At 51.9% G+C, this 57671-nt stretch carries 55 protein-coding genes, 1 pseudogene and 1 other annotated feature (2 of these 57 running past the window's edge); of the genes and pseudogenes, 35 read left to right on the top strand and 21 right to left on the bottom strand.

Annotated elements, in window-relative coordinates; all coding sequences use genetic code 11:
* The 5 genes from deoC to G163CM_RS14685 form a co-directional block, all read left to right on the top strand.
* Positions 1 to 499 carry the 3' portion of a deoxyribose-phosphate aldolase gene (gene deoC / locus G163CM_RS14705; protein WP_015966024.1) on the top strand. The gene continues 281 nt to the left of window position 1, outside the view, so 499 of the gene's 780 nt are visible here — the last part of the coding sequence; its start codon lies off the left edge, out of view; the stop codon is at positions 497 to 499.
* 143 nt (positions 500 to 642) lie between these two features.
* Entirely contained in the window at positions 643 to 1965 is a 1323-nt protein-coding gene (gene deoA / locus G163CM_RS14700; protein WP_231825458.1) for a thymidine phosphorylase, read from the top strand.
* Between the two features lie 52 nt (positions 1966 to 2017).
* Entirely contained in the window at positions 2018 to 3241 is a 1224-nt protein-coding gene (gene deoB / locus G163CM_RS14695) for a phosphopentomutase (RefSeq protein WP_149462991.1), read from the top strand.
* Positions 3242 to 3348: 107 nt separating this feature from the next.
* Positions 3349 to 4068, top strand: a complete 720-nt coding sequence (deoD, locus tag G163CM_RS14690) for a purine-nucleoside phosphorylase (RefSeq protein ID WP_015966021.1) — start codon at positions 3349 to 3351, stop codon at positions 4066 to 4068.
* A gap of 194 nt (positions 4069 to 4262) precedes the next feature.
* A complete protein-coding gene (locus G163CM_RS14685) occupies positions 4263 to 4751 on the top strand; it encodes an REP-associated tyrosine transposase (RefSeq protein WP_231825457.1) in 489 nt (162 codons plus the stop codon).
* A gap of 88 nt (positions 4752 to 4839) precedes the next feature.
* On the opposite strand, the gene lplA is transcribed toward G163CM_RS14685, so the two are convergent.
* Together lplA and G163CM_RS14675 are read right to left on the bottom strand one after the other, a co-directional pair.
* Complete coding sequence (gene lplA, locus G163CM_RS14680; protein WP_015966019.1) at positions 4840 to 5856, bottom strand: lipoate--protein ligase; 1017 nt, start codon at positions 5854 to 5856, stop codon at positions 4840 to 4842.
* A gap of 14 nt (positions 5857 to 5870) precedes the next feature.
* On the bottom strand, positions 5871 to 6512 hold the full coding sequence (locus G163CM_RS14675) for a YtjB family periplasmic protein (protein WP_015966018.1): 642 nt from the start codon (positions 6510 to 6512) through the stop codon (positions 5871 to 5873).
* A gap of 104 nt (positions 6513 to 6616) precedes the next feature.
* Between G163CM_RS14675 and serB the strand changes: the two genes are divergently transcribed.
* The 3 genes from serB to nadR all read left to right on the top strand — a co-directional run bounded on the left by serB (position 6617) and on the right by nadR (position 10959).
* Entirely contained in the window at positions 6617 to 7588 is a 972-nt protein-coding gene (serB, locus tag G163CM_RS14670; protein ID WP_231825456.1) for a phosphoserine phosphatase, read from the top strand.
* A 10-nt stretch (positions 7589 to 7598) separates the two neighbouring features.
* Positions 7599 to 8984, top strand: coding sequence for a DNA repair protein RadA (radA, locus tag G163CM_RS14665; RefSeq protein WP_231825455.1), 1386 nt, complete (start codon positions 7599 to 7601; stop codon positions 8982 to 8984).
* 742 nt (positions 8985 to 9726) lie between these two features.
* Positions 9727 to 10959 (top strand): multifunctional transcriptional regulator/nicotinamide-nucleotide adenylyltransferase/ribosylnicotinamide kinase NadR, encoded by a 1233-nt coding sequence (gene nadR / locus G163CM_RS14660; RefSeq protein WP_108475582.1) that lies wholly within the window; start codon positions 9727 to 9729, stop codon positions 10957 to 10959.
* 35 nt (positions 10960 to 10994) lie between these two features.
* On the opposite strand, the pseudogene G163CM_RS14655 reads toward nadR, so the two are convergent.
* Positions 10995 to 11269: pseudogene (locus G163CM_RS14655) on the bottom strand (type II toxin-antitoxin system YafQ family toxin).
* 2 nt (positions 11270 to 11271) lie between these two features.
* Positions 11272 to 11532 (bottom strand): type II toxin-antitoxin system RelB/DinJ family antitoxin, encoded by a 261-nt coding sequence (locus G163CM_RS14650; RefSeq protein ID WP_231825454.1) that lies wholly within the window; start codon positions 11530 to 11532, stop codon positions 11272 to 11274.
* Positions 11533 to 11995: 463 nt separating this feature from the next.
* Between G163CM_RS14650 and G163CM_RS14645 the strand changes: the two genes are divergently transcribed.
* The 4 genes from G163CM_RS14645 (at position 11996) to G163CM_RS14630 (ending at position 17231) form a co-directional block, all read left to right on the top strand.
* Positions 11996 to 12772, top strand: coding sequence for an ABC transporter permease (locus G163CM_RS14645; RefSeq protein ID WP_231825453.1), 777 nt, complete (start codon positions 11996 to 11998; stop codon positions 12770 to 12772).
* On the top strand, positions 12769 to 13437 hold the full coding sequence (locus G163CM_RS14640; RefSeq protein WP_231825452.1) for an ABC transporter ATP-binding protein: 669 nt from the start codon (positions 12769 to 12771) through the stop codon (positions 13435 to 13437). Before G163CM_RS14645 ends, G163CM_RS14640 begins: the two co-directional genes overlap by 4 nt.
* 40 nt (positions 13438 to 13477) lie before the next feature.
* The gene (locus tag G163CM_RS14635; RefSeq protein ID WP_231825451.1) at positions 13478 to 15895 is read left to right on the top strand and encodes a capsular polysaccharide export protein, LipB/KpsS family; all 2418 of its coding nucleotides are present in this window, start codon (positions 13478 to 13480) and stop codon (positions 15893 to 15895) included.
* A 61-nt stretch (positions 15896 to 15956) separates the two neighbouring features.
* Entirely contained in the window at positions 15957 to 17231 is a 1275-nt protein-coding gene (locus G163CM_RS14630; RefSeq protein ID WP_231825450.1) for a CatB-related O-acetyltransferase, read from the top strand.
* On the opposite strand, the gene G163CM_RS14625 is transcribed toward G163CM_RS14630, so the two are convergent.
* The 5 genes from G163CM_RS14625 to ettA all read right to left on the bottom strand — a co-directional run bounded on the left by G163CM_RS14625 (position 17232) and on the right by ettA (position 25574).
* On the bottom strand, positions 17232 to 18485 hold the full coding sequence (locus G163CM_RS14625; RefSeq protein ID WP_231825449.1) for a capsule biosynthesis protein: 1254 nt from the start codon (positions 18483 to 18485) through the stop codon (positions 17232 to 17234).
* 17 nt (positions 18486 to 18502) lie between these two features.
* Complete coding sequence (locus G163CM_RS14620) at positions 18503 to 20524, bottom strand: capsular polysaccharide biosynthesis protein (RefSeq protein WP_231825448.1); 2022 nt, start codon at positions 20522 to 20524, stop codon at positions 18503 to 18505.
* Between the two features lie 21 nt (positions 20525 to 20545).
* On the bottom strand, positions 20546 to 22216 hold the full coding sequence (locus G163CM_RS14615; protein ID WP_231825447.1) for a polysaccharide biosynthesis/export family protein: 1671 nt from the start codon (positions 22214 to 22216) through the stop codon (positions 20546 to 20548).
* Between the two features lie 30 nt (positions 22217 to 22246).
* On the bottom strand, positions 22247 to 23404 hold the full coding sequence (locus G163CM_RS14610) for a capsule biosynthesis protein (RefSeq protein WP_231825446.1): 1158 nt from the start codon (positions 23402 to 23404) through the stop codon (positions 22247 to 22249).
* Positions 23405 to 23906: 502 nt separating this feature from the next.
* Complete coding sequence (gene ettA / locus G163CM_RS14605; RefSeq protein ID WP_015966014.1) at positions 23907 to 25574, bottom strand: energy-dependent translational throttle protein EttA; 1668 nt, start codon at positions 25572 to 25574, stop codon at positions 23907 to 23909.
* 210 nt (positions 25575 to 25784) lie between these two features.
* On the opposite strand from ettA, the gene sltY reads away from it, so the two are divergent.
* Positions 25785 to 27722 carry a murein transglycosylase gene (sltY, locus tag G163CM_RS14600; protein WP_231825445.1) on the top strand — a complete coding sequence of 646 codons (1938 nt, stop codon included), beginning with the start codon at positions 25785 to 25787 and terminating at the stop codon, positions 27720 to 27722.
* An 87-nt stretch (positions 27723 to 27809) separates the two neighbouring features.
* Positions 27810 to 28145, top strand: a complete 336-nt coding sequence (trpR, locus tag G163CM_RS14595; RefSeq protein ID WP_015966012.1) for a trp operon repressor — start codon at positions 27810 to 27812, stop codon at positions 28143 to 28145.
* 173 nt (positions 28146 to 28318) lie between these two features.
* Here trpR and yjjX read toward each other — a convergent pair whose 3' ends face one another.
* Complete coding sequence (yjjX, locus tag G163CM_RS14590) at positions 28319 to 28843, bottom strand: inosine/xanthosine triphosphatase (RefSeq protein ID WP_231825444.1); 525 nt, start codon at positions 28841 to 28843, stop codon at positions 28319 to 28321.
* A 52-nt stretch (positions 28844 to 28895) separates the two neighbouring features.
* On the opposite strand from yjjX, the gene gpmB reads away from it, so the two are divergent.
* A complete protein-coding gene (gpmB, locus tag G163CM_RS14585) occupies positions 28896 to 29543 on the top strand; it encodes a 2,3-diphosphoglycerate-dependent phosphoglycerate mutase GpmB (RefSeq protein ID WP_231825443.1) in 648 nt (215 codons plus the stop codon).
* Here gpmB and robA read toward each other — a convergent pair.
* The gene (gene robA, locus G163CM_RS14580; protein WP_015966009.1) at positions 29540 to 30409 is read right to left on the bottom strand and encodes an MDR efflux pump AcrAB transcriptional activator RobA; all 870 of its coding nucleotides are present in this window, start codon (positions 30407 to 30409) and stop codon (positions 29540 to 29542) included. The genes gpmB and robA overlap by 4 nt on opposite strands.
* Before the next feature lie 212 nt (positions 30410 to 30621).
* Between robA and creA the strand changes: the two genes are divergently transcribed.
* From creA to creD, 4 genes are read left to right on the top strand one after another with little or no spacing between them, the layout of a single operon-like run.
* Positions 30622 to 31095, top strand: coding sequence for a protein CreA (creA, locus tag G163CM_RS14575; protein WP_231825442.1), 474 nt, complete (start codon positions 30622 to 30624; stop codon positions 31093 to 31095).
* Between the two features lie 12 nt (positions 31096 to 31107).
* Positions 31108 to 31797: a two-component system response regulator CreB gene (gene creB, locus G163CM_RS14570; RefSeq protein ID WP_231825441.1), complete on the top strand. Its 690-nt coding sequence runs from the start codon at positions 31108 to 31110 to the stop codon at positions 31795 to 31797.
* The gene (gene creC / locus G163CM_RS14565; protein ID WP_231825440.1) at positions 31797 to 33221 is read left to right on the top strand and encodes a two-component system sensor histidine kinase CreC; all 1425 of its coding nucleotides are present in this window, start codon (positions 31797 to 31799) and stop codon (positions 33219 to 33221) included. Before creB ends, creC begins: the two co-directional genes overlap by 1 nt.
* A gap of 57 nt (positions 33222 to 33278) precedes the next feature.
* The gene (creD, locus tag G163CM_RS14560; protein ID WP_231825439.1) at positions 33279 to 34628 is read left to right on the top strand and encodes a cell envelope integrity protein CreD; all 1350 of its coding nucleotides are present in this window, start codon (positions 33279 to 33281) and stop codon (positions 34626 to 34628) included.
* 88 nt (positions 34629 to 34716) lie between these two features.
* Here creD and arcA read toward each other — a convergent pair whose 3' ends face one another.
* Positions 34717 to 35433 (bottom strand): two-component system response regulator ArcA, encoded by a 717-nt coding sequence (gene arcA, locus G163CM_RS14555; RefSeq protein WP_015966004.1) that lies wholly within the window; start codon positions 35431 to 35433, stop codon positions 34717 to 34719.
* Positions 35434 to 35528: 95 nt separating this feature from the next.
* Here arcA and yjjY point away from each other — a divergent pair, with 95 nt between their 5' ends.
* The 7 genes from yjjY to G163CM_RS14525 all read left to right on the top strand — a co-directional run bounded on the left by yjjY (position 35529) and on the right by G163CM_RS14525 (position 42347).
* Positions 35529 to 35669: a YjjY family protein gene (gene yjjY / locus G163CM_RS14550; RefSeq protein WP_001622273.1), complete on the top strand. Its 141-nt coding sequence runs from the start codon at positions 35529 to 35531 to the stop codon at positions 35667 to 35669.
* Between the two features lie 400 nt (positions 35670 to 36069).
* The gene (locus tag G163CM_RS14545; RefSeq protein ID WP_231825438.1) at positions 36070 to 36756 is read left to right on the top strand and encodes a tRNA/rRNA methyltransferase; all 687 of its coding nucleotides are present in this window, start codon (positions 36070 to 36072) and stop codon (positions 36754 to 36756) included.
* 213 nt (positions 36757 to 36969) lie between these two features.
* A complete protein-coding gene (gene thrL, locus G163CM_RS23560; protein WP_108475584.1) occupies positions 36970 to 37038 on the top strand; it encodes a thr operon leader peptide in 69 nt (22 codons plus the stop codon).
* Positions 36977 to 37094, top strand: a sequence feature (Thr leader region). (Overlaps the previous gene by 62 nt.)
* 25 nt (positions 37095 to 37119) lie before the next feature.
* On the top strand, positions 37120 to 39582 hold the full coding sequence (thrA, locus tag G163CM_RS14540) for a bifunctional aspartate kinase/homoserine dehydrogenase I (RefSeq protein WP_231825437.1): 2463 nt from the start codon (positions 37120 to 37122) through the stop codon (positions 39580 to 39582).
* A gap of 1 nt (position 39583) precedes the next feature.
* Positions 39584 to 40513 carry a homoserine kinase gene (gene thrB / locus G163CM_RS14535; RefSeq protein WP_015966001.1) on the top strand — a complete coding sequence of 310 codons (930 nt, stop codon included), beginning with the start codon at positions 39584 to 39586 and terminating at the stop codon, positions 40511 to 40513.
* A gap of 3 nt (positions 40514 to 40516) precedes the next feature.
* Positions 40517 to 41803, top strand: coding sequence for a threonine synthase (gene thrC / locus G163CM_RS14530; protein WP_231825436.1), 1287 nt, complete (start codon positions 40517 to 40519; stop codon positions 41801 to 41803).
* Positions 41804 to 42002: 199 nt separating this feature from the next.
* Complete coding sequence (locus tag G163CM_RS14525) at positions 42003 to 42347, top strand: DUF2502 domain-containing protein (RefSeq protein WP_274707221.1); 345 nt, start codon at positions 42003 to 42005, stop codon at positions 42345 to 42347.
* Positions 42348 to 42383: 36 nt separating this feature from the next.
* Here the strand turns inward: G163CM_RS14525 and yaaA are convergent, their stop codons facing one another.
* Complete coding sequence (gene yaaA / locus G163CM_RS14520; protein ID WP_231825435.1) at positions 42384 to 43160, bottom strand: peroxide stress protein YaaA; 777 nt, start codon at positions 43158 to 43160, stop codon at positions 42384 to 42386.
* Between the two features lie 77 nt (positions 43161 to 43237).
* A complete protein-coding gene (locus G163CM_RS14515) occupies positions 43238 to 44668 on the bottom strand; it encodes an alanine/glycine:cation symporter family protein (RefSeq protein WP_231825434.1) in 1431 nt (476 codons plus the stop codon).
* A gap of 251 nt (positions 44669 to 44919) precedes the next feature.
* Here G163CM_RS14515 and tal point away from each other — a divergent pair, with 251 nt between their 5' ends.
* The 3 genes from tal (at position 44920) to G163CM_RS14500 (ending at position 48010) form a co-directional block, all read left to right on the top strand.
* The gene (gene tal / locus G163CM_RS14510; RefSeq protein ID WP_015965996.1) at positions 44920 to 45873 is read left to right on the top strand and encodes a transaldolase; all 954 of its coding nucleotides are present in this window, start codon (positions 44920 to 44922) and stop codon (positions 45871 to 45873) included.
* Between the two features lie 133 nt (positions 45874 to 46006).
* The gene (mog, locus tag G163CM_RS14505) at positions 46007 to 46594 is read left to right on the top strand and encodes a molybdopterin adenylyltransferase (RefSeq protein WP_149463018.1); all 588 of its coding nucleotides are present in this window, start codon (positions 46007 to 46009) and stop codon (positions 46592 to 46594) included.
* A gap of 102 nt (positions 46595 to 46696) precedes the next feature.
* Positions 46697 to 48010 (top strand): MFS transporter, encoded by a 1314-nt coding sequence (locus G163CM_RS14500; RefSeq protein WP_231825433.1) that lies wholly within the window; start codon positions 46697 to 46699, stop codon positions 48008 to 48010.
* Here G163CM_RS14500 and G163CM_RS14495 read toward each other — a convergent pair.
* A complete protein-coding gene (locus tag G163CM_RS14495) occupies positions 47974 to 48159 on the bottom strand; it encodes a hypothetical protein (protein WP_231825432.1) in 186 nt (61 codons plus the stop codon). The genes G163CM_RS14500 and G163CM_RS14495 overlap by 37 nt on opposite strands.
* Between G163CM_RS14495 and G163CM_RS23555 the strand changes: the two genes are divergently transcribed.
* Positions 48118 to 48210 carry a hypothetical protein gene (locus tag G163CM_RS23555; protein ID WP_420851445.1) on the top strand — a complete coding sequence of 31 codons (93 nt, stop codon included), beginning with the start codon at positions 48118 to 48120 and terminating at the stop codon, positions 48208 to 48210. The genes G163CM_RS14495 and G163CM_RS23555 overlap by 42 nt on opposite strands.
* The gene (locus G163CM_RS14490; RefSeq protein ID WP_231825431.1) at positions 48201 to 48575 is read left to right on the top strand and encodes an RpnC/YadD family protein; all 375 of its coding nucleotides are present in this window, start codon (positions 48201 to 48203) and stop codon (positions 48573 to 48575) included. Before G163CM_RS23555 ends, G163CM_RS14490 begins: the two co-directional genes overlap by 10 nt.
* 41 nt (positions 48576 to 48616) lie before the next feature.
* Here the strand turns inward: G163CM_RS14490 and satP are convergent, their stop codons facing one another.
* From satP to G163CM_RS14475, 3 genes are all read right to left on the bottom strand, one after another.
* Positions 48617 to 49183 (bottom strand): acetate uptake transporter, encoded by a 567-nt coding sequence (gene satP, locus G163CM_RS14485; RefSeq protein WP_231825430.1) that lies wholly within the window; start codon positions 49181 to 49183, stop codon positions 48617 to 48619.
* Positions 49184 to 49323: 140 nt separating this feature from the next.
* The gene (gene msyB / locus G163CM_RS14480; RefSeq protein ID WP_231825429.1) at positions 49324 to 50049 is read right to left on the bottom strand and encodes an acidic protein MsyB; all 726 of its coding nucleotides are present in this window, start codon (positions 50047 to 50049) and stop codon (positions 49324 to 49326) included.
* A gap of 38 nt (positions 50050 to 50087) precedes the next feature.
* A complete protein-coding gene (locus tag G163CM_RS14475) occupies positions 50088 to 50492 on the bottom strand; it encodes a DUF2541 family protein (RefSeq protein WP_420851089.1) in 405 nt (134 codons plus the stop codon).
* Positions 50493 to 50864: 372 nt separating this feature from the next.
* Here G163CM_RS14475 and dnaK point away from each other — a divergent pair, with 372 nt between their 5' ends.
* On the top strand, positions 50865 to 52787 hold the full coding sequence (gene dnaK / locus G163CM_RS14470) for a molecular chaperone DnaK (RefSeq protein WP_231825428.1): 1923 nt from the start codon (positions 50865 to 50867) through the stop codon (positions 52785 to 52787).
* A gap of 86 nt (positions 52788 to 52873) precedes the next feature.
* Positions 52874 to 54007 (top strand): molecular chaperone DnaJ, encoded by a 1134-nt coding sequence (dnaJ, locus tag G163CM_RS14465; protein ID WP_015965988.1) that lies wholly within the window; start codon positions 52874 to 52876, stop codon positions 54005 to 54007.
* Between the two features lie 68 nt (positions 54008 to 54075).
* Here dnaJ and G163CM_RS14460 read toward each other — a convergent pair whose 3' ends face one another.
* Together G163CM_RS14460 and G163CM_RS14455 are read right to left on the bottom strand one after the other, a co-directional pair.
* Positions 54076 to 54621, bottom strand: coding sequence for a glycoside hydrolase family 108 protein (locus tag G163CM_RS14460; RefSeq protein WP_231825427.1), 546 nt, complete (start codon positions 54619 to 54621; stop codon positions 54076 to 54078).
* A 3-nt stretch (positions 54622 to 54624) separates the two neighbouring features.
* On the bottom strand, positions 54625 to 55110 hold the full coding sequence (locus tag G163CM_RS14455; protein ID WP_231825426.1) for a winged helix-turn-helix domain-containing protein: 486 nt from the start codon (positions 55108 to 55110) through the stop codon (positions 54625 to 54627).
* A gap of 239 nt (positions 55111 to 55349) precedes the next feature.
* Between G163CM_RS14455 and G163CM_RS14450 the strand changes: the two genes are divergently transcribed.
* Entirely contained in the window at positions 55350 to 56297 is a 948-nt protein-coding gene (locus G163CM_RS14450; protein ID WP_231825425.1) for a LysR family transcriptional regulator, read from the top strand.
* 45 nt (positions 56298 to 56342) lie between these two features.
* Here the strand turns inward: G163CM_RS14450 and G163CM_RS14445 are convergent, their stop codons facing one another.
* Positions 56343 to 56669, bottom strand: coding sequence for a winged helix-turn-helix domain-containing protein (locus G163CM_RS14445; protein WP_255689003.1), 327 nt, complete (start codon positions 56667 to 56669; stop codon positions 56343 to 56345).
* A 462-nt stretch (positions 56670 to 57131) separates the two neighbouring features.
* Here G163CM_RS14445 and G163CM_RS14440 point away from each other — a divergent pair, with 462 nt between their 5' ends.
* Positions 57132 to 57671, top strand: the 5' portion of a protein-coding gene (locus tag G163CM_RS14440; protein WP_231825423.1) for an RHS repeat domain-containing protein. It continues 4302 nt past the right edge of the window; the window shows 540 of its 4842 coding nt (coding positions 1-540); its start codon is at positions 57132 to 57134; its stop codon lies off the right edge, out of view.

Genomic DNA, 57671 nt, shown 5'->3' with positions numbered 1-57671 from the left:
CGCCTACGGTGCTGACGAAGTTGACGTGGTGTTCCCATACCGCGCGCTGATCGCCGGTAATGAACAGGTCGGCTTCGACCTGGTGAAAGCCTGTAAAGACGCCTGTGCAGCGGCAAACGTACTGCTGAAAGTGATTATCGAAACCGGCGAACTGAAAGAAGAAGCGCTGATTCGTAAAGCCTCTGAAATTTCCATCAAAGCTGGTGCGGACTTCATCAAAACCTCTACCGGTAAAGTGCCGGTTAACGCCACCCCGGAAAGCGCGCGCATCATGATGGAAGTGATCCGTGATATGGGCGTATCTAAAACCGTTGGCTTCAAACCGGCGGGCGGCGTACGCAGTGCGGAAGACGCACAGCAGTTCCTGGCGATTGCCGACGAACTGTTCGGCGCAGACTGGGCGGATTCCCGCCACTACCGTTTCGGCGCATCCAGCCTGCTGGCGAGCCTGCTGAAAGCACTCGGCCACGGCGACGGTAAAAGCGCAAGCAGCTACTAAGGCGTTAAGTGCCTGATGGCGCTGCGCTTATCTGGCCTGCAACGATTGTAGGCCGGATAAGGCGACAGCCGCCATCCGGCAATGCTGACGGGCACGGCCCCGGCAAAAACCGCCTTCATACTCTTTTCCTCAGGGAGGTTACCTTGTTTCTCGCACAAGAAATCATTCGTAAAAAACGCGACGGTCACGCATTAAGCGACGAAGAGATTCGTTTCTTTATCAATGGCATTCGCGATAACACCATTTCAGAAGGGCAAATTGCTGCTCTGGCGATGACCATTTTCTTCCACGATATGGCTATTGAAGAGCGCGTCTCGCTGACCATGGCCATGCGTGATTCAGGAACCGTTCTGGACTGGAAAAGCCTTAACCTTAATGGCCCGATTGTCGATAAACATTCCACCGGCGGCGTGGGTGATGTCACTTCACTGATGCTGGGGCCGATGGTTGCCGCATGTGGTGGCTACATTCCGATGATCTCCGGGCGTGGCCTGGGGCATACCGGCGGTACGCTGGACAAACTGGAAGCGATCCCTGGGTTTGATATTTTCCCAAGCGATGACCGTTTCCGTGAAATTATTAAAGACGTGGGTGTGGCGATCATTGGGCAGACCAGTTCGCTCGCACCGGCGGATAAACGTTTTTATGCCACGCGTGACATTACCGCGACGGTGGACTCCATCCCGCTTATCACCGCGTCCATCCTCGCCAAAAAACTGGCTGAAGGTATCGATGCGCTGGTGATGGATGTGAAAGTAGGCAGCGGCGCATTTATGCCGACCTACGAACTTTCTCAGGCGCTGGCCGAAGCGATTGTTGGCGTCGCCAACGGCGCGGGCGTGCGCACGACCGCGCTGCTGACTGACATGAACCAGGTGCTGGCCTCCAGCGCGGGTAACGCCGTCGAAGTACGCGAAGCGGTGCAGTTCCTGACAGGTGAATATCGCAACCCGCGTCTGCTCGACGTTACCATGGCGCTGTGCGTGGAAATGCTGATTTCCGGCAAGCTCGCCAAAGATGACGCAGAAGCGCGCGCCAAATTGCAGGCGGTGCTGGATAACGGCAAAGCGGCAGAGGTATTTGGCCGCATGGTGGCAGCGCAAAAGGGCCCGACCGATTTCGTGGAAAATTATGCGAAATACCTGCCGACCGCGATGCTCAGCAAAGCGGTGTATGCTGACACCGAAGGCTTTGTCGGCGCGATGGACACTCGCGCGCTCGGCATGGCGGTGGTGGCGATGGGCGGTGGACGCCGCCAGGCTTCCGATACACTCGATTACAGCGTCGGCCTGACCGACATGATTCGTCTGGGTGACAGCGTTGACGGGCAGCGTCCGCTGGCGGTCATTCACGCGAAAGATGAAAACAGCTGGCAGGAAGCGGCGAAAGCCGTCAAAGCGGCCATTCGCCTTGACGACAAAGCGCCAGAAATTACACCGACAGTCTATCGTCGAATCACTGAATAGCGATATACTGATCTGATCGCTTTTTTGCAGCGCAAGATGTATGGAGAACAAGATGAAACGTGCATTTATTATGGTGCTGGACTCCTTTGGTATCGGCGCAACTGAAGATGCCGACCGCTTTGGCGATGTCGGTGCGGATACAATGGGCCATATCGCAGAAGCCTGCGCCAAAGGTGAGGCTGACAATGGCCGTAAAGGCCCGCTGAACCTGCCTAACCTGACCCGCCTGGGCCTGGTGAAAGCGCATGAGGGTTCTACCGGTAAAATCGCCGCGGGTATGGACGGCAATGCCGAAGTCGTTGGCGCGTACGCGTGGGCGCATGAACTCTCTTCCGGTAAAGACACCCCGTCGGGTCACTGGGAAATCGCCGGCGTGCCGGTTCTGTTCGACTGGGGCTACTTCAGCGACCACGAAAACAGCTTCCCGCAGGAACTGCTGGATAAACTGGTAAAACGCGCGAATCTGCCGGGTTACCTGGGTAACTGCCACTCTTCCGGTACCGTGATTCTGGACGAACTGGGCGAAGAGCATATGAAAACCGGTAAGCCGATTTTCTACACCTCCGCCGATTCCGTGTTCCAGATTGCCTGCCACGAAGAGACTTTTGGCCTGGATAAACTTTACGAGCTGTGTGAAATCGCCCGTGAAGAGCTGACCGAAGGCGGCTACAACATTGGCCGCGTAATTGCGCGTCCGTTTATCGGCGATAAAGCCGGTAACTTCCAGCGTACTGGCAACCGTCACGATCTGGCTGTCGAACCGCCAGCGCCGACCGTGTTGCAGAAACTGGTTGATGAGAAAGACGGCCACGTGGTTTCCGTGGGTAAAATCGCGGATATCTACGCCAACTGCGGTATCACTAAAAAAGTGAAAGCCACCGGGCTGGACGCGCTGTTTGACGCGACCATCAAAGAGATGAAAGAAGCGGGCGATAAGACCATTGTCTTCACCAACTTCGTTGATTTCGACTCCTCCTGGGGGCACCGTCGCGATATCGCCGGTTACGCTGCGGGTCTTGAACTGTTCGACCGCCGTCTGCCGGAGCTGATGGAGCTGGTAGGGGAAGATGACATTCTGATCCTGACCGCTGACCACGGCTGCGACCCAAGCTGGCAGGGCACCGACCATACCCGTGAGCACATCCCGGTACTGGTTTATGGCCCGAAAGTAAAACCGGGTTCGCTCGGCCACCGCGAAACATTTGCGGATATCGGCCAGACGCTGGCGACGTACTTCGGTACGTCACCGATGGAATACGGTAAAAACATGCTGTGATTGCTTGCCCGGTGGCGCTTCGCTTACCGGGCCTACGATTCTGTTTTTGTAGGCCCGATAAGGCGTAGCCGCCATCGGGCATTAACAATTTATAAAAGGATATAACGATGGCTACCCCACACATTAACGCAGAAATGGGCGATTTCGCTGACGTAGTTTTGATGCCAGGCGACCCGCTGCGTGCGAAGCATATTGCTGAAACTTTCCTCGAAGACGTCCGTGAAGTAAACAACGTTCGCGGCATGCTGGGCTTCACCGGTACCTATAAAGGCCGCAAAATCTCCGTAATGGGTCACGGTATGGGTATCCCGTCCTGCTCCATCTACACCAAAGAGCTGATCACCGATTTCGGCGTGAAGAAAATCATTCGCGTGGGTTCCTGCGGCGCGGTTCGCCCGGACGTAAAACTGCGTGATGTGGTTATCGGCATGGGCGCGTGCACCGACTCCAAAGTAAACCGTCTGCGTTTTAAAGATCACGACTTCGCGGCGATTGCTGACTTCGGTATGGTGCGTAACGCGGTAGACGCAGCGAAAGCACTGGGCGTTGACGCGCGCGTCGGTAACATCTTCTCCGCAGACCTGTTCTACACGCCGGACCCGCAAATGTTCGACGTGATGGAAAAATACGGCATTTTGGGGATCGAGATGGAAGCGGCGGGCATCTACGGTGTGGCAGCAGAATTTGGCGCAAAAGCGCTGACCATCTGCACCGTGTCTGACCATATCCGTACCCACGAGCAGACCACTGCCGCTGAACGTCAAACCACGTTCAACGACATGATCAAAATCGCGCTGGAATCTGTACTGCTGGGCGACCAGGAGTAAGGTGCCTGTGGTGCCCGGTGGCGCTGTGCTTACCGGGCCTACAGGTCTGTGTGGTTTTGTAGGCCGGATAAGGCGCAGCCGCCATCCGGCATTTTCCACCGAATTTGCGAACTGCCTTCCTATTAATTCCTCACTCAATTGCTTTTTACTTTCTGCGCGCTACGTTTGATTTTTTGTTTATGGGGATAAACAAAATGTCGAACTATCGGCGTTATTACATCAACGGCGGAACCTGGTTTTTCACGGTGAATTTGAAAAATCGGCAAACTGATTTGTTGGTCAGCCATGTTGCAGCCCTGAGAGCTGTGGTGAAAGACGTTAAACAGAAAAAACCTTTTTACATTGATGCCTGGGTTGTTCTGCCGGAACACCTTCACTGTATCTGGACACTCCCTCAGGACGAATATAATTTTTCGGCACGCTGGCGAGAGATTAAAAAACGATTTTCCAAAGCAATAAAGTGCGGCGCTGTTTGGCAGCCTCACTTTTGGGAACATGCTATTCGCGATGAGGAAGATTATCGCCGTCATGTGGATTACATCTACATTAATCCGGTAAAACACGGTTGGGTAACACGTGTTCAGGATTGGCCATTTTCCTCCTTTCATCGCGATGTGCGAGAGGGGATTTATCCGGTAGGTTGGGCAGGGGATATCAACGAATTCAACGCCGGAGAACGATAATAATGCCCGGTGGCGCTGCGCTTACCGGGCCTACAGGTCTGTGTGGTTTTGTAGGCCGGATAAGGCGTTAGCCGCCATCCGGCAATAATTACCGCACCGCCCCCGCAATCCACGCTGATAACTCCCGCAACTCTTTCTCCTGCTCCGGGAAATCACCTAACAGCGCCTCGCACTCCTGCTGTAACACATCCGCCCGATACAGGCATCCCTGCAAACGCGCGGCCAGCGCTTCCAGCGGCGCAGGATTCAAACTGTCGGTAAATACCTGCGTACGGGTGATGTGCCCCTTCTCGACGTCGAAATGCAGCTCTACGCCGCCCCAGGTGAAGCGTTCGTCCAGAAGATGGCTAAAGGCCGGGGCCTGACCGAAATTCCACTCCCAGCTGCTCTGGCGCGCAAACGTCTCGGCAAAGTTCGGCAGGTCTGGCGTTTTGTCCGGCGAGATAATTTCGGCGTCTACCCGTTCGCCATAATGGGCGAAAAACGCCTCCGTAATCGCCGTACAAATTTGCTCATGCGTCACGCCCGGCAGCAGTTCGACGAGGTTTGCCACGCGCCCGCGCACGGAGGTAATGCCCTTCGCCTGAAGTTTCTTCTTATCCGGATTCAGATAGTTCGCCAGACGACTGAGATCGGCGTTGAGCAGCAGCGTGCCGTGATGGAACCCGCGATCTTTGGTCTCGCGATAGGCTGAACCGGACACCTTGCGATCGCCCTCCGGCGTTTTCACGATAAGGTCGTTGCGTCCGGATGCTTCCGCCACCGCGCCCAGCGAATTCAGCGCGTCCAGCACAATACTGGTTGAGACGGTTTTGTCGTACTCCGGTTTACCCGCCATAAACGTGAAACAGGTATTGCCGAGGTCGTGGAACACCGCGCCGCCGCCGCTGCTGCGACGCGCCAGGCGCACGTTGTCTTCTTCCATGCGCCGGGTATTACACTCTTTCCACGGGTTTTGCGCGCGGCCAATGACCACGGTATCGGCGTTGCGCCAGAGGAACAGCACGCGCTGAGTGGCGGGCATCTGACGGAAAATACACTCTTCAACCGCCAGGTTAAACCAGGGGTCGTATGAGTCTGAGAGGAGCAGGCGTAAAGTGGCCATATTGAGTTCCCTTTCTACTCTTTTTTCTCTTCTTCCTCTTCCTGTACCGGTTTATTGGCGGTGAGAAGGAAGGGTGATTGTTGCCAGCGGGTGCGTTTGCCCTGTAGCAGCGTGCGTGTGAGCACCACGCCAATGGCAAGCGACAGCAGCAGCATCAGGCGCAGAATATTGGTGGTGTTATCGACCTGTTTGGCTTCTGTTGGCAGCGTATGGGTATCGAGCGTCAGGCGTAAATAGCCTAGCGGACCATTTTTCCCCTGAATGGGTTCGACGATTTGCTGGTTAAAATAGCCGCCCGCTTTTTTGCCATCCAGCGCCAGTCGGTCGCGCAGTTCGACGCTTTCGCCCGCGCGGGCAATCATGTCGCCTTTTTCATCATACACCCCGGCGTCAAGGATGCGGCTTTCCGCGGTGAGTTGCGTCAGCAACTGGCGGACTTTTTTCTCATCTGGCGTTTCGCTGCGCACCAGCGGCGCAAGATTCAGCGCCACCTGGCGGGCGAGCGTGCGGGCCAGTTCTTCAAGCTGCGGATTACGCTGCTGCTGGTGTTGTTGACTGAACCATGACGCCCCTTGCATCAATGCCACCAGAAGTGCGAGGCATATCAGGACAATCACGGCGCGATGCAGTCTAAATTTCAGTTTTGCGCGTACCATATTCCACCTTTGAAAATTTGCAGCTTAATGTTGCCAGAAGCGCTGGTTACAAGGTAGCCTCATGCGTTATTTTCCTGGCCTTAATGAAGTGGAGTGGAGCTGTAATGCCGAACAGTTTGACCTGGTGCGACCTGCCTGAAGATGTCTCCTTGTGGCCTGGGTTGCCGCTTTCTTTAAGTGGCGATGAAGTGATGCCACTGGATTATCACGCCGGACGCAGCGGCTGGCTGCTCTACGGACGCGGGCTGGATAAACCCCAGTTAACCTCTTATCAGCGCAAGCTGGGCGCGGCAATGGTGATTGTTGCTGCCTGGTGTGTGGAAGATTATCAGGTTATTCGCCTGGCCGGGTCATTAACGCCGCGCGCGACCAAACTGGCGCACGACGCCGGGCTGGATGTTGCGCCGCTGGGGAAAATCCCACACCTGCGTACGCCTGGGTTATTGGTGATGGATATGGATTCTACCGCCATTCAGATTGAATGCATTGATGAAATCGCCAAACTGGCCGGTACCGGCGAGCTGGTTTCTGAAGTGACCGAGCGTGCGATGCGCGGTGAGCTCGATTTTGCCGCCAGCCTGCGTCAGCGCGTTGCGACGCTTAAGGGCGCGGACGCCAATATTCTGCGCCAGGTCCGTGATGACCTGCCGTTAATGCCGGGCTTAACCCAACTGGTACTGAAGCTGGAATCGCTGGGCTGGAAAGTGGCGATTGCCTCCGGCGGCTTTACCTTCTTCGCGGAATATCTGCGCGATAAGCTGCGCCTGACCGCCGTGGTCGCCAACGAACTGGGCATTATGGACGGTGTACTGACGGGCGAAGTGGTGGGCGATATCGTGGATGCGAAATATAAAGCCAATACGTTACAGCGCCTTGCCGAGCAGTATGAAATTCCGAAAGAGCAGACCGTCGCTATCGGCGATGGTGCGAACGATCTGCCGATGATCAAAGCGGCGGGGCTGGGCATCGCCTATCATGCCAAGCCGAAAGTAAACGAACAGACGGAAGTCACCATCCGTCACGCTGACCTGGTTGGAGTGCTGTGCATTCTGACGGGCAGCCTGAACCAGGAATAAGAGGTAAAACGTGGCGAAAGCTCCAAAACGCGCATTTGTCTGTAATGAATGTGGTGCGGATTATCCGCGCTGGCAGGGGCAGTGCAGCGCCTGCCATGCCTGGAATACCATCACCGAAGTGCGTGGTGTGGCGGCTTCCCCAACCGTTGCGCGTAATGAACGTCTAAGCGGTTATGCGGGCAGCGCGGGCGTGTCGAAAGTGCAAAAGCTGTCGGATATCAGCCTGGAAGCGCTGCCGCGTTTCTCAACCGGTTTTAAAGAGTTTGACCGCGTACTGGGCGGCGGCGTGGTGCCAGGCAGCGCGATTCTTATCGGCGGTAACCCAGGGGCCGGGAAATCAACGCTGCTGCTGCAAACGCTGTGTAAGCTCGCCGAGCAGATGAAAACTCTGTACGTCACTGGCGAAGAATCACTACAGCAGGTGGCGATGCGCGCGCACCGTCTCGGCCTGCCAACGGCCAATCTAAATATGCTGTCGGAAACCAGCATCGAACAGATTTGCATGATCGCCGAGGAAGAGCAGCCGAAGCTGATGGTTATCGACTCCATCCAGGTGATGCATATGGCGGATATTCAGTCGTCGCCAGGTAGCGTGGCGCAGGTGCGCGAAACCGCCGCTTACCTGACGCGCTTTGCGAAAACGCGCGGTGTGGCGATCGTGATGGTCGGCCACGTGACCAAAGATGGCTCGCTGGCGGGCCCGAAAGTGCTGGAACACTGTATCGACTGCTCGGTGCTGCTGGATGGCGACGCTGATTCGCGCTTCCGCACCCTGCGCAGCCATAAAAACCGTTTTGGCGCAGTGAATGAACTGGGCGTTTTCGCCATGACCGAACAGGGTCTGCGCGAAGTCAGCAACCCATCCGCTATCTTCCTGAGCCGTGGCGATGAAGTGACGTCCGGCAGCTCGGTGATGGTGGTGTGGGAAGGTACGCGCCCGCTACTGGTTGAGATTCAGGCGCTGGTGGATCACTCGATGATGTCGAACCCGCGTCGCGTGGCTGTTGGGCTTGAGCAGAACCGTCTGGCGATTCTGCTGGCGGTGCTGCATCGTCATGGCGGTTTGCAGATGGCGGATCAAGACGTGTTCGTTAACGTTGTTGGCGGCGTGAAGGTCACCGAAACCAGCGCCGACCTGGCGCTGCTGCTGGCGATGGTCTCCAGCCTGCGCGACAGGCCGCTACCGCAGGATCTCGTGGTGTTTGGTGAAGTGGGCCTTGCCGGAGAAATTCGCCCGGTGCCGAGCGGCCAGGAGCGTATTTCCGAAGCGGCCAAACACGGTTTCCGCCGCGCAATTGTGCCAGCCGCGAACGTACCGAAAAAACCGCCCGAAGGCATGCAGGTGTTCGGCGTGAAAAAACTCGCGGATGCGCTAAACGTCTTTGACGACTTATAATTAACATCGCGCCGTTGCCGGATGGCGGCGTACCGCCTTATCCGGCCTACCCGATCCGTAGGCCTGATAAGCGAAGCGCCATCAGGCGTAATTCAGCGCCGTTGCCGGATGGCGGCGTACCGCCTTATCCGGCCTACCCGATCCGTAGGCCTGATAAGCGAAGCGCCATCAGGCGCAGTTCAGCGCCGTTGCCGGATGGTGGCGTACCGCCTTATCCGGCCTACCCGATCCGTAGGCCTGATAAGCGAAGCGCCATCAGGCGTAATTCAGCGCCGTTGCCGGATGGCGGCGTACCCGATCCGTAGGCCTGATAAGCGAAGCGCCATCAGGCGTAATTCAGCGCCGATGCCGGATGGCGGCGTACCGCCTTATCCGGCCTACCCGATTCGTAGGCCTGATAAGCGAAGCGCCATCAGGCGCAGTTCAGCGCCGTTGCCGGATGGCGGCGTACCGCCTTATCCGGCCTACCAGCTTCGTAGGCCTGATAAGCGAAGCGCCATCAGGCGAAGTTCGGCGTCGTTGCCGGATGGCGGCGTACCGCCTTATCCGGCCTACCCGATTCGTAGGCCTGATAAGCGAAGCGCCATCAGGCGCAGTTCAGCGCCGTTGCCGGATGGCGGCGTAAACGCCTTATCCGGCCTACCAGATTCGTAGGCCTGATAAGCGAAGCGCCATCAGGCGCAGTTCGGCGTCGTTGCCGGGATCTCTTTACCATCGTTTACCCCATCAGCAGGAGGCTCTTGTGTCATCGTTCGACTATCTTAAAACCGCGATCCGTCAGAAAGGTTGCACGCTACAGCAGGTAGCTGACGCCAGCGGCATGACCAAGGGCTACCTCAGTCAGTTGTTGAACGCCAAAATCAAAAGCCCAAGCGCGCAGAAACTGGAAGCGCTGCATCGCTTTCTAGGCCTGGAGTTCCCGCGTCTGCAAAAGACCGTTGGCGTGGTTTTCGGTAAGTTCTACCCGCTGCATACCGGCCACATCTACCTGATTCAGCGCGCCTGTAGTCAGGTGGACGAGCTGCATATCATCATGGGTTACGACGACGTGCGCGACCGCACGCTGTTTGAGCAGAGCGCCATGTCGCAACAGCCCACCGTCCCGGACCGCCTGCGTTGGTTGCTGCAAACCTTTAAATATCAGAAAAACATTCGCATCCACGCTTTCAATGAAGAAGGCATGGAGCCTTACCCGCACGGTTGGGATGTGTGGAGCCGCGGCATGAAAGCTTTTATGGAAGAGAAGGGCATTCAACCTGACGTTATCTACACCTCTGAAGAGCTGGATGCGCCGCAGTATATTGAACATCTCGGCATCAAAACCGTGCTGGTCGATCCGAAGCGAACCTTCATGAACATCAGCGGCGGGCAGATTCGTGAGAACCCGTTCCGCTACTGGGAGTACATCCCCACCGAAGTGAAGCCGTTCTTTGTGCGCACGGTAGCGATTCTTGGCGGCGAATCCAGCGGTAAATCGACGCTGGTGAATAAGCTCGCCAATATCTTTAATACCTCCAGCGCCTGGGAGTATGGCCGCGATTATGTCTTCTCGCATCTGGGCGGTGATGAGATGGCGCTGCAATATTCCGATTACGATAAAATCGCGCTCGGCCATGCCCAGTACATTGATTTTGCGGTGAAATACGCCAACAAGGTGACCTTTATCGATACCGATTTTGTTAGCACCCAGGCGTTCTGCAAAAAATATGAAGGCCGCGAGCATCCCTTCGTGCAGGCGATGATCGATGAATACCGTTTCGACCTGGTTATCCTGCTGGAGAACAACACGCCGTGGATTAACGACGGACTACGCAGCCTGGGCAGCTCTGTCGATCGCAAAGAGTTTCAGTCGCTGCTGGTATCGATGCTCAAGGAAAATAACATTGAGTTCGTACACGTTGAAGAGGCGGACTACGATGCGCGCTTCCTGCGCTGCGTTGAGCTTGTGAAGCAACTGATGGGCGAAGCGGGATAACGTTATCGCCGGTTGCCTGAGTTATTTTATAGGAATCAGAAAAGATCAGCATGCGTTCCTGTACGTTCAAATCGCAGGAGCCTGTCAGTCATCTTATAAATAAGTATCCAATCTGGTTCGATATGCGCGTCACGATAACCTTTGTAATTACTCTGTAGAGGGTGGTCTTTGTAAAAAGCAGGAAGCGGTAAGGAATTAGTAATAAGGAGCGTCATGAGGGTTTTGAGTTTATTCATATCCTTATGACGCATTTTGCCAGCTTAACATCTCTCTCAAATTGTCCTGAGTACTCAAGTTCCCTTTGTTCCATAGTCAGATATCCAGTTTGTTAAACAAGTCATCAGCATCTTTTGCTTTGTGAGTATCAACGCCAGCTTCGCTGTTGTTTATCGCTTTTACGGTTGTTTCATTGGGAATATGTAAATCGAACGGCAGTGTCTTTTCGCGTGCAACCTTAGTCAGGGTGATTCGTACCAGATCTGAAATTGTTAATCCCATTTCTGCCAGCACCTCTGTCGCCTGGTTTTTCAACGCTTCATCGATGCGTGCCCGAACAAATGCATTTGCGGCCATTTTAGTAACTCCTGTGGTGAACACTATACCTTCTTCTTTGTAGCTCAAATGAGCAACATGTACTATTTTTAAACAACTTTTACGTGGCGAAAGTTTGTAACCAGATTACGCAATTCTGAACGAGCTTCTGGTTGAGTGAAATATATATTATTAATATATTGAAGATTCGATTCATCACTATTTTATTTATTTAGAAAAACTAAAATCAATATTTAGTTTATATTGCCACAATAGAATAGGAACTTGTTCTTTTTAGGTCTACATTACGCACGTTGGGATATTCCTGAATTATACATCAAGGGAATGATGTTGATTTATTAATTGCAATGGAAAATGGATTTCTACTGCACTCTCACTCATTCCCCGCCTGATACCTCCCTTCACACACTTTTAATGATTACCGGCGCTCTGGCAGCCTGAAGCCAGGGGCGGTAGCGTGCCTGATTCAACTATCGGATAAACCATGGCCAGAAGTGGTATTGAAGTTCAACGAGCCGCCGTTAGCGCGCTCTTCCTGCGTGAGATTAAAACCCGATTCGGGAAATACCGTTTAGGCTATTTTTGGGCGGTGCTGGAACCGGCGGCGCATATGCTGGTGATGCTGGCAGTATTCGGTTTTATTATGCATCGCACGATGCCGGATATCTCTTTCCCGGTATTTCTGATTAACGGCATCATCCCGTACTTTCTTTTCAGCAATATTACGACGCGTTCGATTGGCGCCATCGAGGCCAACCAGGGGCTGTTCAACTATCGCCCCGTCAGGCCGGTCGACACCATCATTGCCCGCGCGTTGCTTGAAAGCCTGATTTACGGCTGCGTGTACATTGTGCTGATGGCTATCGTCGGCTTTGCCGGGGAAGATTTTGCGGTTACCCGTCTGGTGACGCTCATCCTCACCTGGCTGTTGCTGGTGATTTTCTCCTGCGGCGTGGGGCTCATCTTTATGGTGGTTGGGAATGCCTTCCCGGAGACGGAGAAGTTTTTACCGATCCTGATAAAGCCGCTCTATTTTGTCTCCTGCATAATGTTTCCCCTGCATGCCATTCCGCGCGATTACTGGCCGTATCTGCTGTGGAACCCGATTGTGCACATCGTCGAACTGAGCCGTGAATGCGTAGTGGCGAACTACGTTAGCGAGGGCGTAAACCTGCCGTATCTGGCGCTATGTACGCTGGTAGTGCTGTTTCTTGGGCTGGCGGTGTATCGCCGTAACGAAGAGGCGATGCTCACATCATGATCCGTATCGAGAACCTGTCTAAATCCTACCCCACGCCGCAGGGGCGGCATTACGTTTTTAAAGATCTCAATATCGAACTGCCGAGCGGGAAAAGTGTGGCGATCATTGGCCGCAACGGTGCGGGGAAATCGACGCTGCTGCGCATGATTGGCGGCATTGACCGCCCCGACAGTGGGCGAATTATCACTGACAGCAGCATCTCCTGGCCCGTCGGGCTGGCGGGCGGTTTTCAGGGCAGCCTGACCGGGCGCGAGAACGTGAAGTTTGTCGCGCGCCTGTATGCAACCCGCGATGAGCTGAAAGAGAAGGTCGCTTTTGTCGAAGAGTTTGCCGAGCTGGGGAAATACTTTGATATGCCGATTAAAACCTATTCTTCCGGGATGAAGTCGCGTCTGGGATTTGGCTTAAGCATGGCGTTCAAGTTTGATTATTACCTGGTGGATGAAGTGACGGCGGTGGGGGATGCCCGGTTTAAGCAGAAGTGTGCGGAGCTGTTTAAAGAGCGGCATAAGGAAGCGAGCTTTTTGATGGTGTCGCACAGTTTGAATTCGTTGAAGGAGTTTTGCGATGTGGCGCTGTTTATAGATAGAAATAATATTGTTTATTATTTTCAAGATGTTGAACGGGCTGTTGCGTTGTATTTATCTCATGAGGCTGGGTGTTAATAAACCTAGTTTTTAGTAATTATATAATTGGTGAATAATCATGTTGTTATCCAAAAATCATTTTTCTAGCACAATTTTATCTGCCTCATCAGAATACGAGGTTAAGCCTGATGATATAACTATTTGTTATGCGGTAAGGTGTAGTGATATAAATCCATGGGTCTTGGATAGAATTGAATTTGCCTTAACCTTTTACTCCCCTAAACCAAATGTAATGATTGTTGATTTTGGTTCTAAACTTGAATACTCATCAAGAATAAAAGAACTGTGTCATAATAACTCGGGTGAGTACATTTTTGTTGATGATTATGATACATTTTCTTTGGCAAAAGCTAGAAATATTTGCTTCCAAAATTTGAAAACTGATTTTTTATTGCTTGCTGACATTGATTATGTTTATGAACGCGATTTTATAATCAGGCTCTCATCATTGGCAAATAGACTGGGTCTTACTAGAAATCCATTAAAGGTTCTTACGATGCCGATCTATCATGTAAATGAATCGGCTACCGTTTTATTTGAATCTCTTGATAACTTAAAAGCAAAGGATCAATTGATTGGTAAATGGGAAACAAATTGTTTGGCATCTAAATTTGGTGATGTATTTGAATTTGTAGCTCCATACAGTAATAGCATTTTTTTACATAGGAAAATGTTTGATATGTCTGGAGGTTATTGTGATGAATTTCGAGGACATGGATCTGAGGATTTTGAATTCTTAATTCGTTTAGCCAAGTTGACATCAAACATACCTATCTCTGGATCTCTTGAAAAAGATTTCTACGGCCCATTGAAATCTTCCTTCTGGGGACAAAAAGATTATCTTGGTTTTAGACGCTATCTTGAGGCATTTACTTTACCTTGTGAACTTTTAGGACTGAAAGCTTTTCATTTATGGCATGAAAAACCATCTGATAAAGGATATTGGACTCAATCCAATGATTGGAAACGTGAGCGCTTTAATGCTGTATTGAGTAAGCATTCAACATCTGACTCAGAGTTATTAGAAGTCGATTATATCAACAGAAATAAAAAAGCACTGTGTATATTCAGTGATAAATCTCAGTGGGGTTATTTTTTACCATTAAGAATGGCCGGTTATAGCCTTGATGTGCTGTCTGATAAAGATGATGGTTCAATTTCTGAGGCTATGCGTAAAATTGAGAAAAAAGAAGTTGAGCGAGTGTTCATTTTTAACCCTTACATGAAAAGTCACGTTTCATTTAGGGGAGTCATTGAGGTTGCGAAAAGGCTTGGTGTTCAAGTAACGGTGATTGAACGAGGAGGGCTTCCTAATTCAATTTATTTTTCTGATGAGGTTGCATATGGTGATCCTGAATATAAAAGAATATACAATGATCTCGATAGCATTGATTTTAGTGATGAAGAATTAAATAGTTCTAAAAATTTAATAGATGATCTTACCACAGGTAAATATTCACTAGAAGCGATGGATGATTATGATATTACATGGAATAAAAATGCATTACTCAGAATGACTGACAAGAAAAAAGTGTTTATTCCTTTACAGCTTAGGGATGATATGGCTGTAAATTATTTTACAGATGGGTATACTAGCTATAGTGTATATGAGGACGGGATTCAGGAGGCAATAGCTAAATTTCCGGATGTTATCTTTATAATAAAAGAACATCCATTAAGCAAATATGATATGAGTTGGGCTAATAATTATGCAAATGCTGTTATTGCCAATCAAAAAGATAACATTCATGCTTTAATTGAAATTTCGGACTGCGTGGCCCTTTATAACTCAGGGGTTGGATTACTTGCATTGGCACACAATAAGCCGCTGTTTAATATAGGTAATGCATATTACGGATGCGAGGGTAAGTTCTCTACGCACAAAAAGTCATTGCTAGAGGTTTCGGAAGAAATAAGCAAAAATGATATCTCTGATTTGTTTTCAGGAAGAGATTTATACCGTTTAAATAAATTTTTTACTTGGTTGTTTTTTAGAAAATATAGCTGGTTTACTGCCGATGATGAAATTAGAGAGTTTTCTGATAGAAAATCTCATGGATATAAAAATATAAATGTGTCAGTTTTAAATATAGATAATAAAACGTTTGTTAGTGGGGATCGTATTTCTGATTCAGCGTTCTCTAGTGAAAGTTATTTAAATTGGCATTTGAATTTGAATGTCAATAACAAAAAAGTGAGTTTATCAAAAGTAGAGTTGAGCGAAAAAAATGCTGAGTTGAAAAAGACTAAAGAGGATGGAGGGAAAGAGAATGAGGTTGTAATTAAAAAGGAAAAAATAAATCGTAATGTAATTACTAAAAGAGAATTGACCTTGATTGGCGCTATTTCAATATCATTGTGTAAACCATTTGTAAGTGGTTCGAAAAAGTTGAAGTTAATAAATAATCCTGAAGCTTTTTTTAATGATTCAAAATCAATTATGCTTAATAAGGTTGGAAGGTTATCATTTAAATGATGACGATTTAACTCTTTAACTTTTGTATTTTATGGTTAAGATCAATAAATGGCTTAGAGAAATGAATGAACTAAACAAGAATCTTAAGAATAATATATTGGGTTACGGATTGATTGAGCGCTATTCAAAAATAGAATGCTGGAGGTTAAGGGGGTTTTTCTTTATTGGTGCATATACTCACTTAAATTCTGGTTCCAACATTTGGAATGCTATCGTTGGTCGCTATTCTCGTATTGACTCGAATGTGACGGTTGGCTTTAGGATCGCAGAATGCAATATTTTTAGTAATCATTATTTTGCTTATGCGGAAGGTTATATAGACACTGAATCCTATAAGGCATTAAAAGCTAATCGATTTTATTATGACAAACAAAACCTAACTTATATTGGGAATGACGTAAGGGTTCACCAGGGAAGTATCATTTCTGCGGGTGTTTCTATAGGCGATGGGGCTATAATTTATCCGAATTCGGTTGTTGATACTGATGTTCCTCCATATGCTATTGTTGCTGGAAATCCAGCTCAAATAATAAAATATAGATTTTCAGAGGATGTAATCAAAAAAATTAAGAAATCGAATTGGTTCTTATCTGATTTAAATTGTTTAGAACAATCCGCTGATTATTCAGATGTGGATAGTATTCTGGCAAGGTTAGCTGATAAAAAGGAAAATAAAGTTAGATTAGAGAAATATTATGTGAATTCATACACTAATGAATGTAGTATTAAATCGTTCGAAAAGTTAGTATTAGGCCCATCACATGTAGATATATGGCAATCATTAGTAAATAGTGGTAAACGGAAGCAGCCTGAATTTTTAATGCATGGAGTCAATGGCTTGTCTTTGTATTCAAAGAGGTTGGTTAATTTAATCGATTTCTACATAGGTAATGGTTTGGGTGATGTTGTACTTTTTGTTCCTGATTTCAGAATTGGTAACGTTATCTTAAATTCTAATGGCGAAATTTCTCTTGATCCACTATTCATATCAAAAAATAAAATTAGTTCGGATAGTGATAATGAACTTTATAAAATGGCGTTAAATATTTTAGATGAGCTTGTTTTAAAATATAGGGGTAAGATAAAGTTCATTTTTTGGTGCCTTATGGGAAGGGAGTACGAAAACAAAAAACTTGGGAGGTATGTTTTCGATAATCAGTATCGACATCCAGTTTGGAACTATTCTGAAATAAAAAATAGATATTTCGACAATATATTAGAAATACCCGGTATTGAAAGCGATATTGAGCATTGCATCCATAATAATGGAACAATCCACCCAAACGATAGAGGATATGATGTGTTGGAGAAACACATATTAAATAGAATTTTTTAGTTATTTTAACTTTATATTGTATCCACTTTTAGACATTGTTGGATTTTCAGCTTTATCTTGAATATTTTGACTCCAATATTTTTTGGAATAAAACACCGCATTTATCTGCGTAGTCTCCAGCAGATAACTGCGGAAGATCGCCAGCAACCCCATATCCGGCTGAAAATCTGCCGTCCAGAATTGATGCAGATGCCCCTGATACGTTAAGCCTTTCATATCGTACAGGGCATCGCCCATCACCTTCAGCGGCTTGTTATGAATCAACGCCGACAGGCCCGCCGTACTGTTAATCGTCACCACCGCTTTGGCGTGCTTCAGCATCTCCGGCATCGGGAGGTCGTGCACGTACAGCACCCGGTTGCGAATACCGTATTTCTTACTGAGCTTATTGATTAACGGGCGGTATAAGCGATGGCCGCGATCCATCGGGTGGTGCTTGAACACCAAAAACTTGGTCGCAGGCGCTTTGGTGGCAAAGGAGTACATTACGTCATTAATATAATCGCGCACGTCGGCATACCCACTGTGGTTGCGGATCTGGCTGTCGTTGTACACCTGTAAAATCGCGAGGTAATAACGTTTATCCAGCTGTGTCTGCAACCGGGGAAGAACGTCGCGCTCTTTAAATGCATACCAGTGCTTGCGCCGCCAGGCGCGGACCCAGCAGCGCATCTCATACCACGGTGAGAAAGACTTGTGGTGTCGATATAGCGGGTAGTCGTGGCGATGAAACCAGCCTTCCAGGTAGTACCACGTCGCGTGCCAGTAGCGTAAGCGGGTTGAGGGCTTTAGCGGCTGGATATTACGCGGCGGCAGTTCGGGCAGATGGCGATAAAACTCCGGGTCGCGGGGCAGGGAGGAGTAGGCGTTGACGCCGCCCTCTTCAAGCGTAATAAAGTGCGGACGCAGGTAGCCCTCTTCAAACGCCAGAAAACGCAGCCCTTTGGCCTGCGCCCATTGACGGGCAGCCTGGTGCAGCGGTCGGCAATCACCAAAACAGACCAACGTATCAAAGGGATAGGTTTTCCATGTCTCTTTCAGCCAGTGGGCAAAATGCTCGGGCGTTTGGTCATATTGCAGCATCGGGCGATGCCGACAGTAAAAGCGATCGCCGCCGTTAAAGACCACGTTCATCGCTTCGCGGCCTTTGCTCTCCAGCCAGTCGGCCAGGTCGGCAAAGAACGGCCCCATCGGCCCCTGTAAAAGCAGATAGCGCTTACCCGCCAGTAATTTGCTCATTGCTGTGCTGTCCATGCCGCAGCCCTCGCTAATTAATTAAATTTCACCCGATAAAGATTCACGCCCTTGCGCATCCATCGCGTGATGCGTCCGGCTTTTTTCCTCGCGATCGTTTCTGGCCTTGTCTGCTCCATCAGCCACACCGCCGCCTCTTCCACCGGAAGCACGCGCTTCTCCTGCGGGTGGATGTAGGTGGGGTAAACAATCAGCGTCTGATAGATCAGATCTGCCAGGGTGAGCATGCGGTTGCGCCGTGCGCAGGTATGTTCGTCGTGGGTTAACCCCCAGCCCGCGTAAAACGGCAGGCCGTAGCAGTACACGGTTTTGCCATGCATCAGCGCTTCAAACCCGGAAAGCGAGGTCATGGTGTGCAGTTCATCGCAGGCGGTAATGCAGTCGATAATGTCGGCATCCGTGGCGACGCAGTCCGCCAGGCGGGCCATCTCGTCGGCATCGATGTGGCCGGGGCGATTGCCTGCCAGCACGTCGGGGTGCGGCTTATAGACGATGTACGCCGATGGGTTACGCTCGCGCACGGTACGCAGCAGCGCCAGGTTACTTTGAATATCGATGGTGCCCGTGGCGATGGATGCGTCGTTCTCTACCTGGCCGGGCACCAGCAGCAGGCGTTTGCCGTCGGCGGCCTCGGGCCGTTGCCACACTTTACCGAGGTTATATTTACTCAGTTTGTTGCTGACCAGCGTCTGCTGAAGCGCCAGCGCGCGCTCGCGTTCATCGCCACGCAGCATGGAGTGGTTGAGCAATGTTTCCAGGTCGCTGGCGCGGCGGGCATCGTAGTAAATCCCCGTTTTATCCAGTACCAGCGACAGCGGCATGTGCAGGTCGGAACCCAGCCCGCTTGAGCGCAGAAAACCGTCTTCCATCCGCCAAACGGGCAGGTTCTGCGCATGTGCCGCCTGGCTGAATTTGGCTTCGCCGTTCACGCCCCACACCACGCAGGCGGTGGCGGCGTGTGATTTCTTATCAAAATTCAGCGTGTTTTCTGGCGTTTTGAGGAAGGTTTTCATGATGGCGCTCTTCCACAACGTCAGGCCGGGAACCCACAGGTGGCCGCTGCGCGAAATCATATGCTGGCGTTGCAACTGGAGCGCGTGCAGCACGTCGAAAAGTGTGCCGCGTTTATGAGAGTAGGGATCGAGATAGCGCGGATAGCGCAGCAGCGCCGCACCAATCAGTTGCAGCAGCGTTGCCTGTCCGCGCCTGCCGGTTAATGACTCAGCCAGCGGATGGCGATCCTCCGTCAGCCCCCATCCGGCATACCACGGCAGGCCAAAGCAGGTTACCGGTTTCCCGGCCATCAGCGCCTCAATGCCGTATTGCGAGGTGACGGTATAAACGCGGCTCGCACAGCGCAGCAGCGACTGCGGGCTAACGTCCTGCGCCAGCAGACGAATGCGCGGGTCGTTGAAGCGCTCGGTAAGATAACCCTGCTTTTTCCCGCTCAATACGTCGGGATGCGTTTTAACCCAAATCTCGGCGTCCGGGTTCTCTTCACAGGCGGCGGTCAGCATATTGCTAAAGCTTTGCGCCGATCCACCGCCCAGGGTAATCGACACATCACCGTACGTCTGGTCGATGACCAGCACAATCGGCTTATCATGCGCGGCAGCGGGGAAGGGCAGGGCGTGGTTGTACTTCGATAAATCGCCGCTCACGATCAAATCGATGGCCGACTGCGCCTCTGCTGCGTGGGTGTTTTCTTCCCGCTCTTTATGGATGAGCCGCTCCAGCCTGCTCGGGCGGCTGGCGTCGTAGTAAATGCCAAGATCGTCAACCACGATAGAGAGCGGCGGGTGGCCATTCACGCCCAGCCCGAGCGAGCGAATAAAGCCATCTTCCAGGCGCAGCAGCGGTAAATCCGCCGCCCGCGCTTTGGCGGCGGGCAGCGTGGTGTTGTCTTTCATTCCCCAGACGGCGACGGCGGAGATGTCGCCGGGAATGGCACCGCTAACAGACAGCTTGCGGCAGGGCTTGCCGAGTAGCTGACTCAGATGGGGGATTTTCCAAATCCCCGAGGAATAGACGCCGATCATAATGCTCCCTGCATTCGTGCGTTAGATATCCAGAATGACTTTCGCCGCCACCGCCAGTTGATAAAGAATGGTGGAGATGCCGCGCGTCACTTCGATGTTTTTCGACTCGTACTTCGGCAGCACCATAATTTCATCCCCTGCCGCCAGCGCGCCGACATCGTCAGCATCCACCGCAGAACCGTCCTGATGAATCACGATGATTTTCGACTGACCGGATTTCTGCGTCAGACCGCCGCATTTCTCGATGTAATCGTCAGCGTCAAGCTTCTCTTCCCAACTGATGGCGTTCGGGAACAGCACTTCGCCGTGTACCATCACCAGCGACGTTTTCTCCGGAATGCTGATGACGTCGCCATCTTCCAGTAGAACGGAATCGATATTTTTCTCGTTCAGCACCACCTGGCCTTTTGGCACCACCTGACGCGCTTTCGCCACAAAACGGCTGACCAGCTGCGCTTCCTGCATACGAAGCTGCGCTTCTTCCTGAGTGGACGATTGCGAAGAGAGTGACGCCTGCTCCAGCTTTTGCAGCTCAAGGTTAAGCATCTCTTTTTGCCGGATGGCGACAGAGTGGCGATAAAGCTGAATGCTATTCATCTGCGACATGCTGTTCGGGCGCAGCTGTGTGAGCACCTGTTTCATGCTTGCGCCATAAGGCAGCACCAGCGCGTGTTCGCCGGAATGAGCGCCTTCGATGCGCACCTGAATGGTGCCGGCGTAGCGGTCAGAACTGACGATCAGTTTGTCGCCATCCTGCAACGTGCGGCCCGCGGCGCCGCTCAACGGATAATATTCCGTGCGTTTTACCGTGCCCTGCTGGCGGACGATGGTGAAGTGGGTTGCGCCCGGTTTTGGCCGCGCCCAGCTCAGCGCTTCATCCACCGAAATGGCGCTGCTGGCGAATTCGAAGTCGTAGCTGTTATAGACGTCGCCATCCACGCTGAAGGTATATTTACGCGGGCCGACTACGATGGTATCGCCGTCCGAAAACTGCGACAGATTCAGCGTGCCGTTGAGCAGGAAGTCATACAGGTTGACGTGCGAACGCGTCGATTTGCCGCGCTTGATGGTGATGTCGACATAGCTGCCGCGCTCGCTGTCTACGCCGCCCGCTTTACTCAGGTAAGAGAGCAGCGAATCGGACGCCACGCCGCCGTACAGGCCGGGGTTTTTGACATAGCCGGTCACGAACACTTTCACCGGCTGCGCCTGCAACAGCGAGGCATAGACGTTAACGTTAGACTGATAAACCTCTTTGACCTTCGCGGTCACCAGGCCATTAAGTTGCCCGTTCGGTACGCCAGCCACTTTCAGCGGCCCGATATTCGGTACAAAGATGTTGCCTTTCGGGTCGACCGGCAGCGCGCCGTCAAAGTTAAACGCGCCCCACAGACGCACCTGAATGGTATCGCCCAGCGAAACAACATAGCTCGGGTTGAATCCGATGCTGGTACCACTGTCGGCGCTGGTGCCGTTAAACAACTGCGCGCCGAACATGCGGCTTAACGCCGGCGCTTCTATCATCGGCGGCGTGTTATCAAAACCGTTGTTCACCGCAGGTGACCTTTGCCCGCTGATGAGCGGTGATAACGGTGCGGCGCCGGTCAGTTCCGGGTCGGCGGTGACGCCTGTCGCGAGCGCCTGCCCGGCGTGAAGTAAAGCGAGCAGAAATACGGATTTAGCTAATTTCATAATGCACTCTGTTAAAAATGGCTCAGGCCGTCAGTCTCTATGGTCTTCAATAATGCCCAGCAGCAGTTTGGCAGTACCAAACAGCAGGCCGCACACCAGTAACCAGCTGATTAATAAATAAGGAATATTCGGGAACGACGACTCTTCCGGGCGCTGTGGCGAACTGATAACCGACAAGGTTTTCAGCTTGCGCGCGCTTTCCATGCGCGTTTTCTCAAGGGCTTTCAGCGCCAGAGCGTAAAGGTCGGTATCAAAGGCCACGGTGCCTTTTATCTCTTCGAAATCGACCGCCATGCTGTTGAGCTTTTTCCCTTCCGGCGCGGTGATTTTGCTTTGCTCTTCATCGATCTGTGCCTGCAACGCTTTAATGGCATTTTTGGTGCTGACCACCTGCGGCGCGTCGGCGCGTAAATAGGTCAGCAGGTTGCGCAGGTCAGCTTCCATCTCGATTTTTTTGGCAATCAGCGTATTCACAAGCGTAGTGGCGGCTTCGGCAGAGGCCGCGGGGTCGAGCACGTTGTTTTTATTCTGATAAGCAAGCAACTGCTTTTTGCTCTCGTTCAGACGCTGGCGGGTTTGGTGTAGCTCTTCTTCTGCAAACTGCATCTGCTCACGCGAAATACGGTGGGAAAGCTCGTTGATAAAGCGCTCGGACTCTTTCAGCACCGCGTGGTTAAAAGCCTGAGCAAACTCGGGCGTGAAGCCCTGCGTTTGAATATCCAGCAGGCCCGATTTTTCGTCATAAGCGATGGAAATCCGACTGCGGTAGTAATCGAGAAACTCTTCCGTTGTGGCGTCATCCGGCAGATGGAAAAAGAAATCCCACCCGCTTTGGCTGAATGCCTGATGGAAATTAAGACGTTTATCCAGCGCCATCAGCATATCGGGCGAGTTGATGTACTCTTTTAAATAGAGGGAATCTTCCGCCGATGATGGGTTAGAGGCCCCCAGTAGCAGGCCAACGTTCAGGCTCGAACTGTCAATTTCATTGGGGCGTTTGACGGCAACTTTGGATTCGCTCATGTAACGCGGCTGGCTAAAAATGAACAGATAAATCAACAGCAGCGCCATCGGCGCGGTAATAAAAATATGCGCAAGATAGCGCTGGAACGGTAGCGCGCAGACACACTGTCGACAAGTTTTCAGACGCTGAAAGAGATGAGTAATAAACACGTGATTAGTTTTCATAATTCCGAACGCGATTTAATTAAAAATATATTCGTCAAATAAATAATTAATAGTAAGGACGTTGGGAATAACAGTGGGAATTATAAATAATAGACATATCAATCCTTTGTTAATGTCGATGGTGAATGGTTTTAACGCATGCTGGATATAGCTGGCGCGAATGATTAACTCGCTAAGCTAGATTAGCTGAATATATGGCGCAATTCCTTTCGGTGGCGCTATTTGTAGCATAGACCATCTGGCATCTCAATCTTGTTATTCTAAAATTGCAATGAATGTTTGTAATGATATTTGAGGTGTGGATTAGATTGGGGATCTATTTATTGGGTTTGTGGATATTAAAGATTTAATGAATTTAAATTATATTTTTATTCGTGAAATGTATGTGTTTGCAAAAAATGTAGGCCGGATAAGCGCAGCGCCATCCGGCATTTTTTACAGGCGTTATTGAGTCTGCAAAAAGCCGGGGGCGCTAACGCTTGCCCGGCCTACGATGATGTTATTACTTCGCAATACGCTTGTACTTGATACGCTTCGGCTCCAGCGCATCTGCGCCCAGCGTGCGTTTCTTGTACTCTTCGTATTCGGTAAAGTTACCTTCGAAGAATTCCACTTTACCTTCATCCTGGTAATCCAGAATGTGGGTGGCGATACGGTCGAGGAACCAACGGTCGTGCGAGATAACCATCGCGCAGCCCGGGAATTCCAGCAGGGCGTTTTCCAGCGCGCGCAGGGTTTCGATATCCAGGTCGTTGGTCGGTTCATCGAGCAGCAGAACGTTGCCGCCTACCTGCAACAGTTTCGCCAGGTGCAGACGACCGCGCTCACCGCCGGACAGCTCGCCCACGCGTTTGCCCTGGTCAACACCTTTAAAGTTAAAGCGGCCAACGTACGCGCGGCTTGGCATCTCGGTGTTGCCGATCTTCATGATATCCAGCCCGCCAGAGACTTCTTCCCACACGGTTTTGCTGTTATCCATCGCGTCACGGAACTGATCAACGGACGCCAGTTTCACGGTATCACCCAGCGTGATAGAACCGCTATCTGGCTGTTCCTGACCAGACATCATGCGGAACAGCGTCGATTTACCCGCGCCGTTCGGGCCGATGATACCGACAATTGCACCTTTCGGTACCGAGAAAGTCAGGTCGTCAATCAGTACGCGATCGCCGTAGGATTTACGCAGATTGCTGACTTCCACCACTTTATCCCCCAGACGTGCTCCAGGCGGAATAAACAGTTCGTTGGTTTCGTTACGTTTCTGGTACTCAACGTTGTTAAGTTCTTCGAAACGCGCCAGACGCGCTTTGCCTTTAGACTGACGGCCTTTCGCGCCCTGACGTACCCACTCCAGCTCTTTCTCGATAGACTTACGACGCGCCGCTTCCTGAGAAGCTTCCTGCGCCAGACGCTGATCTTTCTGCTCCAGCCAGGAGGAGTAGTTGCCTTCCCATGGAATACCTTCACCACGGTCAAGTTCCAGAATCCAGCCCGCCACGTTATCGAGGAAGTAACGGTCGTGGGTAATCGCCACAACGGTGCCTTCGAAATCGTGCAGGAAGCGTTCCAGCCACGCGACGGATTCCGCATCCAGGTGGTTAGTCGGTTCGTCGAGCAGCAGCATGTCTGGTTTTTCCAGCAGCAGGCGGCACAGCGCGACGCGGCGACGTTCACCACCGGAAAGATTGGCGATTTTGGCATCCCAGTCTGGCAGACGCAGCGCATCGGCGGCGCGTTCCAGCTGAACGTTCAGGTTATGGCCATCATGCGCCTGAATGATTTCTTCAAACTTGCCCTGCTGAGCGGCGAGTTTATCGAAGTCGGCATCCGGCTCGGCATATTTGGCGTAGACTTCGTCCAGACCTTTCAGCGCGTTAACCACTTCGGCAACCGCTTCTTCAACGGATTCGCGAACGGTATGTTCCGGGTTTAACTGAGGTTCCTGCGGCAGGTAACCAATCTTCAGACCTGGCTGCGGACGTGCTTCACCTTCGATGTCGGTATCGATACCGGCCATGATGCGCAGCAGCGTAGATTTACCGGCGCCGTTCAGGCCCAGTACACCGATTTTTGCGCCAGGGAAGAAGCTCAGTGAGATGTTTTTCAGAATATGACGTTTCGGCGGAACCACTTTGCCGACACGATGCATGGTATAAACGAATTGAGCCACGTTGGACTTCGCCTCTTTTATTTTGATGGTAAGTATACAAAGCCGAAGTGTAGCCTTTTTCGTTCGTTAATCCCAGCGAGGCGGTTAACGCGATAAAAGCGTAAAAATGTGTCCAGAACGTGGCGCGTTGCCTCATGTGTGGTTAGCATGAAATAGATATCTTATACGCGGCATGAAGCTGCAACATGTGATTGATTAGAGGAAGATCGTGTGAAAAAAGCCAAACCCATGGCGTGGCGCGTGTTAGCGGCCAGTGTTTGCCTGTTGTCACTTAACAACCTGGCTCACGCGGATTCACTGGACGAACAGCGCAGTCGCTATTCGCAGATTAAGCAGGCCTGGGATAACCGACAGATGGATGTCGTGGGCCAGTTGATGCCAACCTTGCGGGAATACCCGCTTTATCCTTACCTGGAATATCGTCAGATCTCCGGCGATTTGATGAACACGCCAGCCGTTACCGTCACTAACTTTGTGCGCGATAACCCGACGCTGCCGCCGGCGCGGACGCTCAAAAATCGCTTTGTAAACGAACTGGCGCGACGCGAAGACTGGCGCGGCTTGCTGGCCTTCAGCCCGGACAAACCCGGTACCACCGAAGCGCAGTGTAACTATTACTACGCCAAATATAATGTTGGCGAAACCCAGCAGGCCTGGGACGGTGCGAAAGAACTGTGGCTGACGGGGAAAAGCCAGCCAAATGCCTGCGACAAACTGTTCAGCGCCTGGCGTTCGTCCGGTACGCAGGACCCGCTCGCATATCTCGAACGAATTCGACTGGCGATGAACGCGGGTAATACTTCGCTGGTCAAAGCGCTGGCCTCGCAGATGCCGCCGGACTATCAAACCATTTCGCAGGCGGTGACCGACCTTGCGAACAATCCCAATAACGTGCTGACCTTTGCGCGCACCACGGGCGCGACCGATTTTACCCGCTCGGTGGCGGCGGTGGCGTTTACCAGCGTCGCGCGTCAGGATGCGGAAAACGCGCGTCTGATGATCCCGTCGCTGGTGCAGGCGCAGCAGCTTAATGACGATCAAACCCAGGAGCTGCGCGATATCGTCGCCTGGCGTTTGATGGGCACTGACGTCACTTCTGAGCAGGAGAAATGGCGCGACGACGCGATCATGCGTTCTCAATCGACGTCTCTGATAGAGCGCCGTGTCCGTATGGCGCTGGGCACCGGCGATCGCCGTGGGTTGAATACCTGGCTGGCGCGTCTGCCGATGGATGCCAAAGAGAAAGATGAATGGCGCTACTGGCAGGCTGACCTGCTGATGGAGCGCGGGCGCGATGACGAAGCGAAAGAGATCTTCAAATCCTTAATGACGCAGCGCGGTTTCTACCCGATGGTGGCGGCGCAGCGTTTGGGGGAAGATTACACCTTGCGCATCGAAGGCCCGCAGGGCACCGTTTCGCCGCTGCTGGTGAACGGCCCGGAAATGGCGCGCGTGCGTGAACTGATGTACTGGGATATGGATAACACCGCGCGCAGCGAATGGGCGAACCTGGTCAGCAGCCGCACGAAGAACGAGCAGGCCCAGTTAGCGCGCTACGCGTTTGACCAACGCTGGTGGGATCTCAGCGTACAGGCGACCATCGCAGGCAAGCTGTGGGATAATTTGCAAGAGCGTTTCCCGCCTGCCTATAACGATCTCTTTGTGCGTTACACCGCCGGTAAAGACATTCCGCAAAGCTATGCGATGGCGATTGCACGTCAGGAAAGCGCGTGGAACCCGAAAGTGAAATCCCCTGTGGGGGCGAGCGGCCTGATGCAAATCATGCCGGGTACGGCGACGCACACGGTGCAGATGTTTAACATCCCTGGCTACAGCAATCAGAACCAGTTGCTGGACCCGGAAACCAACATCAACATCGGTACCAGCTATCTGCAATACGTTTACCAGCAGTTTGGTAACAACCGTATCTTCTCTTCCGCCGCGTACAACGCCGGTCCGGGGCGCGTGCGCACCTGGCTTGGCAACAGCGCCGGGCGTATCGACCCCGTCGCGTTTGTTGAGAGCATTCCGTTCTCCGAAACGCGTGGCTATGTGAAGAACGTGCTGGCGTATGACGCGTACTATCGTCACTTTATGGGCGAAAAAGAGGCGATCTTTAGCGATAGCGAGTGGCAACGCCGTTACTGATCGGCAGTGACTATGTTATGCTGTACTCGTTGAAGAGTACATACAGCGGATGGCCCTGCGCCATCCGCCATAACATGGCGGCATACTATGACCCAACAATCCCCTTATTCAGCCTCCGTCGCGGAACAGCGACATCAGGAGTGGCTTCGCTTTGTTGAGCTGCTGCGTCTGGCCTATGCTGACGAGCACGCACTGCCTTTACTCGACTTGATCATGACGCCTGACGAGCGCGAAGCGCTGGGCACGCGCGTGCGCATTATTGAAGAACTGCTGCGCGGTGAGATGAGTCAGCGCGAGCTGAAGTCAGAGCTGGGCGCAGGCATTGCCACCATTACGCGCGGTTCGAACAGCCTGAAATCGGCCCCTGCCGAATTGCGCCAGTGGCTGGAGCAGACGCTGCCGAAAACGGTGAACAACGCCTGATGGCGCTACGCTTATCAGGCCTACGACGATCCGTAGGCCGGATAAGGCGCCAGCCGCCATCCGGCAAAAACGCACAATCTCACCGTAGGCCGGATAAGGCGCCAGCCGCCATCCGGCAAAAACGCACAATCTCACCGTAGGCCGGATAAGGCGCCAGCCGCCATCCGGCAAACTTACCCGCGTTGTCCGTAAATCGCGTTATGGAACGGGCTTAACGCTAACACCACCGCCTGATGATAAACGCTGCTGCGCGTCAGGGCGCCTTTGGTGAACACGCCAATTGCCCCTTCCTTACGGCCAATTTTATCGATCCCGGTGTAATGCGACATGACCGGGCCGAGTTCTTCCCCTTCACGCACTTTTTCCAGAATCACTTCCGGCAACGGCAAGGTAGCGGAACGCGCTTCGCCGCGCTGATCTGCGCTCTCAATGACCACCCAACTGAAGGTACTGCCTTCATCAATACCCGCTTCAATCGCCACCCAAAAATCGGCATTCGGGCGTACAGCACGGGCATTCTCCACGCGATTTCGTGCGCCAGCGCGCGTTTCTTCACTGCCAATCGGCTGTTCAGGCACACCGGTATCGACGGAGATAGCGTCGATATGGCAGGATCCTTCACCGTAGATCAGCTCAAATGCAGCAAGAATTGCCTGAATTTTGGCAGGATTGGTGGTAGCTGTGACAACATTGTGCATAATCAGAACAACTCATAAGATTTAACATCACCGCAGTATACGGAAGAAAGACATGTTACAGGTATACCTTGTTCGCCATGGCGAAACGCAGTGGAACGCCGAACGGCGTATTCAGGGCCAGTCTGATAGTCCGCTCACCCAGAAAGGTGAAGATCAGGCAAAGCAAGTGGGCGATCGCGTTCGCTCACTGGGGATCACCCATATCATTACCAGCGATCTGGGCCGTACCCGTCGTACCGCAGAGATCATCGCTGATGCCTGTGGTTGCGAAGTGATCGCCGACTCGCGTCTGCGTGAGCTGAATATGGGCGTGCTGGAACAGCGCCATATCGATACGTTAACGGCGGAAGAAGAAGCGTGGCGTCGTCAACTGGTCAACGGTACGCCGGATGGCCGTATCCCGGAAGGGGAGTCGATGCAGGAGCTGAGCGAGCGTATGCACAGCGCGCTGCAAAGCTGTCTGGAACTGCCGCCGGGAAGTCGTCCGCTGCTGGTCAGCCACGGTATCGCGCTGGGTTGCCTGGTGAGCACCATTCTTGGCCTTCCCGCCTATGCGGAGCGCCGTTTACGTCTGCGTAACTGCTCTATTTCACGAGTTGATCACCAGCAGAGTGCCTGGCTGGCATCGGGATGGGTGGTGGAAACCGCAGGCGACGTCTCACATCTGGACGCCCCTGCGTTAGACGAACTGCAGCGTTAACGACGAATTGGGATCAGGTATTCGCAGCGCAATTGAATTGGCGGCTCCTGGTCCCGCGCTTCATCCTGCGGGAAGAAACGTTCGATATCCAGGCCCTTACGTCGGGTCAGGTTGAGCATTGGCATGCAGGTGCCGTAAAGCGTGAGGATAAATTCCTGTAGCCCCGTACCCAAACCTTCATACGTGAACATCACGTACTCGCCGCCTTCCAGCGTTACCGGATGCGAATTATTCAGGTGGCCGTTAGCCATATCTGGCGTCACCGCCGTGGTGTAGAACACTTCCTGCTCATCGTCTTTTTCCAGGCTCGGACGCGGCTCATGCAGGCCGTAAAGCGTCGGCGGAATAGACGGCGAATTGCCCAGAAACTCCTGCCAGAACTGCACGCGCATTTGCTGACGGAATTCGGAAATCTCTTCCAGTTTGCAGGTATAGCTTTGTGTTACCCCAACCAGCGGCGTGGCAGGCAGCGTGACAAACTCATACGGCGGCATGGTGAACTCACCTAAGCGCAGCGGCGGACGCATGCCGAAGGAGCTCCAGTCCGGCGAACGACGATAGAGCGCAGGCGTCTGAGCAAACTGCTTTTTGAATGCACGGGTAAAGGTTTGCTGTGAATCGAAGCGATATTGCAGCGCAATGTCTAAAATTGGGCGAGCAGTCAGGCGTAGCGCAACGGCGGATTTCGACAGACGTCGGGCGCGGATGTAAGCGCCAATGGCATGACCGGTGACATCTTTGAACATCCGCTGCAAATGCCACTTGGAATAGCCCGCTTTTGCCGCAACATTATCAAGCGACAGGGGTTGATCCAGATGACCTTCCAGCCATACAAGGAGATCGCGAATAATCCCAGCCTGATCCATATAATGTCCTCGTCCTTAAAATTATAGGTGCCTGATACTAAGGTAGCGGATAATAGCATTTTTTGATGTTTTAGCATTCAGTGTTTTTTTTGTGCATTCATGCGCTTTTACATTGGGTTGCGGCGTAATATTTGTAAAGGTGTGATCTTTCAATACTTTATATCTGAAATGTTGAATAATCACTCAATCGAATCGTCAGGAATGGTAACAATATGAAATACAAGAAGTTAGTGGCGGGCCTGGTGCTGAGTGTCTGCGGTTTTAGCGCACATGCGGAACAAATTGGCTCGGTCGATACCGTTTTCAAAATGTTTGGCCCTGACCACAAAATCGTGGTCGAAGCCTTCGACGATCCGGATATCAACAACGTTACCTGCTACATCAGCCGGGCGAAAACCGGTGGCATCAAAGGTGGTTTAGGGCTGGCGGAAGATACCTCCGATGCCGCGATTTCCTGCCAGCAGGTTGGCCCGATCGAACTCTCGGATAAGATCAAAAACGGGAAATCGCAGGGTGAAGTGGTATTCCAGAAACGGACTTCTTTAGTCTTTAAAAAGCTGCAGGTTGTACGCTTCTACGACAGCAAGCGTAATGCGCTGGTGTATCTCACCTATTCCGATAAAGTGGTCGATGGTTCGCCGAAAAACGCCATAAGCGCGGTGCCGATTATGCCGTGGGGCAAATAACAAGGAACGTGTATGCAACAACCGCTGATCTGGCTGGTGGAGGATGAGATAAGCATCGCAGATACGCTTATCTATATGCTTCAACAAGAGGGATTTACCGTCAGGGCGTTTGAGCGCGGCCTGCCCGCGCTGGAAGAGGCGCGGCATCGCTTGCCAGACCTGGCTATTCTTGACGTCGGCCTGCCGGACATCAGCGGTTTCGAATTGTGCCGCCAGCTGCTGGCACACCACGCGGCATTGCCGGTGCTGTTTCTCACCGCGCGCAGCGACGAAGTGGACAAACTGCTGGGGCTGGAAATCGGCGCGGATGACTATGTCGCCAAGCCGTTTTCGCCGCGTGAAGTCTGCGCCCGCGTGCGTACGATCCTGCGTCGTCTGCAAAAGTTTTCTGCACCGCCTGCGCAGGTGCGCGTCGGTGATTTTCTTCTCGATGAACCCGCCGCGCAGGTGAGCTGGTGCGGCCAGCCGCTATTGCTGACGCGCTACGAATTTCTGCTGCTGAAAACGCTGCTTCTTTCACCGGGACGGGTCTACTCGCGCCAGCAACTGATGGATATCGTCTGGGGTGATGCGGCGGAAAGCTTCGATCGCACCGTGGATACACACATCAAAACCCTGCGCGCTAAGCTGCGTGCGATCGACCCGTCACGGCAGCCTATCAATACCCATCGTGGCCTCGGCTATAGTCTGGTGAAAGCCTGATGCGCATCGGCATGCGCGTGCTGCTGGGCTACTTCCTGATCGTGGCGGTGGCGGGCTGGTTCGTATTGTCGATCTTCGTGCAGGAGATCAAGCCCGGCGTGCGGCGCGCAACAGAAGGCACGCTGATAGACACCGCGACGCTGCTGGCGGCGCTGGCGCGTGATGACATGCTGGCGGGTAACCCGGCGCAGGGCAAACTGGCACAGGCTTTTCGCCAGCTGAGCACGCAGCCGTTCCGCGCCAATATCAGTGGTATCCATAAAGTTCGCAATGAGTATCACGTCTACATGACCGATGCGCAGGGACGGGTGGTCTTTGACTCGGCCAATATTGCCGTCGGGCAGGATTACTCCCGCTGGAACGACGTCTGGCTTACGCTGCGTGGGGAGTACGGCGCGCGCAGTACCGCGCAGGATCCCCGCGATCCCGAAAGCACGGTGATGTACGTCGCCGCGCCGATTGTTGATAACGGCAGGATCATCGGCGTGCTCAGCGTCGGCAAACCGAATGCCGCCATCGCGCCGGTGATCAAGCGCAGCGAGCACCGCATGCTGTGGGCGGCAGGCGCGCTGCTGGGCATTGCGCTGCTGATTGGCGGCGGCGTGATTCTGTGGATCAACCGCTCTATTGGCAAACTGGTGCACTATGCTGATTCGGTGACGCTTGAGCAGCCCGTCCCGTTACCGGAACTGGGCAGCAGTGAGCTGCGTAAGCTGGCGCAGGCGCTGGAAAGTATGCGCCTGAAGCTGGAAGGCAAAAATTACATCGAGCAGTACGTTTATGCCCTGACGCACGAGCTTAAAAGCCCACTGGCGGCGATTCGCGGTGCGGCGGAGATCTTACGCGAGGGGCCGCCACCGGACGTTGTTTTGCGCTTTACAGACAATATTCTTCAGCAGAACGCGCGCATGCAGGCGCTGGTAGAAACGTTGCTCCGTCAGGCGCGGCTGGAGAATCGCCAGGAGATTACGCTCTCCCCGGTGACGGTGGCGACATTATTCAATCAGCTTCAGGAATCGCGTAGCGTCACGCTGGCGGCGAAACAGATTGTGCTCTATGTCGTGCCGACAACCCTGAGCGTGGAAGCGGATGAAGCTCTGCTGATGCAGGCGATGGGCAATCTGCTGGATAACGCTATCGATTTCACGCCGGAGCAGGGAAGTATCACCCTTAGCGCCGATGCGCAGGGCGACAGCGTGGTGCTGAACGTTATCGATACCGGCAGCGGTATTCCTGATTTTGCCCTGCCGCGCATCTTTGAGCGTTTCTATTCGCTGCCGCGCGCCAACGGTCACAAAAGCAGTGGCCTGGGGCTGGCGTTTGTCAGCGAAGTCGCGCGTTTGCATCAGGGCGATGTCCGGCTACGTAATCGTGAGCAGGGTGGCGTGGAAGCCACGTTCACACTTCACCGTCCCTTCACATAACTTCAAACTCAGCGCACATAGCCCGTTTACTCTGCTGCCATTGCAAAGGAGAAGGCTATGTCGAAATCGAAATCACCGCTGGCGGTAAAAATTGTTACCCTCGTTGGCACGATGCTGTTGCTGCTAATCCCACTGATGGTGGTGAGAGGGCTGATTGTTGAACGCGCGGATTACCGCAGCGTGGTCGAAGAGGCGATCGGCCAAAGCACCAGCGGGCCACAAAAGCTGGTGGGGCCGCTGATCGCCATTCCTGTCACGGAAGTGTATAGCACACTGGAAAATAACCACGAGGTTTCGCAAAAGCGCACGTTTATTCATTTCTGGCTGCCGGAATCATTGATGGTGGAGGGCAATCAGAACGTTGAAGCGCGCAAAGTGGGAATTTATGAAGGGCAGGTATGGAAGACGGACATTAACGTTAAGGCCGAATTTGATACTTCGCGGCTGGAGGCGCTCAACCGCGACAATATCACGTTAGGTAAACCGTTTATGGTGATGGCGGTGGGTGATACGCGCGGTATTGGCGTGGTGAATGCACCAAACCTTGACGGCACGCCATTGCAGGTGGAGCCTGGCACCGGTATTGCCAGAGAGTCGCAGGGGTTGCACGTTCAGTTGCCAAATCTCCCCTTTACGCAGAAGAAATTTAACCTCGATTTTTCACTGGTGCTGAGCGGCACGGGTAATTTTTCCGTCGTTCCGCTTGGGCGGAACAGCGAGCTGGTACTCAACAGCAACTGGCCGCATCCGAACTTTATCGGTGATTTTCTTCCCGTAACGCGCGAGGTCAGCCCCAGCGGTTTTCAGGCACGCTGGCAGAGTAGCTGGTTTGCCAATAATCTGGGTGAGCGTTTCGCCGAGGCCGATAAATTTGCCTCACCAGCACTGCCTTCATTTAGCGTGTCCGTCGCGACCCCCGCCGATCACTATCAGTTGACCGACCGTGCCACCAAATATGCGCTTTTGCTGATTGCCCTGACCTTCACGGCCTTCTTCGTCTTTGAAACGCTCACCGGGCGGCGCATGCACCCGATGCAGTATCTGCTGGTCGGGCTGTCGCTGGTGATGTTCTACTTTTTGCTGCTGGCACTGTCGGAGCATATCGGCTTTACCCCGGCATGGGTAACCGCAAGCCTGGTCGGCGCGTTGATGAACGGCGTCTATCTGCAGGCGGTGTTGAAAAGCTGGCGCAGCAGCGTGTTGTTTACGCTGGCGTTGCTGGTGCTTGATGGCGTGATGTGGGGGTTACTGCGATCAGAGGAGAGTTCGTTGCTGTTAGGGACGGGTGTGTTGCTGATGGCACTGTGCGGCGTGATGTTCCTGACGCGCAATCTCGACTGGTATGCGCTGGGTTTGCCAAAAGCGCCGAAACAGCCAGAAAGTGATGAGTTACGAATCTGGAAATAAGACTATGTAGGCCCGGTAAGCGAAGTGCCACCGGGCAACATCTGGATAACCGCAGAAACGAAAACGGCGCTTAACGCGCCGTTTTTAATTATTCCTGCAGTTCGCCGCAGAAGCGGTAACCTTCACCATGGATGGTGGCAATGATTTCCGGCGTGTCCGGCGTAGATTCGAAATGCTTACGAATACGACGAATGGTCACGTCAACGGTACGGTCATGCGGCTTCAGCTCGCGACCGGTCATTTTTTTCAGCAGTTCAGCACGAGACTGAATTTTGCCTGGGTTTTCGCAGAAGTGCAGCATCGCGCGGAATTCGCTACGCGGCAGCTTATACTGCTCACCATTAGGGCTCACCAGAGAACGACTGTTGATGTCCAGTTCCCAACCGTTGAACTTGTAGCTTTCCACGCTGCGACGTTCTTCGCTGACGGTACCCAGGTTCATGGTACGAGAAAGCAGGTTACGCGCACGGATGGTCAGTTCACGCGGGTTGAACGGTTTGGTGATGTAATCGTCAGCACCGATTTCCAGGCCGAGGATTTTATCGACTTCATTGTCGCGCCCGGTCAGGAACATCAGCGCTACGTTTGCTTGCTCGCGCAGTTCGCGTGCCAGCAGAAGGCCGTTTTTCCCTGGCAGGTTGATATCCATGATCACCAGGTTGATATCATTTTCAGAGAGGATCTGATGCATTTCCGCGCCATCGGTCGCTTCGAAAACATCGTAGCCTTCTGCTTCGAAAATACTTTTTAACGTGTTGCGTGTTACCAACTCGTCTTCAACGATAAGAATGTGCGGGGTCTGCATGTTTGCTACCTAAATTGCCAACTAAATCGAAACAGGAAGTACAAAAGTCCCTGACCTGCCTGATGCATGTCGTAAATTAACATCACCGGCGTAACATGACTAAAGTACGTAATTGCGTTCTTGATGCACTTTCCATCAACGTCAACAACATCATTAGCTTGGTCGTGGGTACTTTCCCTCTGGACCCGACAGTGTCAAAAACGGTTGTCATCCTAACCATTTTAACAGCAACATAACAGGCTAAGAGGGGCCAGACAGCCAATAAACCTACGCTTCGTTGACATATATCAAGTTCAATTGTAGCACGTTAACAGTTTGGTGAAATCATCGCTGCTAAATGCTAACGCTTATCACATTTTTTCCACAACTCAATTAGTTGCGTAGATTAACTGATAAAGGCGTTGAATCCAATGGTGATGAGCTAAACAGCACGAAAATAGTATTTATAAACATGAGGATATATAAGCTCTGTTAACATTAAAGCACATAGTTTCCATCATGAATAGTTTAGTATCTTTTATATGTTATGAAACATCATTTCAGTGATTTTTGTTGCAATTTTGTAAATTCGCGCTGCGCAATATGTTGAACTACATCACATTTTTGCCGCGTCACCCGTGAGAAAGAGAACTTTAAATGCGCTTATCGATAGTGCTGGTTTCACCAGCAAGAGCTGAAAATATCGGCGCCGCCGCAAGAGCCATGAAAACCATGGGGTTTAGCGACCTGCGTATCGTGGATAGCGAGGCCCACCTGGAGCCAGCCACCCGCTGGGTCGCACATGGTTCTGGCGATATCATTGATAACATTACCTGCTATTCCACCCTTGCTGATGCGCTGCATGACGTTGATTTTACTGTCGCTACGACCGCACGCAGCCGGGCAAAGTTCCATTACTACGCCACGCCGCAGGAACTTTTGCCGATGCTTGCGGAAAAAGCGCAGTGGATGGGTCACGCCGCGCTGGTGTTTGGCCGCGAAGACTCCGGGCTAACCAACGATGAACTGGCGCTGGCCGACGTGCTGACCGGCGTACCGATGGTGGCGGATTACCCGTCGCTGAATCTCGGCCAGGCGGTGATGGTGTACTGCTATCAACTCTCTTCTCTGTTGCAGAATGCACCGCAATCGGTACCCACGGGCGGTGAAAACCAGTTACAGGCATTGCGCGAACGAATCGCCGCGCTGCTGACTCAACTGGAGGTCGCCGATGATGTAAAACTGGCTGACTGGCTGCAACAACGAATCGGCTTACTTGAACAGCGCGATACGGCAATGTTGCATCGTTTGCTGCATGATATTGAAAAAAAACTCGCAGAGTAAAATTCTGTTAGTTTTTTGTTTTATGGTTCAAAGGTCTGCTTTGTTGCGCTAATGTTGGGCTATAAGGTTAAAAATTCCCGTATCATTGGCGGGTTGTGAAGTGGTTGCGAAACGTGACGAACTTAAAAATTCGTTGACTTAAGCAGCCAGATACTTTAACCAATATAGGTATAGCGCACAGACAGCGTAAAAATAACAGAGCACACAACATCCATGATTCGCATCAGCATGATTATCACCATGACAACCACCACTATTACCACAGGTAACGGTGCGGGCTGACGCGTACAGGAAACACAGAAAAAAGCCCGCACCTAAACAGTGCGGGCTTTTTTTTCGACCAAAGGTAACGAGGTAACAACCATGCGAGTCTTGAAGTTCGGCGGTACATCAGTGGCAAATGCAGAACGTTTTCTGCGTGTTGCCGATATCCTGGAGAGCAACGCCAGGCAGGGGCAGGTAGCGACCGTGCTTTCTGCCCCGGCGAAAATCACTAACCACCTGGTGGCGATGATTGAAAAAACCATCGGCGGGGTGGATGCGCTCTCCAATATCGACGACGCTGAACGCATTTTTTCCGAACTTCTTCAGGGGCTTGCTGCGGCCCAGCCGGGGTTCCCGCTGGTTGAACTCAAACAAACGGTCGACAGCGAATTTGCCCAAATCAAACACATTCTGCATGGTATCAGCCTGCTGGGTCAGTGCCCGGACGGCGTTAACGCCGGGCTGATTTGCCGGGGCGAAAAACTCTCTATCGCCATCATGGCGGGGCTGCTGCGTGCTCGTGGCCACAACGTGACGGTTATCGATCCGGTCGAAAAACTGCTGGCGACGGGCCATTACCTCGAATCTACCGTCGATATCGCCGAATCCACCCGCCGTATCGCCGCCAGCCAGATCCCGGCTGACCATATGATCCTGATGGCCGGGTTTACCGCAGGCAATGAGAAGGGCGAACTGGTTGTGCTGGGGCGTAATGGCTCTGATTACTCCGCCGCCGTGCTGGCTGCCTGTTTGCGTGCCGACTGTTGCGAAATCTGGACCGATGTCGATGGCGTGTATACCTGCGACCCGAGACAGGTGCCCGACGCCCGCCTGCTGAAGAGTATGTCGTATCAGGAGGCCATGGAGCTCTCCTATTTCGGCGCGAAAGTCCTTCACCCTCGTACCATTGCCCCCATCGCTCAATTCCAGATCCCTTGCCTGATTAAAAACACCGGAAACCCACAAGCGCCAGGTACGCTAATTGGCGGCAGCAGTAGCGAAGATGATTTACCGGTGAAAGGCATTTCTAACCTCAACAACATGGCGATGTTCAGCGTCTCCGGCCCCGGCATGAAGGGCATGGTAGGCATGGCGGCGCGCGTGTTTGCCACCATGTCGCGCGCGGGTATCTCCGTGGTGCTGATCACTCAATCATCGTCCGAGTACAGCATCAGTTTCTGCGTGCCGCAAAGCGATTGCGCGCGGGCGAAGAAGGCGATGGAAGATGAGTTCTATCTGGAGCTGAAAGAAGGGCTACTGGAGCCGCTGGCGATTATGGAACGTCTGGCGATTATCTCTGTGGTTGGCGATGGTATGCGTACCCTGCGCGGGATCTCGGCGAAGTTCTTTGCCGCGCTGGCGCGTGCCAATATCAATATCGTGGCGATTGCCCAGGGCTCGTCTGAGCGCTCGATTTCCGTGGTGGTCAGCAATGACGATGCCACTACCGGCGTGCGCGTCACGCATCAGATGCTGTTCAACACCGACCAGGTGATTGAAGTGTTTGTGGTCGGCGTCGGCGGCGTCGGCGGGGCGCTGCTGGAGCAAATCAAGCGCCAGCAGGCATGGCTGAAAAACAAACATATCGACCTGCGCGTGTGCGGCGTGGCGAACTCAAAAGCGCTGCTCACCAGTGTGCACGGCCTGAATCTTGAAAACTGGCAGGCGGAACTGGCAGAAGCAAAAGAGCCGTTTAACCTTGGCCGCCTGATTCGCCTGGTGAAAGAGTATCACCTGCTTAATCCGGTGATTGTTGACTGTACCTCCAGCCAGGCTGTTGCCGATCAATACGCCGACTTCCTGCGTGAAGGCTTCCACGTGGTTACGCCGAACAAAAAGGCGAACACCTCGTCGATGGATTACTATCACCAGTTGCGCCACGCGGCAGAGAAATCGCGGCGTAAATTCCTCTACGATACCAACGTTGGCGCGGGCCTGCCGGTTATCGAAAACCTGCAAAATCTGCTGAATGCGGGTGATGAACTGCAACGTTTTTCCGGCATTCTTTCCGGCTCCCTGTCGTTTATCTTCGGCAAGCTGGATGAAGGCATGAGTTTCTCTGAAGCAACAAAAGTGGCGCGCGAAATGGGCTATACCGAACCCGACCCGCGCGATGACCTCTCAGGGATGGACGTGGCGCGTAAGCTACTTATTTTAGCCCGCGAAACCGGACGTAGCCTCGAATTGAGTGATATGGTGGTGGAGTCGGTGCTGCCGGAAAGCTTCGATGCTTCGGGTGATACCGAAAGCTTTATGGCGCGTCTGCCGCAACTGGATGACGAATTTTCCGCCCGCGTGGCGAAAGCGCGTGATGAAGGCAAAGTGCTGCGCTACGTCGGTAACATCGACGAAGACGGCGTGTGCCGCGTGAAAATCGACGCCGTTGACGGTAACGATCCGCTCTACAAAGTCAAAAACGGCGAGAACGCGCTGGCGTTTTACAGCCACTATTATCAACCGCTGCCGCTGGTTCTGCGCGGCTACGGTGCGGGGAACGACGTCACGGCCGCCGGGGTGTTCGCTGACCTGCTACGTACCCTGTCATGGAAGTTAGGAGTTTAAGATGGTCAAAGTATATGCCCCGGCTTCCAGTGCCAATATGAGCGTCGGGTTCGATGTATTAGGCGCGGCGGTGACGCCTGTCGACGGTAGCCTGTTGGGCGATAACGTGTCGGTAGACGCAGCGGAAAGCTTCAGCCTGCGTAATGTCGGGCGCTTTGCCGATAAATTACCGACTGAGCCAAAAGAGAATATCGTTTATCAGTGCTGGGAACGTTACTGCCAGGAAATCGGTAAAACCGTTCCGGTGGCGATGACGCTTGAAAAAAACATGCCAATTGGTTCCGGGCTGGGTTCCAGCGCCTGTTCCGTGGTGGCGGCGCTGGTGGCGCTGAATGAATTCTGCGGTAAGCCGCTGGACGAAACCCGCATGCTGGCCCTGATGGGCGAGATGGAAGGGCGTATCTCTGGCAGCGTGCATTACGATAACGTTGCGCCGTGCTATCTGGGCGGCATGCAGCTGATGATTGAAGAAAACGGCATCATCAGCCAGCAGGTTCCGGGGTTTGATGAGTGGCTTTGGGTGCTGGCATACCCCGGTATCAAAGTATCGACGGCGGAAGCGCGGGCGATTTTGCCCGCTCAGTATCGCCGTCAGGACTGTATTGCGCATGGCCGCCATCTGGCCGGTTTTATTCATGCCTGTTATTCCCGTCAGCCTCTGCTGGCGGCGAAATTGATGAAAGATGTGATTGCCGAACCGTATCGCACCAAACTGCTGCCGGGCTTCAGCCAGGCACGCCAGGCGGTGGCGGAGATTGGCGCACTCGCCTGTGGTATTTCCGGTTCAGGGCCGACGCTGTTCGCCCTGTGTGATAAACCGGATACCGCGCAGCGCGTGGCCGACTGGCTGGGCAAACATTATCTGCAAAATCAGGAAGGCTTCGTTCATATTTGCCGGCTGGACACGGCGGGCGCACGAGTAGTGGGATAACCGATGAAACTCTATAACTTAAAAGATCACAACGAGCAGGTCAGCTTCGCGCAGGCCATCACCCAGGGCCTGGGCAAGAATCAGGGGCTGTTTTTCCCGCACGACCTGCCGGAGTTCAACCTCACCGAGGTGGATGAGATGCTGGAAATGGACTTCGTGCCGCGCAGCGCGAAAATCCTCTCCGCGTTCATCGGCGATGAAATCCCGCAGGAGCTGCTGGAAGAGCGCGTTCGTGCGGCCTTTGCCTTCCCGGCACCGGTAAGCCAGGTGCAGGAAGACGTTGGCTGTCTGGAACTGTTCCACGGCCCGACCCTGGCATTTAAAGACTTTGGCGGCCGCTTTATGGCGCAGATGCTGACCCATATCAGCGGCGATAAACCGGTTACCATCCTGACGGCAACCTCTGGCGATACCGGCGCGGCGGTGGCCCACGCGTTTTATGGCCTGCCAAACGTACGCGTGGTTATCCTTTACCCGCGCGGCAAAATCAGCCCGTTGCAGGAAAAACTGTTCTGTACCCTGGGCGGCAACATTGAAACGGTGGCCATCGACGGCGATTTCGATGCCTGTCAGGCGCTGGTGAAACAGGCCTTCGACGACGAAGAGCTGAAAGTGGCGCTGGGGCTTAACTCGGCCAACTCGATTAACATCAGCCGCCTGCTGGCGCAGATTTGCTACTACTTCGAAGCGGTCGCACAACTGCCGCAGGAAGCCCGTAATCAACTGGTGGTCTCGGTGCCAAGCGGTAACTTCGGTGACCTCACTGCGGGCCTGCTGGCGAAATCTCTTGGCCTGCCGGTGAAACGCTTTATCGCCGCCACGAACGTCAATGACACCGTGCCGCGCTTCCTGCAACAGGGCGAATGGGCGCCGAAATCGACGCAGGCGACGCTGTCTAACGCCATGGATGTCAGCCAGCCGAACAACTGGCCGCGCGTGGAAGAGCTGTTCCGCCGCAAAATCTGGCGTCTGAACGAGCTGGGCTACGCGGCGGTGGATGATGAAACCACCAAAGCGACCATGCGCGAACTGCGCGGGCTGGGGTATTTGTCTGAGCCTCACGCGGCGGTGGCGTACCGCGCGCTGCGCGATCAGCTTAATCCGGGCGAATACGGTCTGTTCCTTGGCACGGCGCACCCGGCGAAGTTTAAAGAGAGCGTGGAAGAAATTTTGCAGGAAACACTGCCGCTGCCGAAAGAACTGGCGGACCGTGCTGACCTGCCGCTGCTCTCCCATAACCTGCCGGCGGACTTTGCCGCGCTGCGTCAGTTGATGATGCGTCAGGCGTAATTCGCAGGTGTCCTCTCCTGATTGCCCGCTAAGCGGGCAATTGTGGAGAGAATGTGGAAGGAAAAAGCAGGAAAAACGCAGGAATTACCAATAGATGCGGGCGATCGCAGAATAGGATTGCGGAGAATAACAACCGTCGTTCTATAAGGTTATTCTTATCTCATAGGCCGAAAGGCAGATGATGAATGAGGAATAACCTATGTCGAAGTTGAAACCTGTGATCCTTGCACTGTCTATGATGCTGGCGGCTCCGGCGATGGTTCATGCAGCAGAAATCACCCTGGTGCCTGCCGTGAAGCTCCAGATTGGCGATCGTGATAATAACGGTAATTACTGGGATGGCGGCCACTGGCGCGACCGTGATTACTGGAATAACCACTATGAGTGGCGCGATAACCGCTGGCATGCGCATAACCCGCCAAAACCACCGAAACCGCATCATGATAATCGTGATAAGCACAAACATAACGATAACCATGGCGGCCCCGGTAATCACGGTGGCAAGAATGATTATCGCCCCGGTCAGGGGAATGGCCATCATTAACGCTTTTACGGCGCGGTATTTACCGCGCCGTTTTGTTTATGCCTGCTCGTGACGCTTAAACACCAGTTCATCCGCCGTGGATGATGCCTCATCGAAGAAATACCCTTCACTGTTAAACGTCGACAGCTGTTCCGGCTTCGTCAGGCGGTTCTCAATAATAAAGCGACTCATCAACCCGCGCGCTTTCTTGGCGTAGAAGCTAATGACTTTGAACTTGCCGTTTTTTTCATCGAGGAAGACCGGCTTAATAATGCGGCCCTTAAGCGCCTTCGGTTTTACCGATTTGAAATACTCATCGGACGCCAGATTGACCACGATATCATCGCCCTGTGAGTCCAGCGCCGCATTCAGTTTCTCAGTGATGATGTCACCCCAGAACTGGTACAGGTCTTTCCCGCGCGCGTTTTCCAGGCGAATGCCCATCTCCAGGCGGTAAGGCTGCATCAAATCCAGCGGGCGCAGCACGCCGTACAGGCCGGAAAGCATGCGCAGGTGTTTCTGGGCGAAATCGAAATCTGCCTCACTGAAGGTTTCTGCCTGCAGGCCCGTGTAGACGTCGCCTTTAAAGGCCAGGATCGCCTGGCGGGCGTTGTCCGGCGTGAAATCTGGCTGCCAGTCGTGGAAGCGCGTGGCGTTGAGATCCGCCAGTTTGTCGCTAATGCCCATCAGCTTTTTGATTTGCGGCGCGGAAAGTTTCCGCGCTTCGCGAATCAGCTGTTGAGAGTGGTCCAGCAGCTCGGGCTGGGTGTAGCGCGTGGTCGCCAGCTCGCTTTGATAATCGAGCGTCTTCGCGGGGGAGATCAGAATCAGCATATCCAGTCCTTACTAAAAATTTCACTCAACTTTAACAAAAAAAGCGGGTGAGCGGATCGATTGCTGTGATTGCCGCGCTATTCACGCGGCGGCTCATCCCACGCGCCAGGGGCCAGCTGCTGTTCGATATCCGGATAATAGCGGGCATTGAACACCGGCTGCACGCCCAGTTTTCGCTGGCGCAGATAGTCGCGGGCAATAATGCGCACCACCGGTGAGAGCAGCAACAGTGCCGTCATGTTAGTGATCGCCATCAGCGCCATGATCACGTCGGCCAGTTGCCAGACCACAGGCAAGCTGAGCAGGCTCCCCGCCAGTACCATTAACACGGTAACACCGCGTAAAATCCACACGTTGGTTCGCGTATGTAACTGTAAAAAGTAGAGATTATTTTTAGCGTAGAGATAGTTGCCAGCGATGGAGGTTGTCGCAAACAGCACCATGATAAAGGCCACAAAACCTGCACCCCAGTTACCAACCAGCAGATTCATCGACTGTTGAATAAGATGGATGCCGCTATGGGTGACAATTTCCGTATCATGCCCGGAGAGCAGTACCACCATGGCGCTGGCGCTGCAAATAATAATCGTATCTATGAAGACCCCAATCATCTGCACGATGCCCTGCGCGGCGGGGTGCGGCGGCCAGGAGGCAGCCGCCGCCGCGATATTCGGTGTTGAGCCCATTCCCGCTTCGTTGGAAAACATACCGCGCTGAAAACCGTTGGTTAAGGCCTGGCTGATGGTATAACCCACTGCACCCGCGGCGGCTTCCTGCCAGCCAAATGCGCTACGCACGATCATCTCAAGCAGCGCTGGCACTTCCACCGCGTGCCACAGACTGATCAACAGGCTTGCACCGACCCATAGAAGCGACATCAACGGCGCAATCCACTGCATCATGCGCGCGATGCTTTTCAGCGAGCGGGTGATCAATAAAATCACCACCAGACTGGCAATCAGACCCGTGAGAAGCTTAGGTGTATCGAAGGCGAATTCCAGCGCACGCGCCATCGAATTAGCCTGTACGGTGTTAAAAATCAGGCCATAGGCCAGCAGCAGGAAAATGGAGAAAACCACGCCCATCCAGCGCATCCCCAGCCCGCGCGCCATGTACCAGGCTGGGCCGCCGCGATACTGACCGCTCTCGTCTTTTTCTTTATAAAGTTGCGCGAGGGAAGATTCGGCGAAACTGCTGGCCATGCCAATAAAGGCTGAAACCCACATCCAGAAGACCGCGCCGGGCCCACCGACGGTAATAGCGATGGCGACGCCCGCCAGATTGCCGCTGCCAACGCGTGCGGCCAGACTGACGCATAACACCTGGAACGAGGTCAAACCGCCTTTTTGCGGCGTCAGACTACCTTTCAGACTTTTGCCAAACTGGCGTATATAGCGAAACTGGACGTAACCGGTACGCCAGGTAAACCAGACTCCGCATCCGAGGAGCAGGTAAATCATCACGGAACCCCAAAGGATTTCGCCGATAAAAGACAGGAAATCAGGCATTAAACGTCCTCTTGTTTATGCCGAAACAGGGGCCCGATGTGCAAAATAACCGCGAAAAGCACGATTCGATTCAGCCCGTGTAAGCGTTACCAATTTAAGGGCAAACCGTTGCCAGCCCTGAATGTTGAATGAATCAGTTTATCATACTCTGCGCTCTCTGGACTCCGGCAGTTGCGCTGACGTTGGGGCGTGATATCATCGAAGAAGACCGGTTACATCCCCCTAACAGCTGTTTAAAGAGAAACACTATCATGACGGACAAATTGACATCTCTACGTCAGTACACAACCGTAGTGGCTGACACCGGAGACATCGCGGCGATGAAGCTGTATCAGCCTCAGGATGCGACAACTAACCCTTCTCTGATTCTGGGCGCCGCTCAGATCCCTGAGTATCGTAAACTGATCGACGAAGCGATTGCCTGGGCGCGTAGCCAGAGCAGCGATCGCGCGCAGCAGGTTGTCGATGCTACCGATAAGCTGGCCGTAAACATTGGCCTGGAAATCCTGAAACTGGTCCCGGGCCGTATCTCCACCGAAGTGGATGCGCGCCTCTCCTATGACACCGACGCGTCTATCGCCAAAGCGAAACGCCTGATCAAACTGTACAACGATGCTGGCATCAGCAACGACCGTATTCTGATCAAACTGGCGTCCACCTGGCAGGGCATTCGTGCCGCTGAGCAGCTGGAAAAAGACGGTATCAACTGTAACCTGACGCTGCTGTTCTCCTTCGCACAGGCTCGCGCTTGCGCCGAAGCGGGCGTGTTCCTGATCTCCCCGTTCGTGGGCCGTATTCTTGACTGGTATAAAGCCAATACCGACAAGAAAGAGTACGCACCGGCAGAAGATCCAGGCGTGGTTTCCGTGAGCGAAATCTACGAATATTACAAACAGCACGGCTATGAAACGGTCGTGATGGGCGCAAGCTTCCGTAATATTGGCGAAATTCTGGAACTGGCTGGCTGTGACCGCCTGACCATCGCTCCGGCACTGCTGAAAGAACTGGCTGAAAGCGAAGGCGCTATTGAGCGTAAACTGGCTTACACCGGCGAAGTGAAAGCGCGTCCAGCGCGTATCACTGAGTCTGAGTTCCTGTGGCAGCACAACCAGGACCCGATGGCCGTTGATAAACTGGCGGAAGGTATCCGTAAGTTTGCAATCGACCAGGAAAAACTGGAAAAAATGATCGGCGACCTGCTGTAATTCAGCCTTAGGTTCCGCATAAATAACCCGCGCTTCGTTACGAAGGCGGGTTATTTTTTTATCTGTGTCATGCGATCGCTCGTTATTCCCGTGTATCATTTCGCCTAACAGTACAAGTTTGAACGGAATGACTATGAACACTTTACGTATCGGCCTGGTGTCAATCTCTGACCGCGCATCCAGCGGCGTTTACCAGGATAAGGGTATCCCGGCCCTCGAAGCGTGGCTCGGCAAAACGCTGACCACCCCTTTTGAACTCCAGACGCGCCTGATCCCCGATGAACAACCCATCATTGAGCAAACCCTGTGCGAGCTGGTGGATGAGATGAGCTGCCACCTGGTGTTGACCACCGGGGGTACAGGCCCGGCGCGTCGCGACGTCACGCCGGATGCGACGCTGGCGATTGCCGACCGGGTGATGCCGGGCTTTGGCGAACAAATGCGTCAGGTGAGCCTGCACTTTGTGCCTACTGCGATCCTCTCCCGCCAGGTTGGCGTGATCCGCAAACAGGCGTTGATCCTTAATCTGCCAGGACAGCCGAAAGCGATTGAGGAAACGCTGGAAGGCGTTAAAGATGCGGAAGGTAAAGTGTTGGTCAACGGTATCTTTGCCAGCGTGCCCTACTGTATACAGTTGCTGGAAGGGCCGTACATTGAAACCGACAGCCAGGTGGTAGCAGCTTTTCGCCCGAAAAGCGCACGCCGCGAAACGAACGCCTGAAAGTAACGCATTCCTGAGATAACCTTCCGCCCCGCTGGAGTGGAAAATTCCTTACGGTATATTAACTTTTAGTTTACATATGCCGTAAGGGGCGAAGGTTTCATGTCACACTACGCACGACCTCTCAATCGACAGGATTATAAAACCCTGACGCTCGCTGCCCTTGGCGGGGCGCTGGAGTTTTACGACTTCATCATTTTCGTCTTCTTCGCGGCTGTCATCGGCGAGCTTTTCTTCCCGGCGGATATCCCCGAATGGCTACGCCAGGTGCAAACCTTTGGCATCTTTGCGGCGGGGTATCTGGCGCGCCCGCTGGGCGGCATTGTGATGGCGCATTTCGGCGACATCGTCGGGCGTAAGAAGATGTTTACCCTGAGTATTTTGATGATGGCTCTGCCGACGCTGGCGATGGGGCTGCTACCAACCTATGCCAGTGCCGGGCTTGCCGCGCCGTTGCTTTTGCTGTTGATGCGCATTCTTCAGGGGGCGGCGATTGGCGGCGAAGTGCCGGGGGCATGGGTGTTTGTCGCTGAACATGTGCCCGCGCGGCGTATTGGTATCGCCTGCGGAACGCTGACGGCGGGGCTGACGGTTGGCATTTTGCTTGGCTCTGTAGTGGCGACGTTAATTAACACCAGCATGACGACGCAAACTATTCACGATGGTGGCTGGCGAATCCCGTTCCTGCTGGGCGGCGCATTTGGGCTGGTGGCGATGTACCTGCGGCGTTGGTTGCAGGAGACGCCCATTTTTCTCGAAATGCAGCAGCGTAAGACGCTGGCGCAGGAGTTGCCGGTGAAGGCCGTGGTAGTCCGCCATCGCAGAGCCGTGGTGGTGTCAATGCTACTGACCTGGCTGCTCTCAGCCGGGATTGTGGTGGTGATCCTGATGTCGCCGGTCTGGCTGCAAAAGCATTACGGTTTTGCACCTGCCTTGACGCTTCAGGCTAACAGTCTGGCGACCGTGATGCTCTGCTTTGGCTGCCTGCTCGCCGGTTTGGCGGCGGATAAGTGGGGGGCCAGCCGTACCTTTATCTTCGGCAGCCTGCTGCTGGGCATCTCCAGCTGGATTTTCTACCATTTTGCCGGGCTCAGCGCGCAGCACCTGTTTGTGCTTTATGGATTGGTCGGCCTGTGCGTCGGCGTGGTCGGCGCGGTGCCTTACGTTATGGTGCGCGCGTTTCCTCCGGCTGTGCGTTTTAGCGGGATCTCCTTTTCTTATAACGTCTCGTACGCCATTTTTGGCGGCCTGACGCCAGTAGTGGTGACGTTGCTGATGAGCGTCTCGCCGCTCGCTCCGGCATGGTACGTACTGGCGTTGTCGCTACTGGGCCTGCTGCTGGGGATGGCGTTGCGCCAGGATGCGCAGGAGGAGGGGAATTACGAGCAGGCTTCCAGAATAGACACGCATTCCTGACAGGTACGCTCGGCGAGTAGATACTGCGCCGCAAGCAAGCTTATCAGGAGGAAACGATGACAGGGAAAGTCTCCGCTGGGCCGCATGATGCCTTTTTTCGCCAGGTGATGACGCAGCCAGATGCGGCGCGCGATTTTTTGGATATACATCTCTTGAGTTCCTGCAAAAGCATATTCGCCAGCGCGATCTCATGGCCCTGACGGCATCGCTGGTCAAGCTTTTACAGGCGGGATACACTTCAGACAGTCAGCTGCGCACCGCGCTGACGTATATCCTACAGGTCGGTTTCACCGAAGATAAAAGCGCATTTTTTCGCGAACTGGCGAAAAACGTATCGCAGCAGGGAGACGTTATCATGACATTAGCTGAGGAACTGAGACAGGAAGGGCTGGCGCAGGGGCTTGAACAAGGGCTTGAACAAGGCCTGGTGCAAGGCCTTGAAAAAGGCCGCGAAGAGGCCACGTTTAAAATTGCTCAGGCGATGATCGCAAGTGGTATCGATCGAATGCAGGTTTTACAGTTGACGGGATTATCGGAAGAGAAACTGGAAACGCTGGCGCACTAACGCCGGATAGCGCTCCTGCCCGCAGGCAGGAGCCACAGCGATTAGTGAGACTCACCAATCGGCAGTACGGTGCGGCCAAACTGTTCGTTCAGCACTTCACCCATCGCCAGGTAGATGGCGCTGGCGCCACACACCAGGCCAATCCAGCCTGCAACATGAACGATGCTTTCGTTATCCACCAGGTGGCCGATTGCCAGCAGGGCAAACAGTACGGTCAGACTCAGGAAGACGAACTGCAACGCGCGCGCGCCTTTCAGCGTACCGAAGAACATGAACAGGGTGAAGACGCCCCACAGGCCCAGATATACACCCAGGAAATGCGCATCAGCCGCGTCGGCCAGACCCATTTTCGGCAGCAGCAGAATCGCGACCAGCGTCAGCCAGAAGGAACCGTAAGAGGTAAAGGCGGTTAAACCGAAGGTATTGCCTTTCTTAAATTCCAGCAGGCCGGCAAAAATTTGCGCGATACCGCCGTAAAAAATGCCCATCGCCAGGATGATGCCATCCATCGGGAAAAGCCCAATATTGTGCAGGTTCAGCAAAATAGTGGTCATGCCGAAACCCATCAGACCCAGCGGAGCCGGATTAGCCAACTTAGTGTTGCCCATAATTCCTCAAAAAATCATCATTAAATGGTGAAATAATTTTCCCGCGCAACGATACAGGCAGCGGGGCGCGGCATAATAATCAGGCGAAGTGGGGCTGTCTATGATCTGATCAGGGGAAAATGAAATATTTCCCCCTTTTATCATTGATGCGTACTTAACCGCTCGTTTTCGATAATTCGCCGCAGGCAGGCGATACGTAATACGGCGGGGATCGTCACCCGATAAGCGCTGCCACTCATGGCCTTCACACCGTTGACCGCCGCGCCGACCGGGCCTCCAAGACCCACGCCGCGCATCATGCCGTGGCCAATGACGCTGACGGCGGCATGAGTACGCAAAATATGGCCGAGTTGATCCCCTAACAGGTGTGAAACCCCGTGCGACAGCTTCGGTGACTGGATAAGCTGTGGTAACAAGGTTTCAAGCTCATGAACTCTGCATTCTACGGCTTCCAGAAAGCGTCCCTTCTGTGCGTCGGTCATTTTTTTCCAGCAGCGGCGGATAAAATGGGCCAGCAGTTCATGCTCAATTTCCCAGGTGGACATGGTTTTATCCGCTTTCAGACTCAATCGCTTAGCGACGTCTACCAGGATTGCGCGATACAGCTTCCCGTGTCCGCGAAATTTATTGGCGATGCTGTCTCCGCCAAAATGCTGGAGTTCACCGGCAATCAATTGCCAGTTTTGCCGGTGCCGCGCTGGATGTCCGTCCATCGCCATAAACAGTTCGTTATGCAACAGGGCGCTGGATAAACGGCGTTTACCTTTTTCATTATGGGTTAGCAACCGGGCAAAGCTTGCCAGTTGCTCCTCGCTACAGTGTTGAAGAAACTGCAGATCGTCATCGTTAAGATAGGGGACGTTCATAAATTGCTGACTATTTAGTATGTGGAGGAGAGACGATGTTAGTCATCGCCGATAATTTTCAGCGTCGCCATATCGGAGGAGTTCACCGTATGGCCGGAGAAGGTGATTTTTGACACGCAGCGCTTGTTGTCATTGTCGCTGTTTATGTTGATCCACTCTGTCGTGACGCCTTCTTTCAGTTCGGATGGCACCGATAAACTCTGGCTGGCGCTTTTGGCCGCTTTAAAGTAGACGGAGGCCCCGCTGAGCTGCGCATCACCGTGGCCCACGGTGATTTGGATACGCTTGACGACCCGGCAAACGGGCAACTTGAGTGTCAGATCGTTGGTTTCATTGCGGGGGAGCGCAATCACGCCCAATAGTTTGTGATCGTTGGCGTGGGCCGCGTTGACCAGCAGCAGGCTTAATAACAGGCTGGCGGAGGCATGGGTGAATGGCGTCATGATTATCCCTGGCATAAAAAGGTTTTATTCCTCGCAGGATAATGATTTCAATAAGTGGGAGTTGAGCTTTTAGTGCCTGTTTATCTTGATTATCAATCAGTTAATGAATGATTTGATGTTATTAATTCATTTGATAAATAAATACCCGCAAACATCGCTTTCTGTTTATCGCGTTTTTTTCCGCCGTCTGTTTAGCAATACAAAAAATTTTTTACCTTTCCCCCTTGATGGATGCGGTTACGACCCCATCTTGTAGTCAACCGCAGTGGTGAGTCTGAAAAAAAACGATTCAGGGCAGTTGAAACGGCACGTTTCGCCCTTATTACAGATTCACAACCACATGTTGACCGAATTTTTAGTGGAGACGTTTAGATGGGTAAAATTATTGGTATCGACCTGGGTACTACCAACTCTTGTGTAGCGATTATGGATGGCACTACTGCACGTGTGCTGGAGAACGCCGAGGGCGATCGCACCACACCTTCTATCATTGCTTATACCCAGGATGGTGAAACTCTGGTTGGTCAGCCGGCTAAACGTCAGGCAGTGACAAACCCGCAAAACACCCTGTTTGCGATTAAACGCCTGATTGGCCGCCGCTTCCAGGACGAAGAAGTTCAGCGTGACGTTTCTATCATGCCGTACAAAATCGTTGCCGCAGACAATGGCGACGCATGGCTGGATGTGAAAGGCACCAAAACTGCACCGCCGCAGATCTCTGCTGAAGTGCTGAAAAAAATGAAGAAAACGGCTGAAGATTACCTGGGCGAACCGGTAACGGAAGCGGTTATCACCGTACCTGCATACTTCAACGATGCTCAGCGTCAGGCAACCAAAGATGCTGGCCGTATCGCAGGTCTGGAAGTAAAACGTATCATCAACGAACCGACCGCTGCCGCACTGGCCTACGGCCTGGATAAAGAAGTCGGCAACCGCACTATCGCGGTGTACGACCTGGGTGGTGGTACTTTCGATATCTCTATTATCGAAATCGACGAAGTTGACGGCGAAAAAACCTTCGAAGTTCTGGCAACCAACGGTGATACCCACCTGGGTGGTGAAGACTTCGATACCCGTCTGATCAACTACCTCGTTGACGAGTTTAAGAAAGATCAGGGCATTGACCTGCGTAACGACCCGCTGGCCATGCAGCGCCTGAAAGAAGCAGCAGAAAAAGCGAAAATCGAGCTTTCTTCCGCTCAGCAGACCGACGTTAACCTGCCGTACATCACTGCAGACGCGACCGGTCCGAAACACATGAACATTAAAGTAACGCGTGCGAAACTGGAAAGCCTGGTTGAAGATCTGGTTAACCGTTCTATCGACCCGCTGAAAGTCGCACTGCAGGACGCTGGCCTGTCCGTATCTGATATCAACGACGTTATCCTCGTAGGTGGTCAGACACGTATGCCAATGGTTCAGAAGAAAGTCGCTGAATTCTTTGGTAAAGAGCCGCGTAAAGACGTGAACCCGGATGAAGCAGTTGCAATTGGTGCTGCGGTTCAGGGTGGTGTACTGACGGGTGAAGTGAAAGACGTACTGCTGCTGGACGTTACCCCACTGTCTCTGGGTATCGAAACCATGGGCGGTGTGATGACTCCGCTCATCAACAAAAACACCACGATCCCGACGAAACACAGCCAGGTGTTCTCTACTGCTGAAGACAACCAGTCTGCGGTAACCATCCATGTGATTCAGGGTGAACGTAAACGTGCGTCTGATAACAAATCTCTGGGTCAGTTCAACCTGGATGGTATCAACCCGGCACCGCGCGGCATGCCGCAGATCGAAGTCACCTTCGATATCGATGCTGACGGTATCCTGCACGTTTCCGCGAAAGATAAAAATAGCGGTAAAGAGCAGAAAATCACCATCAAGGCTTCTTCTGGCCTGAACGAAGAAGAGATCCAGAAAATGGTGCGCGAAGCGGAAGCGAACGCCGAATCTGACCGTAAGTTCGAAGAACTGGTTCAGACGCGTAACCAGGGTGACCATCTGCTGCACAGCACCCGTAAGCAGGTTGAAGAAGCAGGCGAACAGCTGCCGGCTGATGACAAAACCGCTATCGAGTCTGCACTGACTGCGCTGGAAACGTCGCTGAAAGGCGAAGACAAAGCCGATATCGAAGCGAAAATGCAGGCGCTGGCACAGGTTTCCCAGAAACTGATGGAAATCGCTCAGCAGCAGCATGCACAGCAGCAGGCTGGCGCAGCAGGCGCTGACGCTTCCGCGAACAATGCTAAAGATGACGACGTTGTCGATGCAGAGTTCGAAGAAGTAAAAGATAAAAAATAATCGCCCTTTGATTGGGTAATTACTGACACGGGCGAAGAGGGTTTCCTCTCCGCCCGTTCATGCATGTTAGGGGCAGATAAAAACCAATGGCAAAGCAAGACTATTACGAGATTTTAGGCGTTTCCAAAACTGCGGAAGAGCGTGAAATCAAAAAGGCGTACAAGCGCCTGGCCATGAAATATCACCCGGACCGCAACCAGGGTGATAAAGAGGCCGAAGCCAAATTTAAAGAAATTAAAGAGGCTTACGAAATCCTGACCGACGCGCAGAAGCGTGCGGCCTACGACCAGTACGGTCATGCTGCCTTTGAACAGGGTGGTATGGGCGGTGGCGGCGGCTTTGGCGGCGGCGCTGATTTCAGCGATATCTTTGGTGACGTATTTGGCGACATCTTCGGCGGCGGTCGTGGCCGTCAGCGTGCTTCACGCGGTGCCGACCTGCGCTACAACATGGAATTGACCCTTGAAGAAGCGGTCCGTGGTGTCACCAAAGAGATCCGTATTCCGACGCTGGAAGAGTGCGACGTCTGCCACGGCAGCGGTGCTAAAGCGGGTACCCAGCCGCAAACTTGCCCAACCTGTCATGGTGCAGGCCAGGTACAGATGCGTCAGGGCTTCTTCGCCGTACAGCAGACCTGTCCGCACTGTCAGGGCCGCGGTACGTTGATCAAAGATCCGTGCAACAAATGTCATGGTCATGGTCGCGTAGAGAAAACCAAAACCCTGTCGGTTAAAATCCCGGCGGGCGTGGATACCGGCGACCGTATTCGTCTTTCCGGCGAAGGTGAAGCTGGCGAGCACGGCGCACCGGCAGGCGATCTGTACGTTCAGGTGCAGGTAAAACAGCACGCTATCTTCGAGCGTGAAGGTAACAACCTGTATTGTGAAGTGCCGATTAACTTCGCTATGGCGGCGCTGGGCGGAGAAATCGAGGTGCCGACGCTGGACGGTCGCGTTAACCTGAAAGTGCCTGGTGAAACCCAAACCGGCAAACTGTTCCGTATGCGCGGGAAGGGTGTGAAATCCGTTCGCGGTGGTGCGCAGGGCGACCTGCTGTGCCGCGTCGTGGTGGAAACACCGGTTGGGCTGAACGACAAGCAGAAACAGTTGCTTAAAGAGCTCCAGGAAAGCTTTGGTGGCCCGACGGGTGAGAAAAACAGCCCGCGCTCTAAAAGCTTCTTCGATGGCGTGAAAAAGTTCTTTGACGATCTGACGCGCTAACAAGTATATTGTCTTTAAAACCAGCGATGAGATAAATATCATCGCTGGTTTTTTTTGCGTTCTACTGGTTAAGTATTCGGAAATAAAACTCTATTCTTAAGCCAGCCATAAATGAAGGTTTCGTTTTGACTTCGCAGTTCACAAATCTCCAGGTAATGGTTACCTTGAGAGCAGTTCAGGGCGAGGCGTAAAATTTTTTCACCTTCATCGCCTCTTATTGATAAATAAGCCTTTAGTGCATCTATCGTCCTTGGCCCAATACGACAATCGATATCCAGATTGCGGAAGTCCTTACCCTGGTGATTAAATACATTGAGCCAACGCTGTAGCCAACATATCGGTACTGAAGGTCCAAGGTTTACCGCAGAATCGCAGAGTTCGTAGGCAAGCACTGGTGACAATTTTGCAACTTCGTCAAAGTGAGGTTTCAGCCAATAGGCATTCTCTAAAATTGAATAAGCCTGTTGACGCGTTATTTTTTTGATATCAGCAAAACCGAAGTGTCTTGCAGTTGACTCAGTAATCCCCCAATTAGTTGGTCCACCCCGGTCTGCCGGATTATTTACATAACCACCTTCAGTGTCTAATATTTTGTCGAATATATCATTTTTCATATTTCACCGGCATAGACAGAAAATAATGAGTGAACATAAAATCAACAACGATCCAATCTGAAAAATAGTCATGGTTCGGTGGCTATATTTTTTACTGGAGTTGTGTACGTCTCCTGCAGGGGGCTCATCCAGGCTAATTGTAACGTCATTATTTAGCTTTAGACCAAGACGAGGTAAGGTAGTAAATAATTCCGGAACCCCCATACTACGCAGTTCCTTTCTGATAAGATAAAGTTGTTGCGTTAAGTTTGCCGGACTAATGTGCTCACTTCTTTTACCCCAAATGGCATAGGAAATTTTTTCTCTTTCAATAATCTGTTCATGTGCGTTTTGTAAAATATAGCCAAGCGCTTTAGACCTCAAATGAGATATCTTAACGAAATTATCGCTATTGGCATCTCTGATTTCATTATTGTCCTCGTCGAATATATAGTGTTTGTTGAGTAAATACCTAGTCATCATGTGTTCCATAAAAGTGAAAGCCTTCATGGATCATATCTGTGAGGTGATGGTTAATTAAACTAAAAAATACTAAAAAAATATATTTTTATATCTTGATGTGATTCTATATTTTTTTATGGAATGCGCTGAATAGATTGTTACTTATCGCCATTAATTTTTGTCATTTATGAATTATATGTTTATCATAAAATTTAATAATTTGTATAATTCTTGAGTGTTGTTAATCTTTGAAATCAAATTGATATTTATTGATATTGAGAAACACGATGATTAACAGTAGAGATAGAGCTTTTTTTGATTATAATTTGATCAAAGTATTTGACGCTGTGATTAAAGAGGGTGGGGTTACGCCTGCCGCACAAACACTCGGTGTTACTCCTGCTTCAGTATCCCAGTCAATCAGTAAAATGCAGTTATTATTTGATGAAGCACTTTTTACGCGAACACGCAAAGGATTAAATCCTACTATGCATGGTAAGGAACTGCATCGTTTATATAGCCAGGTTATAGCTGCTATAGAAGGTTCTTTAAAATCCAGCGAACTAATTGCAGAGAAAGATAACGACTTAGTGATTATGGGGGGCGATTTGTTTGAAAATTTTTACATTCCTCAAATAGCGAATGCGGATTTTTATAATCGTTACAAAATCAACCACTGCAATACAGACAGTCTGGATCAAATGATGTTGATAAAGCATCTTGTAAAAGGAAATGTTGATATATTATTTACATTTTTACCCGTAAAATGTGATGGTGTAGAATGTACTGTTATCGACAACTATTCAGAGTACGTATGTATATATGGAAAAGAAAGTTTATTAATGGAAGTGAAAAAATTATCCTTGCATACATTTTACTCGAGTATACATGCTATGTATTATCATGGCATGTTAACCACAAGTCTGGAAGAGAGTGTAGAGTTATTATCAAATAGTCTGGGATTGATGAATGCCAGAAAAGCCGGCTATCGAAGCAATTCGGTTGTTGGATTATTGAATGCCGTTGAGCAATCTGCAATGATCGCAGTTATCCCATCAAAAATAGCGCATTATTTTGTAAAGAAAAGACGATTTGATCTTTATATGATAGATCCCCCCGTAGAGTTGAAACTCAAAACTATAAATGTCTATGCTTTATATGTGACAAAAAGTAGTAAATTAGAAAGTATTAAAAATTTTCTAACTGAAATGAAAGTTAATTTCATAAATGTATAGTAATTTATGAAAATAAGGGATAACTAAATATCCCTTTTTCATGGATTATGGAGTGAAAAAAACGAATAAAGTTAGAATAAATTGGTAAATCATGTTGTATTTGCTACTGTTTTTTTTCTGTTGGTATTGTATCTGAATATCTGCATTTCTATTGATGCGAAAACCATGTCGAGGTATGGTTTCTAAAAAATCAGAGATACCGCATGTCTTAAGATCTTTTCTGACAAGATAGATTAACTGTGTTAAATTTGATGCGGTTACATATTGTCCTCTTTCTCCCCAAACGGCCAATGCAAGCTGCTCTTTGTCAATCGCCTCATGATGTGCATGTTGTAATAAGAACACCAGGCACTTCACGCGCATGCTTGTCATTTTTACAATCTCATGATTTATATTATTACATAACTCATTGGTTGCTGAGTTGAATAAGCAATGTTTATTAATTAAATATAATGTCATTTCGCTATTTAGTGATAAGGAATTTCCTAGATGATAGGCATAAAAAATATCGAAGACAATCAAAGAATAATCAGATTATCATTTTTATATGAGATCAGCCATGATGATCACAAAAATAATAATAATTAATCATGCCTTAACATGTAAATTAAGTGATGGTTAATTTAAAACTAGTGAAAATCGTTTAATACCCATATTTATATGGCTTATAAAATATGCCAAACAGACTAAGCCGGTATCAATAGCTATTGATATATCATATTGTATTTTGTGATAAGGTTGTTATCTATATTTATCATTTTTTATTATTGGTGTCATCTTATGTTGAGTATCCTTACTGGGTCAAAAAATATATTAACCACGTAAGGAACGATTATGACGCAAAATTTTTATTCACAGGCAAGTAACTTTACAGGCTCTCAGCAATCTGAAGTCGATATTCGCACTGGATTATATAAATCAAATTTTCCAATAGTCAGTATTGCCGCGAATCATGGCATCGGCCCGGTTCAGGACATTACCTTAAGCTATTTACCATTAGATTCCCTGAATCGTGGCTTTGGTCAGGGATGGAGTTTAGGACTGACATATTATGATAAATTAAACGGACTACTGGTCACTGCTAATGGCGATCAGTATAAGATCGTAGAAAATAGCTCATCGGTGCTTATTCAGGAAAATAAATTAGACAATATCAAGTTTCAGAAGTTTGCTGACCACTATAAATTAATTTATAAAACGGGTGTCGTTGAGATTCTGAGTTCACCTACAAGTGTGAATAATATCAAAGTACCCCAGACTATTTATTCTCCAGTGGGCCGCGCGCTTAATATTCAGTGGAACCTGGCCACTTCTTATCCTCAACTTCAGGCTATCAAAGATGAAGATAATACACTATTAAAAATTACTTATAGT

This window comes from Pseudocitrobacter corydidari, from assembly GCF_021172065.1.
Taxonomy (GTDB): domain Bacteria; phylum Pseudomonadota; class Gammaproteobacteria; order Enterobacterales; family Enterobacteriaceae; genus Pseudocitrobacter; species Pseudocitrobacter corydidari.
This window is presented reverse-complemented; position numbering and strand designations above follow the sequence as displayed.

Coding starts and splice junctions, on each gene's coding strand:
- deoB (WP_149462991.1), top strand. CDS start 2,018: ATGAAACGTGCATTTATTATGGTGCTGGACTCCTTTGGTATCGGCGCA.
- deoD (WP_015966021.1), top strand. CDS start 3,349: ATGGCTACCCCACACATTAACGCAGAAATGGGCGATTTCGCTGACGTA.
- G163CM_RS14685 (WP_231825457.1), top strand. CDS start 4,263: ATGTCGAACTATCGGCGTTATTACATCAACGGCGGAACCTGGTTTTTC.
- lplA (WP_015966019.1), bottom strand. CDS start 5,856: ATGGCCACTTTACGCCTGCTCCTCTCAGACTCATACGACCCCTGGTTT.
- G163CM_RS14675 (WP_015966018.1), bottom strand. CDS start 6,512: ATGGTACGCGCAAAACTGAAATTTAGACTGCATCGCGCCGTGATTGTC.
- serB (WP_231825456.1), top strand. CDS start 6,617: ATGCCGAACAGTTTGACCTGGTGCGACCTGCCTGAAGATGTCTCCTTG.
- G163CM_RS14650 (WP_231825454.1), bottom strand. CDS start 11,532: ATGGCCGCAAATGCATTTGTTCGGGCACGCATCGATGAAGCGTTGAAA.
- G163CM_RS14645 (WP_231825453.1), top strand. CDS start 11,996: ATGGCCAGAAGTGGTATTGAAGTTCAACGAGCCGCCGTTAGCGCGCTC.
- G163CM_RS14640 (WP_231825452.1), top strand. CDS start 12,769: ATGATCCGTATCGAGAACCTGTCTAAATCCTACCCCACGCCGCAGGGG.
- G163CM_RS14635 (WP_231825451.1), top strand. CDS start 13,478: ATGTTGTTATCCAAAAATCATTTTTCTAGCACAATTTTATCTGCCTCA.
- G163CM_RS14630 (WP_231825450.1), top strand. CDS start 15,957: ATGAATGAACTAAACAAGAATCTTAAGAATAATATATTGGGTTACGGA.
- G163CM_RS14625 (WP_231825449.1), bottom strand. CDS start 18,485: ATGGACAGCACAGCAATGAGCAAATTACTGGCGGGTAAGCGCTATCTG.
- G163CM_RS14620 (WP_231825448.1), bottom strand. CDS start 20,524: ATGATCGGCGTCTATTCCTCGGGGATTTGGAAAATCCCCCATCTGAGT.
- G163CM_RS14615 (WP_231825447.1), bottom strand. CDS start 22,216: ATGAAATTAGCTAAATCCGTATTTCTGCTCGCTTTACTTCACGCCGGG.
- G163CM_RS14610 (WP_231825446.1), bottom strand. CDS start 23,404: ATGAAAACTAATCACGTGTTTATTACTCATCTCTTTCAGCGTCTGAAA.
- trpR (WP_015966012.1), top strand. CDS start 27,810: ATGACCCAACAATCCCCTTATTCAGCCTCCGTCGCGGAACAGCGACAT.
- yjjX (WP_231825444.1), bottom strand. CDS start 28,843: ATGCACAATGTTGTCACAGCTACCACCAATCCTGCCAAAATTCAGGCA.
- gpmB (WP_231825443.1), top strand. CDS start 28,896: ATGTTACAGGTATACCTTGTTCGCCATGGCGAAACGCAGTGGAACGCC.
- robA (WP_015966009.1), bottom strand. CDS start 30,409: ATGGATCAGGCTGGGATTATTCGCGATCTCCTTGTATGGCTGGAAGGT.
- creA (WP_231825442.1), top strand. CDS start 30,622: ATGAAATACAAGAAGTTAGTGGCGGGCCTGGTGCTGAGTGTCTGCGGT.
- creB (WP_231825441.1), top strand. CDS start 31,108: ATGCAACAACCGCTGATCTGGCTGGTGGAGGATGAGATAAGCATCGCA.
- creC (WP_231825440.1), top strand. CDS start 31,797: ATGCGCATCGGCATGCGCGTGCTGCTGGGCTACTTCCTGATCGTGGCG.
- creD (WP_231825439.1), top strand. CDS start 33,279: ATGTCGAAATCGAAATCACCGCTGGCGGTAAAAATTGTTACCCTCGTT.
- arcA (WP_015966004.1), bottom strand. CDS start 35,433: ATGCAGACCCCGCACATTCTTATCGTTGAAGACGAGTTGGTAACACGC.
- yjjY (WP_001622273.1), top strand. CDS start 35,529: ATGACTAAAGTACGTAATTGCGTTCTTGATGCACTTTCCATCAACGTC.
- G163CM_RS14545 (WP_231825438.1), top strand. CDS start 36,070: ATGCGCTTATCGATAGTGCTGGTTTCACCAGCAAGAGCTGAAAATATC.
- thrA (WP_231825437.1), top strand. CDS start 37,120: ATGCGAGTCTTGAAGTTCGGCGGTACATCAGTGGCAAATGCAGAACGT.
- thrB (WP_015966001.1), top strand. CDS start 39,584: ATGGTCAAAGTATATGCCCCGGCTTCCAGTGCCAATATGAGCGTCGGG.
- thrC (WP_231825436.1), top strand. CDS start 40,517: ATGAAACTCTATAACTTAAAAGATCACAACGAGCAGGTCAGCTTCGCG.
- G163CM_RS14525 (WP_274707221.1), top strand. CDS start 42,003: ATGTCGAAGTTGAAACCTGTGATCCTTGCACTGTCTATGATGCTGGCG.
- yaaA (WP_231825435.1), bottom strand. CDS start 43,160: ATGCTGATTCTGATCTCCCCCGCGAAGACGCTCGATTATCAAAGCGAG.
- G163CM_RS14515 (WP_231825434.1), bottom strand. CDS start 44,668: ATGCCTGATTTCCTGTCTTTTATCGGCGAAATCCTTTGGGGTTCCGTG.
- tal (WP_015965996.1), top strand. CDS start 44,920: ATGACGGACAAATTGACATCTCTACGTCAGTACACAACCGTAGTGGCT.
- mog (WP_149463018.1), top strand. CDS start 46,007: ATGAACACTTTACGTATCGGCCTGGTGTCAATCTCTGACCGCGCATCC.
- G163CM_RS14500 (WP_231825433.1), top strand. CDS start 46,697: ATGTCACACTACGCACGACCTCTCAATCGACAGGATTATAAAACCCTG.
- G163CM_RS23555 (WP_420851445.1), top strand. CDS start 48,118: ATGACGCAGCCAGATGCGGCGCGCGATTTTTTGGATATACATCTCTTG.
- G163CM_RS14495 (WP_231825432.1), bottom strand. CDS start 48,159: ATGTATATCCAAAAAATCGCGCGCCGCATCTGGCTGCGTCATCACCTG.
- G163CM_RS14490 (WP_231825431.1), top strand. CDS start 48,201: ATGGCCCTGACGGCATCGCTGGTCAAGCTTTTACAGGCGGGATACACT.
- satP (WP_231825430.1), bottom strand. CDS start 49,183: ATGGGCAACACTAAGTTGGCTAATCCGGCTCCGCTGGGTCTGATGGGT.
- msyB (WP_231825429.1), bottom strand. CDS start 50,049: ATGAACGTCCCCTATCTTAACGATGACGATCTGCAGTTTCTTCAACAC.
- G163CM_RS14475 (WP_420851089.1), bottom strand. CDS start 50,492: ATGACGCCATTCACCCATGCCTCCGCCAGCCTGTTATTAAGCCTGCTG.
- dnaK (WP_231825428.1), top strand. CDS start 50,865: ATGGGTAAAATTATTGGTATCGACCTGGGTACTACCAACTCTTGTGTA.
- dnaJ (WP_015965988.1), top strand. CDS start 52,874: ATGGCAAAGCAAGACTATTACGAGATTTTAGGCGTTTCCAAAACTGCG.
- G163CM_RS14460 (WP_231825427.1), bottom strand. CDS start 54,621: ATGAAAAATGATATATTCGACAAAATATTAGACACTGAAGGTGGTTAT.
- G163CM_RS14455 (WP_231825426.1), bottom strand. CDS start 55,110: ATGAAGGCTTTCACTTTTATGGAACACATGATGACTAGGTATTTACTC.
- G163CM_RS14450 (WP_231825425.1), top strand. CDS start 55,350: ATGATTAACAGTAGAGATAGAGCTTTTTTTGATTATAATTTGATCAAA.
- G163CM_RS14445 (WP_255689003.1), bottom strand. CDS start 56,669: ATGACAAGCATGCGCGTGAAGTGCCTGGTGTTCTTATTACAACATGCA.